43 protein-coding genes and 1 pseudogene (2 of these 44 cut by a window edge) are annotated in these 57,671 nt (G+C 43.7%); 11 read left to right on the top strand and 33 right to left on the bottom strand.

Going from position 1 to position 57,671, the window contains the following annotated elements; all coding sequences use genetic code 11:
- The 7 genes from BK126_RS14920 to spoVAC form a co-directional block, all read right to left on the bottom strand.
- Positions 1 to 337, bottom strand: partial view of a YqeG family HAD IIIA-type phosphatase gene (locus BK126_RS14920; RefSeq protein WP_076313549.1) — the 5' portion only. The gene continues 191 nt to the left of window position 1, outside the view; 337 of the gene's 528 nt are visible here — the first part of the coding sequence; its start codon is at positions 335 to 337; the stop codon falls past the left edge of the window.
- Positions 338 to 417: 80 nt separating this feature from the next.
- Positions 418 to 2,631 (bottom strand): DUF4129 domain-containing transglutaminase family protein, encoded by a 2,214-nt coding sequence (locus BK126_RS14925; RefSeq protein WP_076313329.1) that lies wholly within the window; start codon positions 2,629 to 2,631, stop codon positions 418 to 420.
- Positions 2,628 to 3,875, bottom strand: a complete 1,248-nt coding sequence (locus tag BK126_RS14930) for a DUF58 domain-containing protein (protein WP_083655890.1) — start codon at positions 3,873 to 3,875, stop codon at positions 2,628 to 2,630. The genes BK126_RS14925 and BK126_RS14930 overlap by 4 nt, the downstream gene beginning before the upstream one ends.
- Before the next feature lie 5 nt (positions 3,876 to 3,880).
- Positions 3,881 to 4,837, bottom strand: coding sequence for an AAA family ATPase (locus BK126_RS14935; RefSeq protein WP_076313331.1), 957 nt, complete (start codon positions 4,835 to 4,837; stop codon positions 3,881 to 3,883).
- A 258-nt stretch (positions 4,838 to 5,095) separates the two neighbouring features.
- Entirely contained in the window at positions 5,096 to 5,446 is a 351-nt protein-coding gene (gene spoVAE / locus BK126_RS14940; protein ID WP_047910767.1) for a stage V sporulation protein AE, read from the bottom strand.
- Between the two features lie 3 nt (positions 5,447 to 5,449).
- Positions 5,450 to 6,469, bottom strand: coding sequence for a stage V sporulation protein AD (gene spoVAD / locus BK126_RS14945; RefSeq protein ID WP_076313332.1), 1,020 nt, complete (start codon positions 6,467 to 6,469; stop codon positions 5,450 to 5,452).
- Positions 6,466 to 6,972 (bottom strand): stage V sporulation protein AC, encoded by a 507-nt coding sequence (gene spoVAC, locus BK126_RS14950; RefSeq protein WP_076313550.1) that lies wholly within the window; start codon positions 6,970 to 6,972, stop codon positions 6,466 to 6,468. The genes spoVAD and spoVAC overlap by 4 nt, the downstream gene beginning before the upstream one ends.
- 476 nt (positions 6,973 to 7,448) lie before the next feature.
- Here spoVAC and BK126_RS14955 point away from each other — a divergent pair, with 476 nt between their 5' ends.
- Positions 7,449 to 8,522, top strand: a complete 1,074-nt coding sequence (locus tag BK126_RS14955) for a M42 family metallopeptidase (protein WP_076313333.1) — start codon at positions 7,449 to 7,451, stop codon at positions 8,520 to 8,522.
- A gap of 120 nt (positions 8,523 to 8,642) precedes the next feature.
- On the opposite strand, the gene BK126_RS14960 is transcribed toward BK126_RS14955, so the two are convergent.
- The 5 genes from BK126_RS14960 to BK126_RS28810 all read right to left on the bottom strand — a co-directional run bounded on the left by BK126_RS14960 (position 8,643) and on the right by BK126_RS28810 (position 14,762).
- Positions 8,643 to 9,353, bottom strand: a complete 711-nt coding sequence (locus BK126_RS14960; RefSeq protein ID WP_076313334.1) for a metal-dependent hydrolase — start codon at positions 9,351 to 9,353, stop codon at positions 8,643 to 8,645.
- Positions 9,354 to 9,619: 266 nt separating this feature from the next.
- Positions 9,620 to 10,705, bottom strand: a complete 1,086-nt coding sequence (locus BK126_RS14965) for a 5-methyltetrahydropteroyltriglutamate--homocysteine S-methyltransferase (RefSeq protein WP_076313335.1) — start codon at positions 10,703 to 10,705, stop codon at positions 9,620 to 9,622.
- 521 nt (positions 10,706 to 11,226) lie between these two features.
- Positions 11,227 to 11,775 carry an RNA polymerase sporulation sigma factor SigK gene (sigK, locus tag BK126_RS14970; RefSeq protein ID WP_143757737.1) on the bottom strand — a complete coding sequence of 183 codons (549 nt, stop codon included), beginning with the start codon at positions 11,773 to 11,775 and terminating at the stop codon, positions 11,227 to 11,229.
- The gene (locus tag BK126_RS14975; RefSeq protein ID WP_076313337.1) at positions 11,717 to 13,411 is read right to left on the bottom strand and encodes a recombinase family protein; all 1,695 of its coding nucleotides are present in this window, start codon (positions 13,409 to 13,411) and stop codon (positions 11,717 to 11,719) included. Before BK126_RS14975 ends, sigK begins: the two co-directional genes overlap by 59 nt.
- 769 nt (positions 13,412 to 14,180) lie before the next feature.
- Entirely contained in the window at positions 14,181 to 14,762 is a 582-nt protein-coding gene (locus tag BK126_RS28810) for a type II toxin-antitoxin system PemK/MazF family toxin (protein ID WP_256702872.1), read from the bottom strand.
- Between the two features lie 347 nt (positions 14,763 to 15,109).
- Here BK126_RS28810 and BK126_RS14990 point away from each other — a divergent pair, with 347 nt between their 5' ends.
- Positions 15,110 to 15,943: a hypothetical protein gene (locus BK126_RS14990; protein ID WP_076313339.1), complete on the top strand. Its 834-nt coding sequence runs from the start codon at positions 15,110 to 15,112 to the stop codon at positions 15,941 to 15,943.
- Between the two features lie 191 nt (positions 15,944 to 16,134).
- Here the strand turns inward: BK126_RS14990 and BK126_RS14995 are convergent, their stop codons facing one another.
- A complete protein-coding gene (locus BK126_RS14995; RefSeq protein ID WP_076313340.1) occupies positions 16,135 to 16,692 on the bottom strand; it encodes a hypothetical protein in 558 nt (185 codons plus the stop codon).
- 88 nt (positions 16,693 to 16,780) lie between these two features.
- Between BK126_RS14995 and BK126_RS15000 the strand changes: the two genes are divergently transcribed.
- Entirely contained in the window at positions 16,781 to 17,152 is a 372-nt protein-coding gene (locus BK126_RS15000) for a response regulator (RefSeq protein ID WP_076313341.1), read from the top strand.
- A 13-nt stretch (positions 17,153 to 17,165) separates the two neighbouring features.
- On the top strand, positions 17,166 to 17,741 hold the full coding sequence (locus tag BK126_RS15005; protein WP_076313342.1) for a recombinase family protein: 576 nt from the start codon (positions 17,166 to 17,168) through the stop codon (positions 17,739 to 17,741).
- Here the strand turns inward: BK126_RS15005 and BK126_RS15010 are convergent.
- The 3 genes from BK126_RS15010 to BK126_RS30240 all read right to left on the bottom strand — a co-directional run bounded on the left by BK126_RS15010 (position 17,738) and on the right by BK126_RS30240 (position 19,644).
- Positions 17,738 to 18,385: a type II toxin-antitoxin system VapC family toxin gene (locus tag BK126_RS15010; RefSeq protein ID WP_076313343.1), complete on the bottom strand. Its 648-nt coding sequence runs from the start codon at positions 18,383 to 18,385 to the stop codon at positions 17,738 to 17,740. The genes BK126_RS15005 and BK126_RS15010 overlap by 4 nt on opposite strands.
- Entirely contained in the window at positions 18,375 to 18,848 is a 474-nt protein-coding gene (locus tag BK126_RS15015; protein WP_076313344.1) for a helix-turn-helix domain-containing protein, read from the bottom strand. The genes BK126_RS15010 and BK126_RS15015 overlap by 11 nt, the downstream gene beginning before the upstream one ends.
- Before the next feature lie 595 nt (positions 18,849 to 19,443).
- The gene (locus tag BK126_RS30240; protein WP_076313345.1) at positions 19,444 to 19,644 is read right to left on the bottom strand and encodes a helix-turn-helix domain-containing protein; all 201 of its coding nucleotides are present in this window, start codon (positions 19,642 to 19,644) and stop codon (positions 19,444 to 19,446) included.
- A 220-nt stretch (positions 19,645 to 19,864) separates the two neighbouring features.
- On the opposite strand from BK126_RS30240, the gene BK126_RS15025 reads away from it, so the two are divergent.
- From BK126_RS15025 to BK126_RS15045, 5 genes are all read left to right on the top strand, one after another.
- A complete protein-coding gene (locus tag BK126_RS15025; RefSeq protein WP_076313346.1) occupies positions 19,865 to 22,285 on the top strand; it encodes a hypothetical protein in 2,421 nt (806 codons plus the stop codon).
- Entirely contained in the window at positions 22,285 to 22,764 is a 480-nt protein-coding gene (locus tag BK126_RS15030) for a helix-turn-helix domain-containing protein (RefSeq protein ID WP_076313347.1), read from the top strand. Before BK126_RS15025 ends, BK126_RS15030 begins: the two co-directional genes overlap by 1 nt.
- Positions 22,765 to 22,892: 128 nt before the next feature.
- On the top strand, positions 22,893 to 23,681 hold the full coding sequence (locus tag BK126_RS15035; protein WP_076313348.1) for an SMODS domain-containing nucleotidyltransferase: 789 nt from the start codon (positions 22,893 to 22,895) through the stop codon (positions 23,679 to 23,681).
- Positions 23,682 to 23,690: 9 nt separating this feature from the next.
- Positions 23,691 to 24,461 (top strand): hypothetical protein, encoded by a 771-nt coding sequence (locus tag BK126_RS15040; RefSeq protein ID WP_076313349.1) that lies wholly within the window; start codon positions 23,691 to 23,693, stop codon positions 24,459 to 24,461.
- Between the two features lie 235 nt (positions 24,462 to 24,696).
- On the top strand, positions 24,697 to 25,254 hold the full coding sequence (locus BK126_RS15045; RefSeq protein ID WP_076313350.1) for a hypothetical protein: 558 nt from the start codon (positions 24,697 to 24,699) through the stop codon (positions 25,252 to 25,254).
- Positions 25,255 to 26,051: 797 nt separating this feature from the next.
- Here the strand turns inward: BK126_RS15045 and BK126_RS15050 are convergent.
- The 5 genes and pseudogenes from BK126_RS15050 to BK126_RS15070 all read right to left on the bottom strand — a co-directional run.
- On the bottom strand, positions 26,052 to 27,980 hold the full coding sequence (locus tag BK126_RS15050; RefSeq protein WP_076313351.1) for a hypothetical protein: 1,929 nt from the start codon (positions 27,978 to 27,980) through the stop codon (positions 26,052 to 26,054).
- Between the two features lie 301 nt (positions 27,981 to 28,281).
- A complete protein-coding gene (locus BK126_RS15055) occupies positions 28,282 to 31,305 on the bottom strand; it encodes a type I restriction endonuclease subunit R (RefSeq protein WP_083655894.1) in 3,024 nt (1,007 codons plus the stop codon).
- Entirely contained in the window at positions 31,302 to 32,633 is a 1,332-nt protein-coding gene (locus BK126_RS15060; RefSeq protein ID WP_076313552.1) for a restriction endonuclease subunit S, read from the bottom strand. Before BK126_RS15060 ends, BK126_RS15055 begins: the two co-directional genes overlap by 4 nt.
- Positions 32,634 to 32,638: 5 nt before the next feature.
- Positions 32,639 to 34,609 (bottom strand): type I restriction-modification system subunit M, encoded by a 1,971-nt coding sequence (locus BK126_RS15065; protein WP_256702855.1) that lies wholly within the window; start codon positions 34,607 to 34,609, stop codon positions 32,639 to 32,641.
- A 441-nt stretch (positions 34,610 to 35,050) separates the two neighbouring features.
- Positions 35,051 to 35,251, bottom strand: a pseudogene (locus tag BK126_RS15070) (RNA polymerase subunit sigma-70); the annotation flags it as partial.
- A 254-nt stretch (positions 35,252 to 35,505) separates the two neighbouring features.
- On the opposite strand from BK126_RS15070, the gene BK126_RS15075 reads away from it, so the two are divergent.
- Positions 35,506 to 36,810 (top strand): Gfo/Idh/MocA family oxidoreductase, encoded by a 1,305-nt coding sequence (locus BK126_RS15075; RefSeq protein WP_076313354.1) that lies wholly within the window; start codon positions 35,506 to 35,508, stop codon positions 36,808 to 36,810.
- Positions 36,811 to 37,124: 314 nt separating this feature from the next.
- Here BK126_RS15075 and BK126_RS15080 read toward each other — a convergent pair whose 3' ends face one another.
- The 3 genes from BK126_RS15080 to BK126_RS15090 are packed head-to-tail and all read right to left on the bottom strand — an operon-like array spanning position 37,125 to position 43,203.
- Positions 37,125 to 38,483, bottom strand: coding sequence for an ABC transporter substrate-binding protein (locus tag BK126_RS15080; RefSeq protein ID WP_076313355.1), 1,359 nt, complete (start codon positions 38,481 to 38,483; stop codon positions 37,125 to 37,127).
- Positions 38,484 to 38,526: 43 nt separating this feature from the next.
- Complete coding sequence (locus tag BK126_RS15085) at positions 38,527 to 40,767, bottom strand: Ig-like domain-containing protein (RefSeq protein WP_143757726.1); 2,241 nt, start codon at positions 40,765 to 40,767, stop codon at positions 38,527 to 38,529.
- Positions 40,768 to 40,770: 3 nt separating this feature from the next.
- Positions 40,771 to 43,203 (bottom strand): glycosyl hydrolase family 95 catalytic domain-containing protein, encoded by a 2,433-nt coding sequence (locus tag BK126_RS15090; RefSeq protein ID WP_256702873.1) that lies wholly within the window; start codon positions 43,201 to 43,203, stop codon positions 40,771 to 40,773.
- Positions 43,204 to 43,497: 294 nt separating this feature from the next.
- On the opposite strand from BK126_RS15090, the gene BK126_RS15095 reads away from it, so the two are divergent.
- Positions 43,498 to 44,340, top strand: a complete 843-nt coding sequence (locus tag BK126_RS15095) for an AraC family transcriptional regulator (RefSeq protein ID WP_083655896.1) — start codon at positions 43,498 to 43,500, stop codon at positions 44,338 to 44,340.
- Positions 44,341 to 44,344: 4 nt separating this feature from the next.
- Here the strand turns inward: BK126_RS15095 and BK126_RS15100 are convergent, their stop codons facing one another.
- The 9 genes from BK126_RS15100 to BK126_RS15140 all read right to left on the bottom strand — a co-directional run.
- Positions 44,345 to 46,699, bottom strand: coding sequence for an AraC family transcriptional regulator (locus tag BK126_RS15100; RefSeq protein WP_076313356.1), 2,355 nt, complete (start codon positions 46,697 to 46,699; stop codon positions 44,345 to 44,347).
- Positions 46,700 to 46,904: 205 nt separating this feature from the next.
- Positions 46,905 to 49,415 (bottom strand): glycosylhydrolase-like jelly roll fold domain-containing protein, encoded by a 2,511-nt coding sequence (locus tag BK126_RS15105; RefSeq protein ID WP_076313357.1) that lies wholly within the window; start codon positions 49,413 to 49,415, stop codon positions 46,905 to 46,907.
- A 49-nt stretch (positions 49,416 to 49,464) separates the two neighbouring features.
- The gene (locus BK126_RS15110) at positions 49,465 to 50,424 is read right to left on the bottom strand and encodes a carbohydrate ABC transporter permease (RefSeq protein ID WP_076313358.1); all 960 of its coding nucleotides are present in this window, start codon (positions 50,422 to 50,424) and stop codon (positions 49,465 to 49,467) included.
- Between the two features lie 12 nt (positions 50,425 to 50,436).
- A complete protein-coding gene (locus BK126_RS15115; RefSeq protein WP_076313359.1) occupies positions 50,437 to 51,306 on the bottom strand; it encodes a carbohydrate ABC transporter permease in 870 nt (289 codons plus the stop codon).
- Positions 51,307 to 53,553: a DUF5696 domain-containing protein gene (locus BK126_RS15120; protein WP_076313360.1), complete on the bottom strand. Its 2,247-nt coding sequence runs from the start codon at positions 53,551 to 53,553 to the stop codon at positions 51,307 to 51,309.
- Positions 53,550 to 55,715, bottom strand: coding sequence for a YIP1 family protein (locus BK126_RS15125; RefSeq protein WP_076313361.1), 2,166 nt, complete (start codon positions 55,713 to 55,715; stop codon positions 53,550 to 53,552). The genes BK126_RS15120 and BK126_RS15125 overlap by 4 nt, the downstream gene beginning before the upstream one ends.
- 20 nt (positions 55,716 to 55,735) lie before the next feature.
- Positions 55,736 to 56,650, bottom strand: coding sequence for a carbohydrate ABC transporter permease (locus BK126_RS15130; protein ID WP_076313362.1), 915 nt, complete (start codon positions 56,648 to 56,650; stop codon positions 55,736 to 55,738).
- Between the two features lie 2 nt (positions 56,651 to 56,652).
- Positions 56,653 to 57,633 carry a carbohydrate ABC transporter permease gene (locus BK126_RS15135; protein WP_076313363.1) on the bottom strand — a complete coding sequence of 327 codons (981 nt, stop codon included), beginning with the start codon at positions 57,631 to 57,633 and terminating at the stop codon, positions 56,653 to 56,655.
- A protein-coding gene (locus BK126_RS15140) for an extracellular solute-binding protein (protein ID WP_076313364.1) crosses the window boundary here: on the bottom strand, positions 57,620 to 57,671 show its final stretch. The gene runs 2,936 nt beyond the window's last position; only the last 52 of its 2,988 coding nucleotides appear in the window; its start codon lies off the right edge, out of view; it ends in the stop codon at positions 57,620 to 57,622. The genes BK126_RS15135 and BK126_RS15140 overlap by 14 nt, the downstream gene beginning before the upstream one ends.

Below are 57,671 nucleotides of genomic sequence, written 5' to 3' on the forward strand. Positions count from 1 at the left end.
CCGTTTGTTCCTCAGCCAAATTCATCATTTTCATTGCTTTGCGAAAAGGTATATTGGAAGGCTTTCTGGCCTCGTGAACGTATTCAATCTTATGGGGTGTTGCAAAAGTGGATACACGGGTCAGCTTGTTATTCGACACGATGACCAGCTTGAAGCCGGCATCTCTGACCTTCTCAAACCAAGCGATCAGCTCAGGCGTTGCTTCAGGAGCCTTTGCTCCGACAAGTGTGTTGTCAAGATCCGTTATAATTCCTCTGTAGCCCTGCTCATAGAGCGCAGCCAAATCAATATCAAATACCGTGTCAACCCTAAGCTTGGGCATCAACATTTCAAACAACATGTTCACCTCGTTTTTTCATACGACAAACTATAACATAATCTTTACGGTTAGTAAAAAGGCAAACGGGCACGGGGCGCTTACGCCCGTGCCGTTCTCAGCCTTTTTTTCATTTGTCCGGCAATCCGCTGGACGTCCTGCCATTCATTCTCTTCAACATGGCTTGGGCTGTACCTTGCCATCTCAAATTGCTTCAATAAGGAATGAAGCTCACCTGCAACTTGCGGCGCTTCAGACTCCCATCTTTGTACCGATTCTCTCAGCGTCTCATGCTCGGCCCGCTTGAAGCCCTTGCGCCTAAATGAACGTATCCATCGTTCTGTCTCAATGACCACCTTCTGGTCTGGGGTCAACGGCTTGCCAATTCGAAGCCTTAATAAATAGAAATGGAGAGAAAAACGATTACGCCACAGCATGTAAACAGCCCAAGCCGCAAGTACTGCTCCCGCCGCCCAAATTATAACTGGGCTTACCGTAAAGTCAGAGCTTTCTGTATTTTGCACAGGCTCTGAGAGCTCTTCTTCCTGCTCTGCTTCTTCGACCTCTGGTGTCTCTGCAAGATCCGGCTCTGCCTGTTCCGTCAGCAGCGGCATATTGAAGCCCGGAGTGGCTTCAACCGGAATCCAGCCATATTCCTCTCCAAAATATACTTCTGCCCAGGAATGGGCATCCGCATTGGTCACTGTATAAGACAGGGTTGGTGTGTTACCTGTTGCCTGCGACAATGCCATGTCCTCTCCAAAGGCTGCTTGACCCGGAGCATAACCTTTCACCCATCTTGCCGGAATGTCCAGAGAGCGTGCCATCATCACGAGAGCTGTCGAGAAATAATCGCAGTAGCCTTCCTGTATTTCGAACAGAAAGCTGTCAACAAAATCTGTACTTTGTTTCAGCGATAAATTGGGATTGTTTGTGTATGAGAAATTAGTTGTTAAATATTCTTGCAGTAAACCGACTTTTTCATACGGAGTTTCGGCTTCAGCCGTAATTTCCTCGGCGAGATTCACTACACGGTCAGGGAAGTTATTCGGGACCTGCAGGTAGTTATCGTTAACAGAGCTGCTGTACAGATCTTCGTGAGTCTCTCCAATCAGTCTTTCAACAGGAACGAGAGGAACCTCGGATACAATGGTATAAGTCGAAGGGTAGCTTAATTCTCTAGGGTTCGAATCCCAGTGAAGCTCAGCTTGTCCGCTCTTCCAATCCAGCTGGTTAAACTCTGTCCCGCCATTAATCGCCTGAACCTGACTAATCGCATAAGCCCCAAAGAGCACGGGGTAGACTTCATCATTCAGCATATTAACAGTCTGGGTTACCTCCCTGGTCTGTATAGAGCCTCCATTCCCGTTCTCTAAATCATTACCCGATTCGACTTCATCAAACTGCCTTCTTGAAGTGGATGGCTCTTCCCATCCCGTACCGGAATACTCATCACGAGTCTCCCCTCGCCAGTAGCTTCGCTCTGTCGTTGTAATCGTCATTACAGGAGAGTAGTCATAATTGAAGCCCCCGCCTAGGCTGTTATCCTGCCTGCTGTATCCGGATTCTGAGGCAGAATTGAGTCCACCTTCTCCCCCAGCAGTATTGATGGCAGGAATAACATCCCCTCGATAGTTAACCCACGCCGTATAAGGGTCCGTAAGAACTGGCGGAACTTCAGGCATATTAACTCCCGCAACAATAATCAGTACAAAGATAACGACCACATTAGCGATGACTTTGAGCGGATTCCGTCTGAGCCTTTTCCAGCCCTGTGGAAACTTAAGCTGGAACCTGCGCAGATGAAGGCACACGAGCCAGCCCATTGCGGCAAATACGATCCATGCCACCTCTTCCCACAGAACAGCGACAGTAAAAGAATCCAGGATACCCATTGCAATAATGTTAAGCCCAACAAACACAAGAATTCGCTTGGCATTCACAGCTAACCGAATAATGCATTCCAGCATCACCCAAGTGCTCAAGGAAAACCAAATATACGGATTGGTCGCTAGCACAAAATCAACTAGCCAGCTCGACTCTTCACCAGGGATAAAGATGGAGTAGGACGTTAGCACATAATATAGAATAAATAACAGAACAATTGCTTTAATGACAAAACGGTATGTCTGCTTAATTGGAAAAATAATATCCACAAGACTGATGCCAATCAGTGTCAGAGCCACCAAGCTGGTTGTTTCTTGAAACCAGATCGGCTCCGTATAAGTTACCCACTGCATTCCGATAATAACGATCCACAGTAGAGCAAATGCATTGTACCAGGACCCTACAACTTTGCCAGCCCATGCTCTCATAGACCTCCACCTCCCATCGCTGAAGGCAGCTCCTGCAAATCAGACACCGCATATCCTTTGATCCCGCGTCCACGAAGAAGTGTCAGCCATTCACTCTTATGTGCCTGGCTCGCACGCTGCTCGATACGAATATGAGAAGCAGTCATCCCGCGTGTGCCGGCATATCGAAGCGATTCCAGAATATTTGCATTATCCAGCGGCGAGATGAGCACAAAAAACGCGCCTTGCGGAAACGACCGAATTGAATCCTGAATGCTGGAGAGAAGATCACTTGTACCTGTATAATCCAGATCAACAAGATGCTGAATCATCTTCTGGCGTTCATTCTGACTGTCCGTAGGCAGGAACAGCTTGGTCTCCTCGCTGATGGTACACAGCCCCATGCTCAAGCGTTCACGATTGCCATATTCAAGGAGCGAGGCAGCAGTAGAGACGGCGAGTTCAAATTGCTCCGAGCTCTTGTAGCCCTCCTCAGTCGCATCTAAGACCAGAATCGTCTTCGGCAGCGACTCATGCTCAAACTCTTTGGATTTCCATTGTCCTGTCTTCGCAGTCGCATTCCAGTGTATACGAGATAATCGATCTCCATAGACATAATCTCGAACTCCATTAATTTGCGTCGTTTCTCTGCGGGACCGTGTGAGAGCAGCCTGCGGGCCTGACAGACGGGAATTTTGATCGTAGAGCTGCCAATATGGAATAAATACAGTTCTTGGCAGTACTCTGAAGCTGCCGTAGACGTTAAATGTCCCTTTATGCTCAATGAGACCGAAAATATCTTCGCTAATACATTCTGTTTCCATAAACTTGTATTTGCCACGCTCAAGCGGAGGGGTAAGAAAGACCAGTTTCCCGCTGCCCCGCATATTCGGAACGAGACTTTCTTCAAATGACCAGGATTCTCCGTTATGACGCTTGAGCACTTCTCTCACGATGACGTAAGGTAACGGCAGCAGCCCAGGAATTTGAAGGCCAAGCTGAACGTGCACCTGATCTCCTGCATGGAGCAGCTCTGTATGTTCTCCACTCGAGGTTAATTGCCGTGTTCCCACAGCTCTCCTTGCGCCTCCGAATTGGCCAATCAGCAAGTAAATACTAAGCAAGGTGACCATGCCAAACAGCATGATGGAGGTCTTACCTCCCTGAAACAATACATAAAATAAACATATGATCCAGACGAAGAGCACAATCCACGCTTTAGATTTCGTATATCGACCTGTGCGATAGCGTACTGACTTCAGCATAATAATCAGCGCTCCATCGATACAGGAACATGCTTCTGTTCAATGATTTGGGCGAGAATTTCTTGCTGGCTCATTCGATCCAATCTTGCTTCTGGCTTCAGAACAACCCGGTGCGAGATAACGTACGGAGCAAGCACCTTGACGTCATCAGGAATGACGTAGTCTCTGCCGTTCAAGAAGGCATACGCTTTGACCGCATTCATGAAAGCAATGGAAGCACGAGGACTAGCCCCGAGCAGAACGGAAGCATGCTCTCTTGTGCTGCGCACAATTCCAAGCAGGTAATCGGTCACAGCCTCGTCCATATAAACACTTCGAATTTCTTGCTGAACTTCGGCAATTTGATCCATGTGGGTAACAGGTCTAAGCTTATCTGCCGGTTGTCCTTGCTGATGCTGTCTCAATAGATGCTTCTCTGTTGCGGCATCAGGATAGCCAAGGCTGATCTTGAGCATAAACCTGTCCAGCTGAGCCTCTGGGAGCATATAAGTTCCTTCAAAATCAATTGGGTTCTGTGTTGCGCACATCATAAACGGTTTAGGAAGCTCATACGTGTCTCCATCGACCGTGACGCTTCGTTCCTCCATGACTTCAAGAAGGGCGGACTGCGTCTTTGTGGTCGCACGGTTAATCTCATCGGCGAGCAGTATATTGGTCATGACCGGACCAGGTCTGAAATAAAAACGCTCATCCCTCGGATGGAACACGGATACCCCCGTTATATCACTCGGCAGGATGTCAGGATTACATTGAATTCTGCGGTATTCTCCCTGCATGGAGCGGGCTAACGCCTTGATCAGCTGAGTCTTCCCCGTCCCTGGAACGTCTTCTATAAGAACATGCCCTCCAGCCAGCAGTGCTGTGAGCAGTAATTGTATTTCAAAAGATTTGCCTAATATAGTAGATTCGAGATTCGTTTTAACTTCGGATATGATCTGCATCGATTCCTTACTTAAGGGCATGTACGTATGTACCTCCTAATAGGCAGTATATTTTCCTTTTATTGTACATGAAGTGAGTAGGCAAAGTACAATGTTTGCTCTACCTTTTTTCATATTGAGATTGCTAGATTTGAGACTAAAGGGTTTTCTTGTTCGTCTAACCCCTTAACCCTGAGCTTCGATAGTGTAACTTACTCATCCTTGTTAAGCAACAAAAAAAGATGAAGCATTCTTACGATTGCCTCACCTTAGTTTATAAAGGATCTTATTTTATTAACCTCAGCCCTTCGGCTTAAAAAACAAGGCAGCCAGAAAGGAGAAGATAATTGCTGATGATATACCTGCACTGGTGAGGTTAAACACCCCTGTGATGACCCCGAGCCATCCATCCCGCTCCAGTTCGGTCAGCGCTCCATGAACAAGCGAGTTGCCAAAGCTCGTAATCGGTATCGAAGCGCCGGCGCCGGCGAACTTCACTAAAGGATCATACCAGCCCACCGCATCCATAACTGCACCTGTTACGACCAGTGTGCTCATCGTGTGTGCTGGAGTCAGCTTGAGTACATCGAACATGAGTTGTCCGATCACACAGATCAGTCCGCCAATAAGAAAAGCCCATAGAAACTGCATGTCTTATTCCTCCTCTCTCTCAATAGCTACGGCATGAGCGATACAAGGAATCGTTTCACCCTGCTGATAAGACAAAGGAGATAATAAAGCGCCTGTTGCTACAACCAATACTTTATTTAATTCCCCTTTTTTAATTCTTTTGATTAAATGTCCGTACGTTACTGTTGCAGAACAGCCGCAGCCGCTGCCTCCGGCAAATACATACTTCTGAGTGTTGATATCATAAATCATGAGTCCGCAGTCGTTGAACTCTGTCTGCTCCATCGGTATTCCTTCCTTTTGAAGCAGCTGCTTAGCTATAGGCAGTCCAACCGAAGCGAGGTCCCCCGTAACGATCAAATCATAATATCCAGGCTCCAGTCCCGTATCCCGAAAATGAGATATGAGCGTGTCTGCAGCTGCTGGCGCCATCGCTGCTCCCATGTTGTAAGGGTCCTTGATGCCCAGATCCATAACTCGTCCAATGGTTGCACGGCGAACGACAGGTCCACTGCCCGTCTTGCTGATAATGGCGCAGCCGGAGCCTGTTACTGTATTTTGCGCTGTCGGCGGCTTCTGTGCTCCATACTCTGTTGGAAAGCGGAACTGCTTCTCAACCGTACAGTTATGGCTCGAGGTGCCAGCCAGAACGTAGTCTCCGCCTCCCGAATCGACAATTAAGGAAGCCAGTGCAAGACTCTCCATGGACGTTGAGCACGCACCGAATAAGCCTAAGTATGGAACACCCAGTTGCCGCGCAGAAAATGAACTGCTGATGATTTGGTTCATCAAATCACCACCCACAAAATACTGCAGCTCGTTTTTCGATATGTTTGCGTTAGCGATAGCAATCTGCGCAGCCTGCTCAAACAGCCGGCGCTCCGCCTTTTCCCATGTTTTTTCACCAATTTGCAGGTTGTCATAAATGTAATCAAAATCCTCGGCCAGTGGTCCTTCTCCTTCTTCAGGTCCCACTACGCTGGATGTACCGATGATGCGCGGCTTGTTCTCAAATTCCCAGGTTTGCCCTCCAACTCTTTTCATAGATGGTATCCTCCGAATCCAAGGCAAGCGTAGATTATACCAATAATAAATGCAGCAACGACACCAAACACGATGACCGAGCCAGCGAGCTTGAACATGTTGGCGCCTACCCCGAGCACAAGACCTTCAGCCCGATGCTCAAGCGCAGCCGAACACATGGAGTTCGCAAAGCCTGTAACAGGGACCGCGGTACCCGCTCCAGCAAATTGCGCGATCTTATCGTAAACACCGAAGCAGGTTAGAATAATGGAGATAAGAATCATAACCGCCACGGTCGGGCTCGATGCTTCCTTCGAGCTCATATCCAATCCAGCAACAAAAGCCTGCTGAATACACTGACCAATGAAGCAGATGAACCCACCTACAAAAAAAGCTTTGATACAGTTTTTAAGTACTGCTCTCGGCGGTTCATGCTTTTTGGCAATTTTCTTGTATTCCTTCGTATCAAGGGATAGCGATGGCGTATTTGAGCTAGTATCTTGAGATTGAGATTGATCTGGAATCGTTGACACCCCCTCTAACCGTCTTAAATTTCACTCGGGTCTTCATACTGTTTACCGAGGATAATTTAATTATGGTTAAAGCCCGCAAATGTTATGAATGGTAAATCATCCTTTCTTGCAGGCTTTATGTGCTATAGAGCATGGGGAATCGTATTTATTGGGTTGTAAAAGGAACCGATCCAGCATTATTTATAAAAAAGCAAAAAGACAGTTAAAATAAACAAAACGCCGAGCATAATTAATCCTTTACGTACATGAGGGTCCATATCGATCCAATACTCCCTTCATAAGTCGGCTGAATTTTATGGTTTCACAAAGCTATGCATTTCAGTATATGCGCTAGGCACTTGTCATGTGAGTCCGCTTCATAATTCCTCATTCTTATTGGATAGACAACAGAAGATAGTCCGTTCATAATATAGTAATTGAACAGTGGTACATAAAGAAGGTACTTACAATCAGAAGGAGAGATGAAGATGGAGAATAAAACCAAAGAATTGTTTAAGACACTCACCGAATTCCCTTCGGCTCCAGGATTTGAGAGAGAGCTTCGTGCATACGCCAAGAGCCTGATGTCTCAATACACGGAAGAATTCGTACAGGATCGGCTTGGCAGCTTGTTTGGAGTGCTTCGCGGCGACGAGCAGGGCCCGCGGGTCATGGTGGCTGGTCATTTTGACGAAGTAGGATTTATGACTTCTGGCATCACAGAAGCGGGTATGGTCAAATTTCGCCCGATTGGCGGCTGGTGGAGCCAAGCTGTTCTGTCCCAGCGTCTGCAAATTATTACTCTGGACGGCCCAATCACAGGCGTCGTTGGATCAACACCAACCCATCTGTTGTCGCCGGCGGATCGTGCTAAGCCCGTAGAGCTGGATTCCATGTATCTCGATATCGGTGCGGACAACCGTGCGGAGGCAGAATCATGGGGTATTAAGCCAGGTATGCAAATTGTGCCGATCTGTGAATTTACACCACTCAAGAATCCTAAGAAAATTATGGCCAAGGCCTGGGATAACCGTTATGGTGTGGGGCTTGCAATTGAGCTGCTGGAAGCACTGCATAAGGAGAAGCTGCCTAATATCTTGTATTCCGGCGCAACTGTTCAGGAGGAGCTCGGACTGCGTGGTGCACGCACTTCGGCGAATTTGATTCAACCGGATATTTTCTTCGCTCTTGACTGCAGTGCTGCCAATGATATGACCGGAGATAAGAACGCTTTTGGTCACATTGGGCAGGGGGCCTTGCTTCGTATTCTCGATCCCGGCATGCTGACACATCGCGGCGTTGTAGAATACGTACAGGATACCGCCGAGACGCACAAGATTAAATATCAATATTTTATTTCGCCAGGGGGAACGGATGCAGGTCAGGTGCACTTAAGTGGTATCGGGGTACCATCCACCGTGATCGGTGTGTGTGCTAGATATATCCACACTTCATCTTCCATTCTTCATACAGATGATTATGATGCTGCGAAGGAGCTGCTCATTAAGCTGGTGAAAGGTCTTGACCGTACAACACTGAATACCATTATTGAGAACTCCTGATTGTCATATTCATTTTTTCGGATGAATAGAAAAAGAGGTGTCTGACCGGCCTGCAAGCTGCCGAACAAGACACCTCTTTTATGTAAAGGTTCGTGCATAATGAAAGTTCATGGGGAAACATTAAAGAAACAAAGGTGAAAACGCAATCCATGCAACAATAAATGTAACACCTATGAAGAAGATCTCTACCCAGGCTCCCTGCTTGGACCCTGTACTCATCAGCTTAAACTTGATCTTCCACTTGAATGGCGGAAGCGGCTTGATTCCACGATTCGTCAAGCTATCTGCAATCAAATGAAGCAAATAGGACAGGCCGCCGGCCATCCAAACTGCATCCCCATAAGCTTGCGTCGATCCATAGAGAAGAAAAGTCCAAACGGCTACGCCATATAGCGTATGAGTTAATCCGCGATGAGGTAAAAACGTAATCAGTATGAGCAGACTTCCAACGAGCAAATTCCATGGATGAAAGCTCCCTCCGTAAACAATGAGCCCTAGTCCGATAAAAAACATAACCCACTGTCTGAGTGATCGAGATGGCATAAAGGATACAATCGCGATTAATGCTGCAAGAATTAAATTCCATGGATAATTCTCCATCCCGTAAATGCCCATGACTGCTGCCGCAGCAATAAGAGCGACCTGTACGATCCGAAGAAGCCAGTTCGGAAGGACCCGAGTCACCAGCAGTGAATTCGGTTCATCAATGTCAGGCAGCACCGAACTGATCAGCGCAACGGCCGCCGCAGGGATGGACAGACTGATTCCTCCCATATGCAAGAGTGAGAGCGAGACACCTGTCCCGACGATAATATGGGTTCTACCCATCATAATTCCTGTACTTCCTTTCTCTGCCCAATCTGTAGTTGTGATATATCCCCAGGTGTGAACAAGAAGGAGCAACTTACGTAAGGGAAATATGGAAATCATTATAGCACATACGTTCGCATACGTACACCCAATATTATCCTCAATTAAATATTTATTATGTAATTTAACACTCCTGAGCCCAATCTCATTAAACCGTCAGCTGTTCTCACAAAATAAAGGGAGCGAAATTCGCTCCCTCTCACGATCCAATCCATATATAAATAGATTTATGTCCAAATCTCATCTGCAATTTCTTTAACAAAACGAAGCTTGGCCCACTGCTCTTCTTCCGATAGAATATTTCCTTCCTCTGTCGAAGAGAAGCCGCATTGCGGACTCAAGCAGAGCTGTTCAAGCGGCACATAGGCTGCAGCTTCTGCGATGCGGGCTTTGATCTTTTCTTTATCTTCCAGCTCTCCTGATTTGGACGTAATTAGCCCCAATACAATTTTTAAACCTGGGCGATTTACATATTTCAGAGGTTCAAACCCTCCGGAACGCTCATCGTCAAACTCCAGGAATAACCCGTCTACATCGAGGCCCCCAAAAATGGTCTCCGAAGCATAATCGTATCCGCCGCTTGCAAAGAAATTGGATTTATAATTCCCCCGGCAAATATGCATGGTAATGACTAAATCTTCAGGTTTATTTGCAATGGATTCATTGATCATTCGCTGCATAATCTTCATCTCTTCAGCTGGATCGAGCCCCTTGGCACGAAGCTTATCGTGACCTTCCTCCGAGAAGAGATCCGCCCAAGCGGTATCATCTAATTGCAAGTAACGGCAGCCGGCATCATAAAAGGCTTGGATCGCTTTTTGATAAGCGGCAATTGTATCCTGGAGGAAAGCTTCCCGATCCGGATAAATCTCTTCATTCTGGTCTACACGATACACCAGCATATTAGGACTTGGTATCGTCTGCTTCGCTACCGCTTCCCCTGCATGCTCATTAAGGAATTGAAAATGCGCAATAAACGGATGCGATGAGAAATCAATGTTGCCGGTGACCCGAATACCCTCCTTGCGCGTCTCCATCTTATGAAAATTAAGTCCCGTATCTTTCTCATAATACTCCACACCATCAAGCCCACCCAAGAAATCAAAGTGCCACCAGCTTCTACGGAATTCTCCGTCTGTAACGCCCAGGACACCGTTCTGCTTCTGCTTGTCAATAACCCGAATGATCTCTTCGTTCTCTACTTTTGTCAGCTGTTCGAGAGTAATTGCGCCAGATTTGTACTGTTCACGTGCTTGTGTTAAATTCGCAGGACGCAACAGACTTCCTACATGATCATGATGAAATGGTATCATAAATGTCTCTCCCCAATATTTGATGTACAGAAAATTATAACATATTAAAATTGCAAGCTTAGATTCTAGCATGGGATGACTCGCTATAACTATTAAGTATAAATAAATCTATTGAAGCGATCTATCATAGATTGCCACATATGTTTGTTAAGTTATTATAATAGAAAAAAGGCAACTCATAAGAGTTCATAAGGAGTCGCCTTTATCAGATCTGGTTTATTCTTGTACGCTATGCCTCTCTTGCAGGCGAAGATAAATATTCTCTACCCACTTCGGCAAGTGTGATATGTATTGTTTTATTGTTGCATAATCGGCCTCCAGTATGATTTCACCAGCAGAACCGCATTAGATTTCGGATCGTACTTTTCCCGCTGCCGTTATTTCCTGCAAATACAAACATGGTAGCAGTAGATTCACTCATGGTGAAGATCCTGTTCCTTCAATTGTTCGATCTGGCCATTATAGCAGTTGGATCCCACAAAAAAGACTACTCCTATGAGTAGCCTTTATAGATAAGTTTCTCATTGCTTTGCCTTATAAAACTCATGGTACAGCTTCATCAGTGCGCGCTTCTCAATTCGGGATACATAGCTCCGGCTGATGCCGAGCTCCTTCGCGATTTCACGCTGTGTGCGTTCTTCTCCGCCGGCTTCCAGCCCGAAACGCCCGACCACAACTTCCTTCTCCCGTTCATCGAGAATGTCGAGGTTCTGATAGATTTTACTCTTCTCAATCTTGAGCTGAACCTTATCCATGACCTCATCCGCTTCCGTGCCGAGGATATCTATAAGCGTAATTTCGTTACCCTCCTTATCCATTCCGATCGGATCGTGGAGCGAGACGTCCTTACGGGTCTTTTTTAGGGAACGAAGATGCATCAGTATTTCATTTTCTATACAACGGGCCGCAAATGTTGCGAGCTTGGTCCCTTTTCCCTGCTGAAAGCTTTCGATTGCTTTAATCAGCCCGATCGTCCCGATGGAGATAAGATCCTCCAAATCCTCGCCGGTGTTATCGAACTTCTTGAGGTTGTGTACGAACTCCGATGTCAATAGTAGCTGCAATTTCAGGGTTCTGACTTTGACTAAACAGCTTATCAAACGTACCGATGGAACTTACAACAAGCTTGGTATCACCTTCAGGTCCTGGTTCAAATCGAACCATGATCTCATCAAAGAGGGTGGTAATGACATGACGTTTAAAATCAAATGTAAGGGTCTCTGGGCTACAAAGCCGGGATTGAATGGAAGCAAACATCCCTTTGACAAGCTCGAGTGTCATCGTGTTTTGCTGCCGGTTATCAAGCTGCATCTGATATTTATTGATCTCGATGGAGAGCGTATCAAGTGATTCATTGAGTTTCCCGATATCGCTGACCATTTCGTCTTCCGTGATCACCTCACGACGGAACATGATTTTCACTTTGTCTTTTTCCTTTTCGCACAGTTCGGCTTGTGCCTGAAGCATTTGAAGCCGCATTTCAAGTTCCTCGGTTCCAGCACCGTTCTCTTTGTTCATCTGCTCCATGAAAAGACTAGGGTCATCGACAAGTTTAACGATTTGGTCCCAGATATAGTCCTCTAAAATTTCAGCTCGGAGTGATTGACTTGGGCATTTTTCAACTCCTGCGCCGTATCGTTTGGGCGCTATGTTAGGACAACGGTAACAGCGGTACTTTACGCGTTCACCAGTTTCTTTGTCCATACGTCCGGAGTATGTCGTTGCGTCCCAAGTACGTCCGCAATGACCGCATTTTAAAATCGTTTTAAGCAAAAATTGATATTTTGAATTTCCAATATGTTTATTTGTTGTGTTTTTATTTTTTTGATTTTGTGCAAGCGCATAAATATGTTCATCTACAATAGCAGGCACCGGAACTTCAATCCATTCGTCTTGTTCACGGTAGGAAATGGAGCGCTGAGGTTTACCTGACTTTGTGGTTTTACCCTTCATCTTTTTAGTTTTTCTTCGGTTGTAATAATATTTTCCGATATATATTTCGGACGTTAGGATTCGTCCGATGCTGGAAGCACTCCAGCTTTTAGATTCACCGCGTTTTGGCATAATACCGGCGCTATATAATTTTTCACCAATTTCCCGCGTTGTCAATTGTTCAAAGATATACCACTCATAAATCATTCTTACATAGGAAGCTTCCTTGGTGTTAATGACAAGTTGTCCATTCTCATCCTTATCATAACCAAATGGAGCCACTCGCATGGGCATAATCTTATGCTTTTCCCGGACTGCTCGTTCTCGTCCACGAACAGTACGCTTCTTAATTAAGGCAAGTTCATAACTGGCTATAGCAGAGATGATATTGAAGAACAATATGCCTTCTGGAGATTTTTCAAACTCTGTATCCGTAAACGAAATATCTGCACCGTTTTTTTCTAGTTCTCGTACCACAATTAATTTATCCGTGAGATCGCGGCTGAAGCGATCAGGATGCGTACATACGACGTGTGAGATAATTCCCTCGGCAACGTCTTCACGAAGTCGCGTCATGACAGGACGAACATCTATATCCTCTCCGGTGGCTCCTTCTTCTCGGTATATACGGAAGCTGTCTTTCGAATAACCAAGCTCTAGCGCTCGTTTTTCACATAGCGCCACTTGCTCATCTAAGCTCGTATTATCTACCTGAAGTGCAGTTGATACGCGTACATAAATGGCAAGAAATTTACGTTTTACATTTAGGGTCAAACACTTCACCCTCCTTTGACCATAACAATTCAATTTTTATTATAGACAAATGACCCGTTAACGTAAACAAAAGAGACTGACTCATGATGGGGAGTCGGTCTCTTTCTTGGGTAGTAATTCAGTGATCATATAATGAATGACCCGGCTTAAACTTTCCTGTGCTTCTGCTAACTCTTTTTCACTATACGCATGTTCCTGTGGCTTATAGAGGATTGTAAGATGCTTTATGCCTTTTTTATCAATAGCCGTCACCTCGTTAAAGACATATGCGGGTAACGGCATGTCCTATAACCTTAGATATAGAGTATTTAGAAGGTATTTCAATCAACCAATCATTGAAGGGGGAGTTTTGAAAGATGGTTCGTAATGCTTTGGAGAATCTTTATCGCTAATTAAAAAAAACTAGACAGATATGTCTAGTTTTTTAATCGGCAATTTAACGAGCATAACTATTTAAGCAAACTTTAGGTAGGTTTCTCTTCTGAAGAGATTGGGATTTATTTCGATAACATTATACTGTATTAATTCAATTGGAACCCCACAAACAAATGTGGGGCTTAGTACATGCCTTTGCACATTAGCAAAAGCCGCGCCTCTCGGCTAGATGTATATAGGATATGCCAGAACCTCATATTTATGCACTATTAAAAAAACAAAAAAAGGAAATCGCAATGATTTCCTTTTTTCTTAGAAATGCTTCCTAAGAAGCCGTGTCTCAAAAGAGACTAGATATTAAGTGTCTATAATATATCATGAAGGAAAAGCCATGTCAAGGTTTTATCTCAAGTTGAGAAGCAATTAATTTTGAAATTTCTTTCATTTTTTCTTTCTTCACTTTCCCAACCAATAAACCTAATCTGGCTTTATCAATTGTGATAATGTCGGAAATAATGACGCGCGAAGGATCTTTTTTCAAGATTACACCATCTTCAAGTTCATTACTCGTTAATTTAATCTGATAGGGTTTTTTAACCTTGTTCCCATCGCCCTCAATAGGTACTACGTTAACTTTTTGTGAAAATAGATTACCTGACGAATTTTGCAAAATAATTACTGGATGTTCACCACTTAATTCACTCCCAAGATTTTCACCAAGAAATGCATTGTAAATTTGACCTCTAATAGGTTTTAAAGGATGTTGGTTTTTTTCTTTACCATCATTAGGTCTTTGCTTGTTGATTTCTTTGGAATCATAAGTTAGTTTCAGGTTTTCTGTTATTGCGTTTAAGAGTGCTTCGGCTTTGATATAATCCCCTTTTTTTAAATTTGCAATAATTGAGGTGGATTTTGCTATCAATTGGTTTTTTAATTCAGTGCTTAATTCGTCCACATCTTCATATTTTCTATGCATCTTCTTCAAATGTTCCCCTCTATCAAAATCATATTCCAATGAAAATATTCGACACAAACAACAAAAAATCCTTTCTTACTTAAAGTATAAGTCGGGATTTGCGGAGGCTCAATTAAAAAAGAAGACTATCTGTTAAAAACTATCCAATAAGTTGTCACTGATTGAATGAGCCTTGCCTCTCCCTCCTTCTCAACATAAATATGACTTTTTTCTTATTTTACAAAAAAATGCACTAGCGTTTTGTGATGTACTACAGATCACATGTACTACACACTAGTACTACAGTATAAATGTCATCCATATGGTGCATACTGCAAGTATGCACTAATAAAGGAGCGTCAGAAATAATGATGAATGAAAAAGAAATCAAAAGCGACAAACCGAAGAAAATGCAAGTAAGATCTGATGAAGAAACAGAAAAGGAGTTTGATCAGCTCTTTAATATCTCAGGGTGTAAAACTAAGGGTGAACTGATGAAAAAAATCATTCAACTTGGTTTTATGGAGCATTTTAAAAAACGCAATATGCAAGAAATTAATGTAGATATCGAAGACGTGGTGGGCACGTCGATACTCAAGCTACAACATCATCTTGATGGTATTGCTAAAATATTCGTGAATCAACACGAATCCGTATCAGAAAGCCTCGTTGCCGTACATGAGAAAAAACAGGAAGAAATTGCTCATTTAAAAAACGAAAACAGCATTGTCACACGGCGTCTGCATGAAGTAGAGAAAGAATCCGAAAGCCTGAATACGAAAATCATAGCATTAGAAGAGGCAGCGAGAACAAATTCAGAAGTCATTATGTCTTACAAAAACTACAAAAAATTGACTCAGCCCAAAGTCGATGAGCTAGAACAAAAACTCGAACAATTTGAAGATATAAAGAAAAAGGAATTTACTCAAATGAAGCAAACCATAGCTCAATTGGAAGAAGCGCTTCGAGTACAAAAAGGTAAAAATATTGATCAGGAGCATGCTAACAAACAGCTGATCATTGATTATGAAAATAAACTATTGGAGGAACGTGGAAGATCCAGTGAGGCACAAGACAAAATTCGTAGAGAAATGCAGGAGCAGCTAGATGACCTGCGAGAAAAAATGTGGAAATCAAGAATTGAAAAACCAACTGCTCGAGCAACAAAACAAACCAAGGAAACTGTGTCTAAACAACCATAGTTTTTCTCGACCGCAAAGAGAAGTGAAGGCAGTCTCGAAAACGGTGACTTTTGAGACAGGCATGACGAAATGGAAATTTCCTCGAGAATGGATTAGTTGTCGGTATCAAAAGCCGTCTCAAAATCAAAGGCTCAAAATGAGCGGGATTTAACGTTTTTGAGACAAAAAAAGACATCTCGTTTAGAAATGTCTCAGATGAGTTGTCTTATCTCGGCTAGGTCAACAAGAACAATTTTATTTCCGTCCCATATTCCCTCTACTTTGTCACCAAATTCGAATCCTTCCTGTTTGAATAAACAATAAACGGATTCGATAGGGCTGAGGTTTACTTGCTGACAATTTGGAAGTAACATTTCTAACTTGATCTGTGTTCCTTGAATGTTTTCCGTAACGATAAATGGCAAAGTATTCTGCTCATCAGAATAAAAAACAGGGATATGATTTTTCAACTTCTGATTTTTCGAAATTTGCTGATAACCAATCATTTGATCATCAAGCGGCGTATCGACGTTAAGTGTTTCACGATAATGTTGTTTGCGAGATTTGTCGCCTGTTTCGTCTATTAGTCTCTCTTTATATGTCTTTGTAATTGGTGTTCTTAAACAATATGGCTGAAGTTCAAGTGATTGAGGAAAAACTATAATCGCATTCCCTCCATGTTTGATTTTATAGTCATCCGATTCTCGAAAATCGTTATCTTTCACATCTAGGAAGATATTAGTTAATATTTCAAACAAAGCATGTTCCACAGAATACATCCTCCATGTCCATTTTTTATAGGAATTATAGCATGAATTAACAACTCACTGTGAAATAAACAAGTGAGGAGTGATGGATATGAAATATGTTCTTCTGGTGGATGATGCCACGTTTATGAGACGCGATCTAGAAAAGATTCTATTGTCCAATTTTAAAGATATTAGGATTTTGCATTTTGTAAACGGACTTGAAGCGGTGGAAGCATATCAAGATTTAATAAATAAGAAACATCTTGTTTCTGCTATCATTTTGGATCACACCATGCCTGTAATGGGCGGTTTTAAAGCCTGTGAAAAGATGAGACTTATAAATAGCGATGCTCCTATCATCGCATTTTCAGGTTCATTAAGCCCCTCTATGATGTTTCTTGAAATGGGTATTAAAGATCGCATAAGGAAGCCTGTTAATGAAAATCAAGTCGTTGAAACATTAAGACGATATTTGGAATAAGGATGTGTTTTTATTGAGCAGAAAGATCGGATACGCGCGCGTATCAACGGAAGATCAGCACCTGGAGCTTCAAATTGACGCTTTAAGGGCTGCTGGCGTGGAAGAACGGGACATCTTCATGGAGAAAGTAACCGGTGCTAAAAAGGACCGTCCGGAGCTTGAAAAGCTCCTTTCGTATATGAAGCCCGGCGATGCCGTTATCGTATGGAAGCTTGACCGCATTGGACGAAGCATAAAGCATTTAATTGAGTTATCGGAGTTGTTTAAGACAAGCAATATCGAATTTGTATCGCTGAAGGAAAAGATTGATACGTCGACCGCCACAGGACGTCTGATGTTCAACATGCTGGCTGCACTTGCGGAATTCGAACGAGAAATGATAATCGAGCGTACACATGCAGGACTTGCCGCCGCTCGCTCCAGAGGGCGTCAGGGCGGTCGACCGAAGAAAGATGAAGCGGACATTGAACGCGCGGTAAAGCTGTATAAGAGCGAAGCATATTCCATTGCCGATATTACGGAAATGACCGGCGTCAGTAAAGCGACGTTATATCGAAATGTAAAACAAAAAGAAGAAATGAAAGCTTAACTTTCATTTCTTCTTTTTTTAAGTCCTCTTGCAAATTTGATTTGTTCTTTTTTAGCTTGATCGTTTAAGAGTCCAATGGATTTGAGGGCAAGTTCGCGTAACATTTCCTCATCCATATTGGAGAGAACTCGTTCTAACGTTTTCATTGTATTGTTTTCTTCGTGGCTTAGTCCGTTCTCTTTCATAAACTTTTCTAAGTCGCCACGATCAATGGGATTTTCGAATTTTAATTCGAAGTTATCTACCGCATATACGAAATCTTTATCATTATTGCTGTAAAGTGTTGCGTCTAAAACGATACTTGTAGCAGCGATAATGGCATCTGGTGATGGAAGTTTTTTACCGTCGGCTTCAAGCCACAAAATGCGAATATCGGCAGCTTTATTAGCGATGCTGTCGTTAATTTGAACAATCAAACCTTCATCTTTAGGATAGTTGATGTATTGATCAATGACGTCTTTATAAGCCATATCCTTTTGCGTTCTTGGTATCGACAGCAATTCGACTTGAACTATGGTTGGCATCAATAGTTCAATTTCGTCGTCGAAACGAAGTTCGTTGATAAGCTCTACAGCTGGCTTAAATCCCCATGATGCATAAATGTAGATGTTTGTATCACAGATGACCTTTCGCTTATTTGACATCAAGTTCCTCCATATCTGCATCTTCATCGCTCACAGGATAGAGGTCTTCATTTTTTTCAACAGGTTTTACTTTGGAAAGTGCTTCTTTTGTTCGACGAACCGTTTCGATTTGTTTTTGATATTTAGGCACATTGAACTGGGCACGTGGGATTTGGTTTTTTTTGCCACCTGGCGTTTCGAACTCATCGACTTCAATCTTTCCGAGTTTGATCCATTTGTAAACACCTTGAACACTAATACCAAACATATCTGCCACTTCATCAACGCTAACATAATCGTTTTCTATGTTTTCATCTGTTGATGTTTGGACTTCGAAAAGGCGAGCATTAATGCTTTCTCTCGCTCTTCGAATCCTAATAATCGCAGCTGCCCTTCTTAATGCCTCACGTTCATCTTCTGCCAGTGAAACACTCGTTGTACATACTTCAATTTCTTGAGCTAACTCTTCACTTGTTCTTGGCATCTAAATCACCTCCTCATCATCTTAACATAGTTATAACTCATTATAAACATTTTATTCCTTATACCTTTTATACCTTTTAAACCAAATTCCTTGAAAGTCAAGTTTTTTAAATTCTTGGCGGTTCACCCGAAGACAAAGTGACGACACAACGATATTGAATCGAAAAATAAATAAAAGCAATGCCAAAAAAACAGGCATCACTTTTATTTTGTTGATTGTTTCCTCTGTTCATCATAAACAAAATAATTGAATAACTCGTTGATTTTAAAAATTAATTGGTTCATGTCATCGACTAATTTAGTATCACCATTGTGAGTCTTAATGATGTTCAACAACATTTTGATTAGTTGATTTTTCTCTCCCCTCGGGTTATACACTTTTGTTCGTTTAATATTGACCGATTGCAATAAATCGTAAAGTCGAAAAAGATTACCGTTTTCATTGCATTGATTGCATGACCATTTACTAGTGTGCACATTCATTATGCAATTGTATTGGCAAACCACACAGTTAAAAATAATACAGGGCTTTTCAAAATAATAGTCAATGCGGTTATCTTTGAAAAACGACAGACAAATTAGCTCTAGACTGTCCGCTATCTTGTCCGCCCCCTATCCATAAATCCGATGAAGTCGGTGCCTCGAATAACATATTTCCCACCCCATCTTATACTTTTCAATGTTCCAGTTCTGCACCAGTTTCGAACTGTATTAGGATTCAATCCCCATAGTGCTGCAATTCTTCCCGGTGTAAATACATCATCTTCCCCGACAAATGGGTATTCATTATTTTCCATATTCCATACACCACTTTCTGTTTACAGTCAACTGTAAAGTAGATGTAATTTCTTCCGTATACTACCATTGTGTCCAGCGAAGTGCTATCGTAGTCATATTGTTAAAAAACGCAAAATTTAACCCCTTTATTGTCTGACGACATCATAGTTGATGTTGAATAAAGGGTATAAATTTTGCGTTTTTGGAGAAGCTTAATAATACAAGGGAGTTATTCACAACATGACTACACTTTCATCCCTAAATTTAACCAAACGTCAAGTGAAAAAATTGAAGGAACGAGGTATTTACTCAATTGAACAATTGACAAAAATTAGCGGAGAGGAATTGGTTGTAAATTATCGATACACTAACAATTCAGTCAGGCAAATATCCCTCGCTCTTCAAGAGATTGGTTTTTCACTAAAGAAATCGGCGATAGATGTTGCTAATCTTGTTACGGTAGATGCGCTTATCAAAACGCATTTGTTGCCAAACATAAAGGTCTACAGTTCATTTTTTCTAAATGAAATGTGGGATACTTATTTTATTGAATTCAACGGTAAACGTTATATCCATCAAGATAATATCCCTAGGATTAAAGCATGTATTATCGAAAGTTTCCGGTTAAAAAATGAGCTCGATGCTAAAGGAGAACCGGATTTTCGTGTTGCATATCGCTGGGGAATTGAGCGTTCAAAGTTTAGAGAAGAAATAGAAAGTGGTATTTGGGATGAATTTATCATCGGAAAACGCGACGCTGTTCATGGTGGCGAAACCACATATTATTTTAATTCAGAAGCGCTTAATAAATTGGAAGTAAACGATTTACCAACTTTAACCCCAAAAATTCCGAACGCTAATTACTCAGTCTTAAAGGAATGGAGATTAAAAGGCTGGATAGTACAACCTGAACGATATAAAGGAACTAGACTATGGGAGCTGAGCGATTTGAAAAAACAAGTGATTAACGCTAAAAAAATTGCTGAAGAACGTATAGGTCTTCCGGCAAGACTCGATGGGTATGCAATTGAAGAGTTGGTCGGTCCAAGTATCTCATCAATTATTGAGGTATACCTTGAAGAACGCAGGATCGGTAATCCAATTATCGATCCTTGGTTCGGTAACCGGTATGGAAAAATCAATGATTTGGAACAGCATAGACTGCAGCTCCATCGCGCCATTTATAAAATGATTTGTTATGATGCCGAAATCATTGGATACGAAGAGGTGAACCAACGGAACACGTTTAGACAATTAAATAAGGAGGAGGAAAAAAGGTTCATTGATGCCAGACACAACTTCAGTATTAGAGAAATTGAAAAAAAGCATATTGATGCCGTACGAAGAGGTATCAAGTCGGATTATGTATGGCATAAGACGGCGTCCATTTTTTTGAAACCTTTTATCCTCTGGCAATTTAAAAACATTGAACTTGAAGTCGATGAAACGGTGGAAAGGGAACGTTTGATTTTTCTAAATGCGAAAAAGAAAATCAGGAGTGTTATAGAAAAACTTACTTTCGAAAAACCAGAGCCAGAGTATAAAAGAACAAAGGTTTTTCTTTCGCGTGAGGAAAATATTCTTATTTTTGATTTTTTAAAGAAAGTTAACACTGCGCATGCAACGGCATGGCTTTGTGGCTCTCTAGCCGGTATTCGACCAGAGGAAATCTCACAACTCAAAATTGAATATTTCAGTAACCCCATAACAGGAGAAAGTTGGCTTGATGATGATGGTTATTTAAAACCCGATCCAAGAATTAAAACCTTTTATAATGATGACGGTACAGTTGACGAGAACTATGGTTACGTGAGATTGTTTTTGCCATCGCGTGCAAGCAAAGATCAAAATGCTCCTTCTGATGAACAACTTGGAACTTTGATTCCGCCCGCACTGGTTAACCAAATTAACAAATATTTAAGAGAGGAAATCTACAGTGTATGTTCACGAAGAGGTATGGGTTACCTTTTCAGAAGAGTTAATGCACTTCATGTTAGTAGGCTAAAAGGGCACTATAGTTTCATCTACACCCAGCGTGAGAAGATGACCTTTTTGCCCCCTATAAAAAGGAAGTCACTTATTTTAAAAGATGCTCGTAGGTGCATGAATAATACGATAAATCGCGGGATAGTAAATGTCCCTGGTATTAATCAAATGATACTATTAAGAGCAGCACAGGTTCAAATGCGGCATAAACAAAACGGCATGATTGGAGCGATCAGTGAAGTTCACTACACAGAAAAAATTACGGATGCTGAATACGTTGCTGTAATCAGCAATACGATCGAATATCCGTTGAATCGAAAAGAACTAATTAAATGGGAGCTTGAAAAAGGATACCGGACACCGGAAGAAATTCCAGATGATTTAAAATCGGAGATATTTGTTACTAACGCTGTTACTGCGTCGTCTGTGAAGCAAGGAATCGAAGTAGCACAAGTGGTGGTACCGGAACAAGCAATAATATTACAAAACCTTTATCAAGACCTGAATGATGAGTTCAATCGTCTCAATGGTATTTTACTGTTACCGACCAGGAAACGTAAACAGTCACTTGCAGAGCTTAATATGACTGCGGATGTACTCTACGAGAAGATGTACGAGTTAGAAAACAAAATGAACGTTATTAAACGTGAAATTAGTCAGAATAGAGGAGCTTAATGAAGATACCACTTTCCACATTAGCGGATGAAACGGTTTTGAATGTTGATCTGGTAGCAGAAATATTGGATGTTGCACCAAAGACTGTTCGTAAATGGTTTAGAGAAAACAAATTGCCCTCCTGCAATCCAGGGGGGCATCACCGTGTAAAAGCAAAGGATTTAAAAAAATTTCTTATTAATAAGCCGAAAAGAACAAGAGTATCTTCTTATAGTAAGTCGGAATTGCCTTTATCTTACAAAGATTGGGCTGGAAAATCCGCACTTACAGGTGAATCATTAGGAACAAATGTTTTTGATGGCATTTTAGATTTCAAGTTTTATAAAACAAGTGAAATCGCAAGAATACTTGGGGTTTCTACCGCAACAGTAAGATTGTATGTGAGTCAGGGAAAGCTCAAATCATTGAATTCCGCCGGACATCACATAGTTCAAGGAAAAGATTTGAAGCAATTTATGTATCAACGATTAAGAGTTTAATTTCAGCTATAAAAGGGTCCTGTTTTCTTGATAATTCTTGTTGCTGAATGCTGAATTGATCAATTATTTTAGAACAAAAGTTCCCATTCCATGGTATGATATACCCAGAAAAACAAAGGGGGATTTATGTGAGTGTACAATCATACCTTGAAAGTTTAGCAACCCAATTAATCATCCGTGATGAGGAAAAGGCAAGGATCAATACTTCCGTCAGCACTATTAGATCCCGAATTGCTTCCTATTTTGGCGACAACATTACGGACCACTTTGCATTTGGATCGTACACCAGGGGAACGATGCTTACTCGGAGCGCAGACATGTATTCTGATGTCGATTACATGGTCATCTTTAAAAACCCGAACAACCTGAAGCCACAAACGCTGTTAAATCATCTCCGTTCATTCGCCGAATCCTATTATGGGCGTTCCCAAATTAAACAATCCCACCCTACTATGGTACTAGAGCTCCAACACATCAAGTTTGAGCTTGTACCAGCACAGAAGGATTGGTTCGGTAATATTTCAATCCCATCTCCAAGCTCAAGCTACAATGAATGGATGAGTACGTCCCCTAATGCGTTTAACAAGAAACTAACGGACAAAAATACCGTGCACGGTAATCACATCAAGCCGCTGATTCGGCTGATGAAATACTGGAATTGCAAAAACAATTATCATCTGTCTTCCTACGAGCTAGAAAACGCCATTACAGATCTCTGGTTTTTTGGTACTAAGAACTTAAAAGATTATATGTACGCTGGTGTTGATGCCCTTTCCTACAGCTGGTTGTCCTCGCAAGACCGAAAAGACCGTGTTGATCGTGCCAAACGGATTGTGGCTGAAGCGAAACGACTCGAAGCCGCGGGATATCCGGCTTCTGCGGAAATTGAAATCAAAAAATTGTTCCCCCCACTTTAAGGAGGCAATATGAGCACACAGCGCGTCGATACCGTCGAAAAGTACTTCAAGCCACTGCTGACGTCGGACAAGCTCAGCAATTGGCTTCTATACACTTCAATTGTCTTATCCTTTGTACTATTATATGTAGGCGAATCTGCTACCCTAAAGTCGATATTAAACGTGTTCTTTATCGTGGTCACACTGCTTTATTTTGCTGCATCGAACGTTACAAGTCTATACTTGGCTCGAAGAGCCCAAAATAAACGAATGACACACCTCATATCTAATTCATTTGGCGTATCGCTCGATGATGAAGAAACGAACCTGTATTACAATAATACGCAAAATCCGTCTGTAACGAGACTTGGTATCAACGTATTTGAGAATTCGCTATTTTCCAAAACGACCGCCTCCAGGATGGTCGTAGGTGAGCGAATTAAGATCGCCGTGTACATCGTTCTTTCAGTCGTCTTAATAATTAACCGCAATACGTCCCTCGAACTGCTTGCTATCATTGCCCAGACGCTTCTGACGACAACGATTCTGACAAATTTGATCAAGCTCGAAATCATAAGGCATGGATTTGAAACGATCTATGATGCATGCCGAACGCTATTTTTAAATCGGTCAGTTAATGCTAATGCGGAGTTATTTACGGGGCAAGTTCTGGACATTGTAATGAAATATGAAATCCTAAAGGCTAGCATGGGTATAAACCTTTCCTCTGGGATATTCCACAAGATTAATGCGGAGACGACAATCGAATGGGAAAAAGTCAAAAGAAAGCTAGAAATATAAATTAAGGTCTACCAAGAAAATTGGTGGACCTTTTAACGTAAAAATTACATTCATTCTTTCGGCTTTGTTGTAAGTTCAACAGGACAACCTCGAGTTTCGGCAATATTGGTTAACTCCAACATTAGCTGGAATAAAAGAGCATTACATCAACCAAAAAGAAAAGGATATTGGCAAACTTTGTTGAATTTTAAATTGATTGAAATTGAATTATTATCAGGAAGGAAAATCGCAGAACATGACAGTTCAAAATGATCTAGCCAAAGTGCAACAAATCCTTTTACGGATGCAAAATTATAATTCCAAAGCACTGTCTACAGAGTTGCTATATTGGATAAAGGATCTTGAATACTTTTATAACACCCTTGTTCCTTCACAAGCACAAACAAAAATTGAATCCGATGGTTCTTCAAGAAAAGTTAATAACCCTTCAAAAACGTACTATAATATTTCTCCCGCTTCTGCTCGTCCAACTGCAGGTCAAGTGGCGTATTTTAATCTAAGAAGAGGTTATCCAAAAGAAGTTTATGACGGACATTTCTGCTATATTCTAAAGGATTTTAAAACGAAATACATTGTTATTCCAACCACCTCGGTAAAACCGAATTCAGCTCCTATGAATCCTACTTTTGAAATTGACATCACAATAAAAGATTTCATAAATACTGATCCCACTAGACTACAGGTAAGCGATATTAGATCTGTTGATATTCAGAGAATAAACATTAGGAAAAATGTTTATAATGTTGCTGACGATGTAGCTACTTTGAATAATAAAATATATGCTTTGCTTTAGTATTGACAATTTACTAGTTTTGGATTATTATTATGATAAGTAAAAAAGCCCTTTGATGGGTAGCCGTTAAAAGTAATATATCTGTTCACAAAGAAGGGTTACTATTAGCCCTTCTTTGTTTTTGTTTTAGCATAAAGAGTGAATAAGTACATATAATAAAAGTGTACAAAAAGCCCTTCGATGGGTAGGTGTACCTAGGCTTCCCTTTAGGGGGAGCCTTTTTAATATTTGAAAAGAAATTTTCAAACCGAGTAAAGTTGAAAACGCAGATAAAACTCCTAGGAAAGTGAAAAATGTGTAGAACAACTTCAATGCATTTACCTAAGTGTCCACTTTGCAAACTTAACCTTAGGTTTGAATCTTGTCAGTAAGCTCTCAGGGAGAATCGAATGGACTTCTTCGAAATTTGAGTTCATTCGCTATTTAATTCTCCTCTCCTCCCTTTACATTTCCTTCTCTACTTAGGCAGTGATATAAGGTGGCACATTAAATATTGCTCAGTTGCAATAAAAATCAGTAGCTTTAATTTCAACAGCTACGGCTTATACGGTTGGGAATAATCTAATAGAAATTTGACATTCGTTCCAGTATCATCTTCTTCTCTAGAGCTTCCATGGTTTCCTCAAAATGTTCCTACTGAAGGCAGATAATGTTTCTTTTTAAACCCGATCTTTTTTCTGGACTCACATGCCGTACATTATCCGGCTGATACTAATTATTTTCACAAGAAAGAGCAATATGGCGATACGAAGCCTCCCAGTCTTTTGGTATCGCCATATTGCTTTTTACATAGATTGTTATTGTAAATCCACTAGAGAGGAAAGCTTGTTTTTAATTATATTCACGATTAAAGATTCTAATTTTTTGAATGGTTGCAATAAACTAAGTCCCATATATCCAGCCACAGGGAAAAATGAGATAAATAAAATAACTACTGGTATATGTATCCAAATTGGAATAGTGAAGTTAAGCATATAATAGGCAAATGTTTGTCCTACAAGCAAAGTTAGAACAATTAACGACTTGATAGTCATAACGATTCTTCGCCCCCACATAGAAGAGACATTATTGATCCGATCATTCCTTATTTCAGATGCAGAGGCTACCTCTTTGATATAAGATTCATATTGAGCTTGAATTTCATCTTTTTCACGTTGAGTTTCTTCTGTGATGTTTTGCTGATCTTTAATTAATTCAGCTTTTGATGCTGCTAAAATTTCTTCAATTGTTCCAATTGTGATTGCATTTTCATCACCGCTCGTAATCTCCATCATCAAAGAGCGAGCTTCTTGTGAAAATCTTAGGATATAGTAATCATCACTTGTAATTGCACCCTTGTTTTTTATCTCTTCAATTTTTTCAAAATATCGTTTCCAAAGATAGTCAGGTGTTGCTGTTGAAGCAACACAATCTGCTATAATTCGTTTTCTCGTCAACGTAGGAGAAGCCGTTGGATTTTTAAGCCAAAGTAAATTTGTCAAGATATAAGCAGGTAAAACAGGCGGAATAATTCTATTATTGTCTGACTCTCTAAAAAAGTATCGTTTGGTTACCTCTGCCAAACTATGATTAGTGGTTATAAATAGAGCTTGACAATTCTCGATATAAATGGAAGATCGTGTTTTTCTGAGGCGCATTATCGCAGATATGGAAGTAACGTCTCGTTCCAATGCCTGTTCTTTTGTATATCGTATGGATTCACGTAGTGTTTCACTTAGACCGCGTTCATCAATGTTAAATTCATCAATATAAGAAGGTTTTTCAAAAACTCTAATTTTTAACTTTTGTTCTATTTCATTTTCAACACCATAAATGAGCCTGTCTATATCTGTTGCTGTATATTTGTTAGCTAGAAAGTATTCCATGGTTCCGTGGTTATCAACTAGGTTACCTGTTCTTAATCTATATTGGCATCCCTCTAAAACACCAATAATTTCATTTATGGTATGCTTAAAGCATCTTAACACTGCATTTGAATCTTTTAACAAAGTTATTAATTCAAGGCAAGGTGCTTGACGAGCTTCGCCAGCGTATCCTAATGCATATATCAAAAACGTTGTGTCAAAATAAATTTGAGTATTATTTTGAAACTTCATCCCAGTGTGTCCGGGATCCGTATAGTATATAGCATTAGCTAGCATGTCGCCTTTGACTATTGATTCAAAATAACGATATTCAATTGATTCAGTATCAAGACTTTTTATATACTGCCCAATTATATAGGCTGGATTCCCTTTAGTGTCTTTGAAATCAATTTCGCTGGTTTTCGGTTTCTCAATATTTAATAAAAGAAGGTTATTTCTCTTCAAATATTGTTCAAAGGCATTCTCAGCATCGTCTTTCGTCCAAGCAATATTTGGATATTTTTGAGAGAATTCTACTAATTGTTTGATTAGTTTTTCGTGTTGTTCAAGTATTGCTTCTTGTTTTGATACAAAATTCAATGATTCCAGAACTTCTCTATTTGGTATGAATTTCCTTTCCGTGTATTTAATATATCTTTTTGAAGTGAGCCTTCTTCTAAGAATAGTATCAATTACATTAATGGGAATTTTAATACCAAACTGTATATGAAGATCATTTTGAACTTGATTCACTGAAATATACTGACTAGATGATCTTCTTATACATTCTGCAATCATGGGAACAAAATTATCATAATAATCTTTGTTCTCTTGGTCATTTACCATCAAAATAGCATAATTTATTGCAGCAGAAATATTCAAGATGACTTCCCCCGTCTAAAATTTGTAACAAATAATTCCATACTAAGTATATAGGTAACTTAGCTTATATTCAATTGGAGTTTAGTATAAAATAACCAAGAATCGTTTACCGACCTAAGACCTTGTTCATAATAGTGGGTTTGATTAAATCGGACAAACCACTAAAATTTCACCGAGGTATGTCGTTCTATAATCTGATTTAAGAAATGGGTTACCTTTTTCAACACGAAGCCGTCACCTTTATTGAATGGATTATAAGCAAAACAAAAATAGCTGCCATAATCCAGCAGCTATTTCATTTTTATTTTTTCAATAAATTATATACAATTTTACCTACCGCATCGCTTATCATTTTGCATCCGTCATCACTTGTCGAAACAAATGCAACCAATTTATTGAGTTGATCATTTTCATTTTCGATTTGCTCGCGCTGCTCTTCAAACGAATCAACAATACCATCAATAAATTGGTTTTCAAATGGGTATTTAAAATCTTCATATGAATTGTTAACAACTTGTTCTTTCATACCAGGCGTGCTAACAAACTTTTCTGCAACTTCGTATAATTGACTGCTGACGATTTCACCATCTAAATCGGTGCCAAATAAGTCATTAATCTGTTTGACAATTTCTGATAAATATCTGAAGTCGTCCTTTTTCTTTCCACCTGCCCCAGTTCCCCCGGTTAACGGTGCTAATATACCTTTCTCAAGCTCAATTTGACCTTCTTCAATTTTCTTAATTCGATAAAACTCAAGATCAACTAGATCGCCATCTAAGGACCATCCCTCTTTACCTAGCGGATCACTTATCTTTTTGTAAAACAAACGAATAAATGTAAAATAACGTTTCATATCTTCTTCGTATTCCACCAGTTGTGATAAGAAAAGATAAAAAGACACAAATTTTTTCATCAGTGATTTAATTTCATCTTGTTGTTCTTCTGATAACGCTCTAAATCGTTTTTCAGGGGTTTGAAGGATTTTATATATCTTAGCTTGGTCCGTCGCTGTTTGCTTAATTTTAGGCTGAAAGAATACGTCGCAAAGTGCATCTATCTCATTAGCTTCGTAAACACGCGTTTCGTCAAGCTTGCGCTGGTATTCATATAAGAGATTTGGGTCTATTTCTTCATCAATTGTTGTCTGTTCATAGTAAGGTTGGAATGCTTTCTTGATGGTTTCTCGATCGTTTACGAAATCAAGTACAAAAGTATCTGTTTTATCCGGATGAGTCCGATTTAACCGAGAAAGGGTTTGAACTGATTTAATACCCGTGAGTTTTTTATCAACAAACATTGTATGAAGCAATGGTTGATCAAATCCTGTTTGATATTTATCCGCTACTATCATAATTTTATATTCATCTTCCTCAAAAACTTCAGCTGTTTGTGTCTCAGGAAAACCATTCATACTCGCTTCAGTGACGACTTCGTCATATTCCTGATCTTCTACACTTCCGGAAAATGCTACAAGCACGCGAAGATCTGTATATGCTTTACTCGACAGGTAGTCTTTAAAGGCATTCATATAACGTTTCGCATGAAGTCGAGAAGAAGTGACAACCATTGCTTTTGCTTGTCCTCCGATTTTGTTTTTCGTATGTTGCCTGAAATGTTCTATAATGATTTCCGCTTTTTGTGATAGGTTCGTCGGATGGAGCGATACAAAGCGGGCAATTGCACGTTTTGCTTTCTTAGAATCGACCTCTGGATCATCTTCCACCGCTTTTGTAATTTTGTAATACGTATCATAAGTCGTATAGTGCTTTAAAACATCATGAATAAATTCTTCTTCAATGGCTTGGCGCATGGAGTAAAGATCAAACGCCTCATAATCCCCATCTTCATTTTTAGTACCGAATGTCTGCATTGTTTTTTTCTTTGGTGTAGCTGTAAAGGCAAACAAGCTTAAATTTTGACGGCGCTCATAAGCAGCAAGTACCTCGGCAATTTGGTCATCAACATCAAGTAGTTCTTCTTCTCGTTGATCAACGCTTTCCGCTTCCTCAAGAGAACGGTAAGTGAGCATTTCCTTCATCTTCGTCGAAGTCATACCTGTCTGAGAACTATGCGCCTCATCCATGATGATAGCGTACTTGGAGTCCTTCGGCATTTCGTTCAGTTTCCCCATAACGTACGGAAATTTTTGCAGTGTTGTAACAATCACTTTTGATCCTCGATTAAGCGCCTCAGCAAGCTGTTTTGACCCTTTGTCAATATAAGCAACAAATCCAGATGTGGAATCAAACTGCCGAATCGTATCCTGGATCTGTGAATCGAGTACAATACGATCTGTAATAACGACAACAGTATTAAAAAAAGCTTTTCCACGGCTATCAGCAAGCGAAGCTAGTCGATGTGCTGTCCAAGCGATCGTATTGCTTTTACCGCTGCCTGCCGAATGTTGTATTAAGTAGTTATGACCAGTGCCATTTTCATAAACATGGTCAGCAATTTTACGAACAGCATTAAGCTGGTGAAAACGAGGAAAAATAAGTTGTTTTTTTTTCTTTTTTCTATCTTTTTTGTTTTCTTCAATTTTGAGCTCAATAAATCGCTGTAATATATCAAAAAAACTATCTTTTTGCAAAATCTCTTCCCAAAGATATGTTGTCTTATAACCTGATTCATGAATCGGGTTACCTTTACCGTAGCCATCCCCTTTGTTGAAGGGGAGAAAGTAAGTTTTGTCTTTTTTTAATTCCGTAGTCATATGTATCTCATCCGTATCCAGTGCAAAGTGGACGAGTGAACGCTCATTAAACTTAAAGATCGGCTCCGACGGATCGCGATCACGTTTATACTGGTGAATGGCGTTTTCGAACGTTTGACCAGTCAAAGGGTTTTTAAGCTCCATTGTCACGAGAGGGAATCCGTTAAGGTCAATCACAACATCAAGCGAGTTGTTGTTTTTAATGCTGTAGTGAACTTGACGAGTTACTGTAAGACGGTTCTTTTTATAATTTGTTGTAGCATCTGGATTAAAGTCATTATCCGGCTTCATAAAAAACATCCGAAGCTCAATGCCGCGATCTTTGTATTTCCCTTGTGCGCTATCTCGTAAAAAGCCGATAAGTCCTTTAGGATGGGTTTTAATAGTGCGTATGATCGACTGGATGATGCTATTCTCAACCGATGCACCATAAATTGTCTGAAGCGCAGCCCAGTGTTTGGGCTGCGTCTCTTGCAAAAATGTAATAAGGCGAGAACGAAATAGACCAAGTGAAGAGTCAAACTCAGCAGGATTACCTTTCAGGTAACCCTGCTGAAGTAGCGCATGCTCGATAGCAGTTTCAAATACGATTTCACGATAATCTGTGGTCAATGATTGACCTCCTCTCCATATTGTCGAACATCTATTTTGCCGGTGACTGCTTCGCTAATTAGCGATTGACGATATTCTTGGAGTTTTTCAATTTGTATGTTTAATTTGCTTGTAAGAAAATCTATTTTATTTGTCTCTTCTTCTATTATAGAGAAAATATATTTTTGTTCATTGAGTGGTGGCAAAGGCAACATTAAGTTATTCAGGTCTTCAGTCTCAAGGCTATCAACAGTTGCTCCGATTTTCTTGCATGAATAAAGGATAAGAGAGCTGATACCTTTTAAAATCGAAAATAAATATTTAACATCTAAATTCTCTTTTGGAATTAGGGCTTTCATATCCTGGTTTAATGAGACGGGAACTTTATTAATTGCAACAGGCAGCGAATGCTTCAGAATACCTGAACGCACTACCATCAAAACTGCGGGTTTTTCGATTAATGAAGTTGAACTATTTTTTAAGCCTAAGTAAGAAATACTATCTTCACTGGATTCCACATAATCAACTTTCATGTCTTTTGGCGATACCCAAGGAATGTCACCACCCCAATACTCAAGATTTTCCTTAGATGGAGTACCGCCCCCCACCATTAATACAAGATGTTTAAACTTTTTAATTTCCCAATGTGCTGGCATATTGCCAAGCCAACTGATTCCCGAGTCTTTCATCGGAACATTTGGATCAAGCCCTTTCGTGACAGCTTCATTGATTATCGCTTGGCGTTTTTCTTGCAAAAGCTCGATAAGCTTCTGTTTTTTTGAAATTAGAAGATCTATCTTAACCACTTCTTTGTCTAAGAACTTAAAAATCATATTTTGTTCTTCAACTGATGGCAAAGGTATTCTTAGATTACCGAACTTTTCACTTGTAAAGTGGGCTATGGTTGCTTTATTACAGAGCACATCCATCCATGATGTAGATGCTATATGACGTAGTAAGTACATTAAATATTTTACTTCTGCCTTATTCGTTGAACGTACACGATGAAGAGCATTTTGTAAAATACAATCTTCTTCTAGGTTGTAAATCATCCCAGCTCTGCCAACCTCTCCACCTTCACAAACTAACAAATCCCCGTTAATTACTGAGAACTTATTAAGATCCCTAGGTGATGCCCACATAACAGGGAGATCATGAATGTTAACATTTTCCCATTGAACATCAGCAGCTTTAAAATAGCTAATTTGAATATCTTCAGCACCATTTGCTTCATTTTGAAGCATTTTTCCAAGCTGAATGTTATAAACATATTTAGTTGATACTGTTGACCAAGCTTGGGAAATTTCTTTCAGATACTCTTCCTTTACTGACCTTGTCGGTTTTGGCATGAACTTCAAGATGTTACCTCCTTAAGCAACTCAAGGATTTCACTTTCAAGAGTCTGTATTTCAGCATTTATTACATCGGAAGAACGTAACTCCTGATACTTATAAAAATGCCTTGTAAATGGAATCTCGTATCCCACTTTACCAATCTTTCCATCCTTTTCGTCTCTGACATCTTCGTTGATCCAAGCATCCTCAATATGCGGACGAACTTCGGCATCGAAGTAGTCGTAAACGCTTTGCTTCAATGGCACATTTTCAAAATCACGAAGTTCTGTATCTGCTTCTTTATTACCTTTGGCGTCATAGCAAATTTCTGCGTTTTCATCGCGCTCGGATAAAGCTAACAACACTGCTTTGTAAACCTGAGCTTTCATTGAAATTCCAGCTTGTTTAATTTGTTTCTTTAGCACTTTTTCAAATTCATCGCGCTTCATATACAATCGATCTGAAGTGATACCTTTAATAACATCTTTGATCGCGTCTTGCTCTACTACTGAAAGTTTAGCAAAAGCCGTTTGATCGTTTAGTTTTTCAATTCTATCGGACGTAGTCCGAAAGTTCAGTCGTAGAGGGCGTTCAATTGTAATTCTCCGGTATCCAAAGTCTTCGTTATCAAAAATTTTGTTGTTTTCGCCATCGTCAAAATAGCTATAAAGCTTCATTATATCGTCGATATGCTCTTGTCCGAGCTCATTACGCTTACTTCCAAGGCTTTTACGCATCTTCTGGTAAAAATTAACCGCATTGATAAGTTGCACCTTACCTTGTCGTTTAGCAGGCTTATGGTTGCTGAGCACCCAAATATAAGTTGCAATCCCTGTGTTGTAGAACAAATCAGTAGGGAGTGCAATAATCGCCTCCAGCCAATCATTTTCAATAATCCATCTGCGGATTTCGCTTTCACCGGAGCCAGCTCCGCCTGTGAACAGAGGACTGCCATTAAGAACGATCGCAATTCGTCCTTCACCAGGCTTCATCTTGGAAATCATATGTTGAAGGAACAAAAGCGATCCATCGCTTACCCGAGGAAGACCTGCACCAAATCGACCGTCATATCCTTTTTTCTTATGTTCTTCTTCAATTTGTTTCTGAGACTTTTTCCAATCTACACCAAATGGAGGATTGGAAAGGAAGTAGTGAAACTCTTCGTTTTCCAGACCGTCTTGTGTAAAACTGTTACCGTATTTGATGTTGGATACATTCAGCCCTTTTAGGAGCATGTCTGATTTACAAATTGCATACGACTCGCCGTTCAGTTCTTGACCAAAAACTTCTACATTCATTGAAGGATTTAATTTATGGAGATACTCGTAGGCAACGGCTAACATACCACCTGTACCGCATGCTGGATCATAAATTTTACGAACAACCTTCTCATCAGTCAGTGCCTTAGCATCTGCTTCAAATAAAACATTAACCATGAGCTGAATCACTTCACGCGGTGTAAAGTGTTCCCCTGCCGTTTCGTTTGATTGCTCCGAAAAACGACGAATCAGTTCTTCAAAAATGTAACCCATCTCCATATTGCTTACGCGGCTAGGGTGCAGATCGATTTTCAACATTTCCTCAAGTACTTTATATAGAATATCTGCTTCTTGAAGTTTGTTAATTTGTGCTTCAAATTCAAAGTAACGAATGATTTCACGGGCATTTTCCGAAAATCCTTGAATGTATTGTTTGATGTTATCTGCAAGCATTCCAGGGAAGTCACGTATAGTCCGTAGAGTAAATGGGCTTGTATTATAGAATTTAGAGCCAGAAGCACGCTCTAGCATACGTTGCTGGATCGTTGTTAGAGGTTCGTTCATCCCCCTATAACTGTCAAGTACCTTTTCCTTACTATCTTCAAGTGCACTGTCGAGACGTCGAAGCACGGTAAAAGGCAATATGACTTTACCGTAGTCGGATTGTTTATAATCCCCCCTCAGCAATTCTGCTATATTCCAAATTAAACTAACTTTATCAGAAAAATTCATATTTATTCTCCTCATATCTGTCTCAAATCTACTTATGCTATACGTATGTAATTATCTTCTATAAGAGCAATTACGACACTATTCATCATTATATCAAAAGTCCCAAATTAAAAAACACTTTAAACAATAACCTGGAGTGTACGATGTATTTGCTTTAAAACAGCAAATACAAAGGAAGCCATCTTCTTGTAAAAAGTGAGAGAAAGAGATGGCTTCCTTTTTTGAAACATTTAGAATTAGAACGTTGCGGTCAAGAAATAACAAACAATAATACGGCGCTGATAACTAAAATATTTAATGCATTTTAATCCACTTTAGTATGTAGCAGCCTCTCTCATCAGACATCAATCGGCAATAATTCTTTTTCGCCACGGTGTTTAACACGTATGATTGCCTCACTTTTTACTGCGTACATTTGACGTGCTACTTTGTACATTACATCTTCACAATATGGGCAACCAGCCTCAGGTTATGTTCGATCAGAAGATTACGCGATCTTGCATCGCCTTCTGCCATCAGCTTCAAATGTTTGGCTTCGTCTGCCTCTGATAACGGCTGAGGAAATGCATTGTTCTTCACATAAGAGACAAGCAGTGTCAATTCCTTAATAAATAGGGCAATGGCCGTAAAAATACCAGGCACGGGTGACACCTCCTACATTCTTCAGAGTCTACATTCTTTGTCGTCTAACTAATGTATGTAGGCATGCACCCATTCGTGCCTGTACGAACGAACCGCATCCATGTTTTTAAACGTCGCTTTTTCGTTTGGCATCCGGTATTCACTTCTCATCATCGTAGGACAAATTTGATCAAGAACAGGTCAATTTAGCAACAACTGTGTAGAAAGCTTACCTTTATTTGTACTATTCTGACAGTAGTTTATAGAGGAGGCTGATGATATTGGCAGTTAAAAAACGCTATGCACACGTCGGAACAGGGGGACGCGCATCCTTCTTCTATGAAGCGATCGTGGGCAGCTATCAGGACAGCGCTGAGCTGGTCGCTTTTTGCGATTCGAATCAGACCCGCATGAACTATGCGAACAACCGGCTCGCTGAGAAGTTCCCGCACTATCGCCCCATCCCTACCTACAAGGCCGCTGATTTTGATGAGATGATTCGCACGGAGAAACCGGATGTGGTCATCGTCACGACCATAGACCGTACCCACCATCATTATATTATTCGGGCAATGGAGCTCGGATGTGACGTCATTACCGAGAAGCCGATGACCGTGGACGAGGACAAATGCCAGCAGATCATCGACACCGTTGAACGGACCGGGCAGAAGGTACGCGTCACCTTCAACTATCGCTATTCCCCGCATGCAACCAAGGTAAGGGAATTGATCCGGGACGGGGTCATCGGCGATGTGCTGCACGTCAATTTTGAGTGGCTGCTGGATACGAGACACGGAGCTGACTATTTCCGGCGCTGGCACCGGGATAAACGCAACAGCGGCGGGCTGCTCGTGCACAAGTCAACCCACCACTTCGATCTGGTTAACTTTTGGCTGAACTCGGAGCCGAAGACGGTCTTTGCCATGGGAGATCTATTATTCTATGGGAAGGAAAATGCCGAAAAAAGAGGCGTGGATTCCTTCTATCAGCGTGCATATGGCAATCCGGCAGCCAAGGAAGATCCCTTTGCACTGGACCTTGAGAAATCCCCTTCATTAAAAGGATTGTACTTGGACGCTGAGCACGAGGACGGATACCAACGGGATCAAAGTGTATTTGGGGACGGCATCTCCATCGAAGATACGATGAACGTGCTTGTGAGGTACAAGAATAACGCGATGCTCAATTACTCCCTTCACGCTTATGCCCCATGGGAAGGCCATATGGTTTCCTTCAATGGAACCAAAGGGCGTATTCAGATGCGAATCGGTGAAAAATCGTACGTAAATTCCGGAGGCAAACAGACCGATGAGCGAGCAACCAGGCTCAGACAGATTCTCGTGCAGCCGATGTGGGAGGATGCTTATGAGGTTCAGCTGGAAAATAAAGCGGGTGGTCATGGCGGAGCGGACCCCATTCTGCTAGAAGACTTGTTCGGCACACCGCCGGAGGATCCATTCCACCGTTCTGCATCCCATTTGGACGGAGCCATGTCCATCCTCACTGGTATAGCGGGCAACGTTTCGATGAGAACTGGGCAGGCTGTTCAGATTGAGAACTTATTAAAGTTCCCTTCCTGAGCTTAATTGAAAGCGTTCCCTATTAGGTGTCGATGCATCTGCTTCTATTCATTTGCATACCGTCCATGCTTAGCAGCATTTGCTTTAGTTATACAAAAGTAAGAGGATAGAGCGTATTCACTAGTTAGTTCACTCCAAGTTTAGATAGTTCATGCTGCTACGAGGATCGTCTTCATCCCAAGATTGAAGAAGCCTAGCACGTGTTATGCATACCCACCAATAAAGAAGCCGCATCCTTATCGGATGCGGCTTTTTGAATCAATTTCATAATACCTTTAGCTGCTTCAATCAAGGGTATATATAGTCTTTATAAATTACTCTGCCCCGGCATCTGTCATCTTCTGGTTGGATTCCTCCGCGTATTCTCTAAAGATCGTATTAAAGTCTCCCTCGAGCACCACTCTAGGAGCTGCCTTGGCATAAGGTGTATTAATCGTACGATCATGATCCGATTTATAAGGAATTTCAGCGAATTCATTGAAGAACGCCGCGCCGTAGTTCTTGCCTTGGTATACGCTGTCCGCTCCATACTGCTCAATAATGCTGTCATTTTTCAGAACCGGCATAATTCCGTTTCTGGAGAGCTTCGTCTGTACTTCTTCCGAGACGAGATATTTAATGACTTCCATTGCCGCATCTTTATTCTCCGTCATCTTCGTTAAGCTGAAGTAGGTAGGGTAGGCCTGTGTACCGATTCCAGGTGCATCCGCAAAGGTCGGCATCGCGACCATATCCCAGTTCATTTTCGAGAACTCGTCAGGAAATACCGATGTGATGGAAGACAGCCAGCCGAACATGGCAAGCTCCTGGGCTTCAAGGAATTCCTTACGATAAGGCAGCTTGTTCTCATGGGCCTGCATATATTCGCGATAGCCGGATACATCTGCTGGTTTGACAAATACGGTCTCATAGAAGTTTTTCCAGCGCTCATCCTGATCCAGTGTAGACTTTTTCGTTTCCGGGTCGACATAAGGGATGGATAGATGATTCATCAGCAGAAGATGAGTCTCTGAGGAAGACAAGCCGACATAGGACTTATCTCCTTCAGTACGTGTCAGCTTCTTGGACAGCTCAGCGGCTTCATCCCATGTCATACCGTCAACCGGATAATCGACGCCAAATTTATCGAACAAGTCCTTGTTATAGTACAGCACCATCGTGTTGTTAAAGACGGGTACACCCCATATTTGATCTCCGGAGATCTGCTTGATGGCATCCACAATAGTCGGTTCAAATTGGGTCATATCGATCTCATGCTGTTCAATCAGCTCCGTCATATCGTACTGCAGATCGAAGTCCGTTAGATATGTCGAGAATCCGCCGATGGATTCCCAGTAAATATCGATGCGCTGTCCTGCTGTGATCAATTCCTTCAGACCGACCTCATTGGTCTTCGGAATGTATTCAATTGTATAATTCGGAAACTTCTCCTTCAGCAGATCTCCAAAGCGCTCGTTCCAGCTCTCTACAGAGTCTCCGCTGTTGGAATACACATACAATGTATCTTTTCCATCCTTGTTGTTCACGACTGACGTTGCCGCCGTTCCGCCAGGCTCTTCCCCTCCACCAGTATTGCCTGCATTTCCGGTACCGCCCGAGCTGCAAGCACTAAGTACCCATACCAAGCTTAAGCATAACGTCAACATCACGGAGTAAAATTTGCGACTGTTCATAATGATCCCCCTTCAAATGTTAGAATCAAGAGAAACATAAATCTTACTGCTGTAACAGCTGCACTTCGGAAAACAGAGAAGTATTATAATTCTCTACCGGATTATTCTCATCTCCCGCGTCAACGGCCATACCAATATAAAAGGTATCCAGCCCTGCCATCGTGACAGACGACACTTCCGTCCAGGCTACACCGTCAGCGGAGTGATAGCCGGTGATGGTATTCCCTTCCTTAACCAGCTTAAACCAGTAAGGGGTGCTCAGCGATGGAATCGGTGGGGTCTGTACCATCTGTCCCCCTTCGTCTTGTCTGCTGTAGAACACGGAGCAGTACTGGTCGCCTCTAACCGAAAATCCGATCATCGCTTCTTTGGCTGCCGGACTTAGGCTGCTGCGGATCATCAGCCCTGAACGATTATGAGGAGCCGTCTCGGACAACTGATCCAGTCTTGCAATGAACTCTGCATCGCCTTCGAGCTGCTGATATACGTATTGAAAGGACTGATCTTCATTCGTCTTCCCGCTGTTACCGGCGAAGAGCGGATCAATATTCCCTCCTCCTTTCACTGTAAATACACCATTTCTCAAATCAGCATGACCTGCTATGCCCGGTTCACCGATATCGGCAGAGCTCCAAGCCCCAAGCTCACCGTTAGCATTAATATGGACGACGACTGCAGCAGAGTCCGTCTTTGTACCGCTGTTATCTACTGCTCGAGCTGTAATATAGTAGCTGCCTTCCGGCAGGTCATCCCATTTCCATTGATAAGGGGCGGATGTATCTTCTCCAAGCTTAACACCGCTTGCATAAAACTCGACTTTGGCGATACTTCCATCTGGATCAGATGCCTCGGCGTTAATCATGATCTTCCCTGGCTGGCCCTTCAAGGCATTCATATCCGGTGAAACGATCTCAACCTCCGGATTGTTGGAACCGCTTCCAACAATACTGTTCAAATAGCTCTCCAGATTGGTATATCCATCATCATTGATGTCGCCATTCCGGTCCGCAGCATCATTCGGATTGAGGCCTTGCTCAAGCTCCCACGTATCCGGCATTCCGTCCAGATCTGTATCATCAGGTGCCGCCTCGCTTGCAAGCTCAGTCCATCCACCCACTTCCTCAGGGTGGTTAATGTGTCTTCCCGTCCGGTTACGTACATCGTTCACAAGTCTGGCATCGATGGAATCCCGTTTCGGTAGAATGGCCCCTGCCTGATTCAGCACCAGCTCATAAGCCTCTGCTGCAGATTGCAGCGTAACCGGTGTGACTTGAAGAGGCTCATATACCAGCTCCTTGCCCGTATCCGGACTCACGGCAAGCCAGTTGTCTTGGGTCGCTGACGGATCTCCGTCAACGACATTACCGGATACATGGAGCTTGCCATTTGCCCCAGTCTGGCTGAGGATGATGCTTCGTTTGTCCAGCAACGTATCCGGACCATACTTGTAGTAGTTGTTCACCATGTTAATATCTGCTTGATCTCCGCCATAACCGCTCAGATAATTCCAGTTGTACACGATGTTGTTGCTGAAATCGAAATTTTGATTGTCATCCAGCGTTCCTTTTACTCTTGGGTTACGGCTTGAGTTATGAAGCAGAATGTTATGATGATAGCTTGCATTGCCCGCTCCCCACAGACCGCCGAAGCCATGTCTTCCCTTCGAATGACTGGACATATGAAGCGCTTCGCCGATAATGGACCACTGCACGGTGGTGTTCTGGTTCTCGTAAGGAGACAGCACTTCGTCAACTCCCCATGTGACAGAGCAGTGATCAATCATGATATTGCTGTATCTTCTGGCTGACATGCCATCGCCGGTCGATTCGGTGTGATCCCCCATTCTAAATCGCATATAACGGATGATCACATGATCTGCCTCGATATAAGTTGAGTGATTGTTGACACTGATGCCGTCACCAGGTGCGGTCTGCCCTGCCAACGTGATGTTGTCACCTCGGATACGCAGCGGAGAATCCAGTGTAATATTGCCAGACACTTTGAATACAACCGTCCGGTTTCCCTGGCTAACTGCTTCTCTTAACGAGCCGGGACCACTGTCATCCAGGTTCGTCACATACACGACATCGCCGCCGCGTCCTCCGGTAGTGTACATCCCTCCTCCTTCAGCTCCCGGAAAAGCCGGGAGAGCCTCGCTGTCTGCCGCTGCTTGAACCGCTGAAGGAGGTTCATCCTGTGCGTATGCTTGATAGGGGACTGCGATAACTGCCAGCATCGCAGTCAGCAAGGTCATTGAAACTTGGCGTTTCCATAGACTAATCATTCATTAGCCCTCCTCATTTGCAATATACAGCACTTGGCCTGGCTCCATCTGAATGTCGTAAGTATGAGAGTAGATCGTTGAGGCATGAACATCGACGTCTGCTCCGGTTAGTCGATAGTTAGCTGCAATGTCTGGAAGAACAATCGTAATATCTGTGGCCCGCTCCGCCTTAAGCTCTGCTGCAAAGCTCTTTGTCCTTCGGTTCCACGTCATCGAAATGCTTCCGGTGCAGAATCGAAATCCTTGAACACGGCCAGCCTCCAGTCGATCGGGAAGTGCCGGCAGCAGCTTCACCATCCGTGGGGATACATACAGCAGCATCTCTTGAATAGCATTCGTGATCCCGAGACTCGCATCGAGCTGAACCGGCGCCTGGGCTTTATTCATACTGACTCCCATATCTCTCCAGTCATTATGAACCGTAAATAAGTTCGTAAGCAGACAGGAGCGGGTCAAGATATCCAGTGAATTAATCGCCTTCTCTCCCTCTCCCAGCCTTGCATAGATTGCCGACATATGTGCCAGCGACCAGCCGGTCTGTGCTCCAAGAACACGCCTGTGAACGGCCTGCTCCAATCCTTGAAAAAGTTCCGGACTTTCCTCACGCGTAAATTCCTGACCCGGAAATACAGGATAGATGTGGGACAGATGCCGGTGATTGTATCTTTCATGAAATTCGGGATGAATCCATTCCTTCAGGGCTCCATCTTCGTTCAGTTTATAGGAAGGAAGCCGCTTCAGAAGGTACTCCCAGCGAACTATATCCTCCTCACTGCGTCCCGTTCTTCGGCTGCCTTCGATAAGATTCGTGAACAGCTCTTTAATGATAGCAATGTCCATGGTAGCATCGATTGCCGTCGGCATCGGATGATCCATTGACTCTCCCGCATCAGGCATGTAATTGCCCGGCGTATTCTCGGGTGAGACCGAAGGATAAATATGAAGCAGCCCATCCTCTCCTTCCGTCAGAAAGTCCTCATAGAATAAGGCAGCCTCCGCCATGAAGGGCAAAGCCTCGTCTCTCAGGAACTGCTCATCTCCTGTGTACAGGTAGTATTCATAATAATGCCTCGCCAGCCAGCCGGCAGCGCCGGTCCAATTCAAGATCACCGGAACGATCTGGGTCGGACTTCCGATCCCCGGCGTCGTTCCAGCTGGAATGAAAATGCCTCTGGCACCGTATAGCTTACGGGCATTCTCCTTAAAGATCCCGAGCAGGGAATCATAATGACGAAACAACGGTTTCATCAGCGAGGATAGATTACCAACAGGCGCATGCCAATTCATCATCTGCACATTCTCATTGGCCATGTAATGACACCACATCAGTCTGTAATCTCCGCCCCATAATCCATATAAAGGCATCGGCATACCTTTCTCTTCAGTAGAGGAAATATAGAGATACCGCCCATAAGCCCACAATTTCTCAAGCAGAGAGACAGAGGCCTTACCGTCATAAGCGGTCAGAAGCAATTCCTCCGTAGATCTGTTCTCGTAATTCTCAGGCTCTTCTGAGCTGATCAGCTCAACGGAAGCGGAAGAAAACAGGGCTTTGTGAAGCAATACATGCGCTTCGAGCAGTTCTGTGTAAGAGGAACTCACTTCTGCCAATTCTTTTCTCAGGCGAGACCACGCCTTGCTCCTTGCTTCCTCTGTAAATACCTTAACGAGAATAACGACCTCATGCGCATTTGTAACCCGCAGCCGTCCATCCTCTTGCCTCACCTGTCCGCCGCTGTCTGTCTTTACCCTCAGAACTGCACCGTAATCTGTTCCATTCTCATGCCTCGCGGCAAAAGACAGAAACTCCCCCTGAGCTGTCAAATCTATCGTCTCTCTCAAAGCTTGCAGCTGCTCGGCTCTAGAAGGATTATCACTCGGATGGATATCAAGCGTAAGGGAAGCATCTACACTGGAAACACTAGATTTGAGCCTGTATACGATCATGTGATCCGCACGCGACACGAACAAGCTCCTATCATATGCCACCTCCCCATCCAGCCAGGATACGGCCACTTCTCCCGTCTCCATATTCAAGCTGCGCCGGTAATGCCGAAACGCCTCCTGACCTGTCATGGAGAGTCTTAAATCCGCTAGCGGCAGAGGAGCAGACAGGGTACTGTTATACCCTTTTTCCTTGAGCGCGCGGGTAAGAACCCAGCTGGCCTCCTGGTACCGTCCCTCATTCATCAGTCTTCGAGTATCTTTAAGCGTATGACTGACGTCGGGAAGAAGGCCGATCTGTCCGCCGTGCCATAGACCGAGGTGGTTGATCAGGATCGTTTCATCCTGCACACCTCCATACACGGATGCCCCGATGACCCCGTTTCCGGAAGGCAGGGCTTCCCTCCATTTGCTCTTCCACCACGAAGAAGGATATCTCGTGACCAGCATGCTTTTACTGCTTCTATTACCGTCCTTCATCTCTGCAGTCATCACGTACAAGGTCTCCTTCCTAAGGTAGTTCGCATTGAAGAATGCGTTTACATTTTGCGATTCGGACGACGCGTATGTCGCAATACACCCATCAGTTGATTGATATTACAATTCGTTCTTAATCTTATTTCAGTTTTACCATGGCTCACGGTACCGTTCTAACCTTTTCTTGCCTTAAGTTTCATCACCTTGATCTTTTTTGCTCTTATTTTATGGATTTATTTCTATCTATCTCGAACAAGGAGCGCTATACTATAACCATCTTCAAAATGCTTACACGTGGAGGTGAGGTACGTGAAGGATTTCGCTATTTATCCGGCCAAGCGCAAAGGAAGCTATACGATGCCGAAATATCATTATCATGACTATTATGAGGTGTATTATCTTCTCTCAGGGCACCGCTACTATTACATTGAGAACAAACGTTATTCGATTGATAAGGGAAGTCTTCTATTTATAGGTAAAAATGAAATTCATAAAACCGTTGATTCTGATCATCAGACCCCGGATCATGAACGACTGGTGCTCTATTTCAGCAGCCGGTTCTTGCGCCGTTTCTCTAATGATCAGCTAGAAATTCTGCTGTCCCCTTTCGACCGGGATAATCGCAAGGTCCAATTCAGTATCAGGGACCAGAGCTATATAGAGCGGCTGATGTTTCAAATGCACCATGAATTTAATCAGCAGGACTCCTTCGGTCGAGAGCTCTATTTGGAATCTCTGCTCGTTCAGTTCCTGCTCTTCTCCACTCGTAAAACACAAACAGACCAGCCCGCTGTTCCGGAGGATTCCATGAACGCAAGGATGGCCGAAATTATCGCTTATTGCAACAAGCATTTTCGTGAGGAGCTGGGACTTGAAGAGCTCGCAGGACAATTTCATATCAGCACGTTTTACTTGAGCCGGCTGTTTAAGCGAACGACAGGATTTACATTCAAGGAATACATCAATACACTCCGCATTCGTGAAGCCGAGAAGCTGCTGCGCGAGTCCAATCACAAGATTATTTATATCTCCGAGCAGGTTGGCTTCGCGAGTGTATCGCACTTCAATCGTAAATTCAAACAAGTCACTCGAATGGCACCCAAGGAATTCAAGAAATTATTTGATGGCGATCGGCCGTTTCGTGAGTTCTAGAGGTTCAGCCTGCTCTCCACTCATCCCGATATTCACTTGGTGTCATCCCTTCATATTTCTTGAAGATACGATTAAAGTAGCTGTGTTTATAGCCGACACCCTCAGCAATCTCATGAATCTTCAAATTTGTCGTCCGCAGCAGCTCCTTAGCCCGAACAACGCGATAATCGGTTAAATAATCGACAAAATTGACGCCGGTGACCTGCTTGAACAGACGGCTTAAGGTGTAGGGTGTGGTTCCCACTTTACGGGCACAGCTGTCCAGTGATATATCGTGCATATAATGCAGATGAACATATCGGATCGTCTCTTCAACCATTCGTTTCATTTGTATATTCGTCCGTTTCTTGAGGTGCTCCATATACGGATGAATGACGCACGCCTTCAACCACTGCGAGAGCATGCGCGGCTCCCGAATTATGGACAGCTGCTCATACATGTTCTTTCCTTTGAACAATTGGTGAGGCTGTATTCCTGTCTGCAGGATGACATACTGCATGCTGCCATACAGCTGAAGAACACATTGTTGAACCCAGTATTCCTTCTCATGTCCTGCCGATACTTCTCCCAGAAACTCATCAACCAAGAGCTCCATCTTCTCTTGTTCACCCATACGCATCGCCTCCGTCATTTCACGGTCCAGTGCAAATGGATAATTGGTGTTCTTCCCTGATTCGGCATGTTCATCCCACTGAACATACTCCTGGTTCATATCAATAATCTGATTCTCATCTCTGAACAGCCGTAAAGTAGCGGCCTGATTCACCTCAATGAATAGATTCGGAAGTGATCGCACAAGCGTTGTCGGTTGACTGATTGTCACTGTAACCGCAAGTCTAAGTGTTCCACTCACAGCAGCTGTCAGCGCTTCGGCAAAGCTCTGCAGTCCATTCTGTTGGACCTCCTCTAGAGGTTGAATTACAAGCACACCGATCATCAGATTATGAAAACTTAGAACACTATACTGAGGCAAGTGATCTCTAGCTGTATCTTCAATAATGTTTGCTGCAGCAAAGGCAGCCAGCCCTTCTTCGCCGATATCAAATCGAGAATGGATGCCTGACTGACCGGTCAGCTGCACGATAATGAATGTGAATTTGCGGTCAGACACATTCCATCCATAATGCTTCATCCGCTCCCGAATATCCTTTTCAGAATAGGCTTGCAGATGCCCTTGTACGAGCTGAAGCAAAAAGCTCTCCTTGATTCGGGGCAGCTCCTCCTCAAGTCGAAGCTGAAGCGCTTTGCTCTCTAGCGAAATTTCCTGCCATTCCTGCTCGAACAGCTTGAATTCATCAATAGCATAACCAGGGCTCTCCAGCTGCCTGTTACCTCTAAGCAGCGTGACAAATTGCTCGACAGGAGAGTATATATGGCGTGAAGCAATCCAGGAAAGAAACAGAGCTGCAAGCAGCATCAGCAGACTGATTGTAAAAATAATGGTGGAAATGAGCTCTACCGAAGATGTAATGACTGACATTGGTGCTGCGGCAACATATGTCCACTGCTCACCGAGACGATCAAACGTATTATAGGACACCGAATAGGTGACACCTCTCCATTCCTTTATACTGCTCCCACTTGGCTGTCCCGTCTTTAAAATATCCTCCCGCAGACTGCGCTCGAATACCTCTGCCTCAACTCCATCATTGCTGGACACCATCGGCTTCATATTTTCATCCAGCAGAAACACGCTGCCCTCATTATAAGGAGTCAGTGCCATCAGCTGATCGAGCAGCTTCTCCGGTACAAGTGTCACCATGAGCACGCCAAATGAACCTCCGTCTGCTCCAATTATTTTGTGGGACAGCATAATGACCGGCTCCTTCTTGGCAGGCCCCTCCTGAGATGCCCCCCGAAGTACGGTAGGCTGTGTGCTCCACATAAATCGCTCAGGTCGGGTTAATAAGTTCTCATATTCATGCTGCAGTTTAGGCTCATGCAGGTATGTAAGCTGAGGATTAAACAAATAGGGCTCTTTCTCATGCTGGATATATAATTGAACTTGCGAAATTAAAGGATGTGATCCATGGATGATATGAAGCACCTGACTAATATTCCGCATCTCATTGCTGTTTGCGGGAAGAGAAAAATCCATGTTCTTCAAATCTTCACCGAAGCTTGATTCCAAAGACCAGCTAGCTATGCTCTGCTCCAAATATCCCAGCAGATCATCCATGCCGGCAGCCCGCTCCTCCATTTGCTTACGGTGCAGCTCTGTCATATCGTCCTTGATGGCCCCTGCCGCAAACCAGTAAATACCGAGACTCGCGAGAAGACCGGGAATACTTGCGGCAAACAGAATGACAAGCAGCGTTTTACGATAATACTTTCCTTTAGAGCTCGGATATTTCCTCATTCCCCTCCCCCTTAATATGGAAATTAAAGCGAATACATTATTAATTTACATAGATATGCAGTAAAAGGCAACACATTCGCATGTCCAATGAAGCCCTGCTTGGAAGCATCTTTTGAGCACAAGATGATTAAAAAACCTTAACCTATAAGGTCAAGGCCAATATGTAACCCCTCATTTTCCAGCAAGGATATTTCCGGTAGTAAAGCTAAACTTCAATATAGGTAGTCAACGTTACTGGACCTAGGATTCCAGAAGGTAATGACACCCGATCATAACGATTCGCGAGTGTATTCGTTACCTCTACCTGCAGCACATTTTTGCCTGTTAATAAATGATCCGATAGTGAACAGCGGTACGGAGACCACAGCTTCGTCTCTATAAGCTGCCCGTTCAGGAACACCTTGGCCATCTCGTGGACTTCCCCTAGATCCAGAATAACATCTGCATAGGAAGCCGATGGCTTCCATTCAAGCTCTCTAGTATACGTCACCGTACCTGAGAAATGTGCTCTTCCTTCCCATTCGGTCCATGAGATCAGCGAGATTGCTCCTTCTGCTCCATCGACTTGCCAGCCCTCGTTCAAGTCCTGGGCAACTGCCTCAAGCTTGGTGCTGACAGGGTCTATATTTGAAGAGGCATCTGGGTCCAGCGCGAGTACCAGGCACTGCCTGCGTTCGATGGTTAGGGCGATATCCATTCCGCCATCCCTCACTTCAGCCTGTGCAGGAGTAATGGTACCGCTCCAGGCATCCCATAATTCAGGTTTACCCTCACCGTTAACGAATAAAGTACCCTTGATTGTAGTTTCGCCTTCGTTCACAAGCACATACAGATGAATATTGTCCTTTATGACATGACTGATTCTGAGTCCAGGACTTACAGGTTTGAATTCAGCTCGATAGGGGAGCAATTGATCCACCCGATCTGCAGCTGCTTTGATGGTATGAAGAATCTCCCAGCCCGGTTCGGCATAGCTTACAGGCGATGCAGTTCCTCGATTGTGCTCCACAACGATTCCTCCATGACGGACAAATTCCTTAAGCTTCTCCCTTGTGTTCGGTTCAAACTGCTCTACATCCTCCAGCAGAACAATGCGGTACCGCTGATTTGCTATAGTTATCATTCCGTCCTTAAGAACAGCTTCTTCTTGCAGCAGCTCCTCCTCCAAATAATTAAACTCCATTTGACCTTCATACAGCGGTCTAGCCAGTTCCCAGGACAAGTGATCCGCACGGCACAGAACACACACTTCCGGCTGATTGATGCTCTCTGTCATCATCCAGCTCATGCGTTTGATATACTGCGAGAAGCGGCTATACTCCGGCCACCAGATGTTGTTCGGCCCTACATCAGGAGCCCGTTCATGAAGCCGCTCTCCATCGATCGAGTAATAGAAAGCATGTGGACATATCAGATTCACGCCCCGGACGAAGAGCCAGTCCAAATACCATTTCATATCATCTGCTGTTAGAGCCCAGCTGTTACCCTTGCCGCATACACCAAAGCACTCGTTCAAATTCCTTACCTTGTTCCGGTGCCGCGCCGAATCGGCCGAGCATTTGCCCATCGTGCTGTGCTTGCCGGTAATACCAAGATCACCTTCTGGAGCAAGCCAGCGCCAAACAATATCTTGACCGGGAATGTGAAAATAGCGTAGCAGCCCCATGTCATCACTCGCCGCAGGGTGTCCTGTCAGCGCAATGCCATGTGCCTCACACCAATCATGAAGCGGCTTATAGAAGCTCTGCTCCATTCTGTGTCTTACCGCCTTGCGGTAGCGTCTCCGAACGTCAGCTGTATGGTCACCGCTCTCAAGCCATAGGAGAGCAAGCTCTTCCTCACGATTCCCACTGCGGATGAACTCCTCCAGGAATCCCGCCGTCCAAGGCAGCATACCCTTACGGTGTTTTCTTCCGAGCAAATCCGGCTCATCTGTGAACATGGCGATGATGCTGCTGCCGAAGTGGCGGCCGATCCGCTCATAATACCGCTCATGCGTAAGCTCAATGAATAGCTGCATGGCTGCCGGATTCAGCAGATCGGCTGCACGGGGTGCCCCCGGCTCTCCATCGTCCTGTCCGTAATGAATGCCGCGAATCGTCCCTAAGCTTAACCGGTCGATAAAAGCGGCATATGACCATTCCCCTTCATCCGGCGGAGCGAAGCTCACGGTGCCGCCAAACTCCTCTGCCATTTCAATGATCTGTGTCTTACTGGCTTCAATCCCTTCCAGATCAGTCCCCGTCCGGCGAATCGCCTGCACCGATACAATACGGTCTCCTTCCTCCAGCGGAATGCTCCATTCGGGTGTATTCTTCATTGGCTGTTCTATCATAACAAGCCCGCGGCTTGCGAATTCCGGATTACGACGTACAATCTCACCATTGGCACTGCCTGATGGATACATTCCTTCATCATACAGGATGACACGCATATTCATGCTCGCTGCTTCATCTACCACAGCTTCGACGAGCGTCATGAATTCATCGGATAAATAACCAATCGTATCTGGTATACCCATACGCGGGTGAAGAACAAAGCCTTCGACTCCTTTATCACGAAAATCACGGAGCTGCCGGAGCAGCTCCTCCCGCTCCAGCCTTCCATTCCAGAACCAGAAAGGCATGGCGGTAAATACTCCATCAGGTTGCAGAAATTGCGATCTTAAACCTTGGATCGTTTGCAGTCCCTTTTGACTGTCCAGATTCGTAACCATGGTAATATCTTATCCCCTTCCCCAATTAAAATGGTGAGCATCATCCTTCTTACTCTACGAGACCTGTGCGGTCAACTCCCTCTACAAACCATCTTTGCGCAAAGATATACAGAATGAGCGGAGGCATAATCATCAGGAACGAAGCAGCCATCTTCATCGGCTCATCATAGATGGACGGACCGATCTCCTCGGCTCGCATGTTAATCTCATTCGTTATGCTCGCTACACCGACAGATAGAGGCTGATTCTCCATGCCGTGCAGGAAAATGCTCGGTGTGTAAAAGTCATTCCAGTTCCAAACGAAGGAGAACAGAAATACGACGACAATGGCGGGCCTTGCCAGCGGCAGCATCACTCGGAAGAACACTTTTAAAGGATTGGCTCCATCCATCATTGCTGCCTCTTCCAGCTCCTTCGGCTGTTTGGCGAAGAACTGCCTATAAATAATGACGAACAGCGCCCCCTTGACTCCTTGCCCAAATAACGCCGGCAGCACGAGCGGAACATAAGACTCAAGCAGCCCCAGCTGTGAAGCTGCAATCAGCTTCGGCAGTACAGTCAGCTGCGGCGGTACAATGAAGGTGAGCAGCAAACAGAAGAACCAAAAGTTCTTCAGTGGGATATCTAGCCTGGCAAACGCATAACCTGCAATTGCGCAGGAGATGGTCTGGAATACGGCAATGCCCGTAGAGAGCGATAAACTGATGGTGAGTGCTTTGGGATACTGCAGCATCTCCCATGCATCCTGAAGCATCCCGAAATAAATCACCCGAGGCACCCAGGTCACGGCCGGATCCATCAAATCCACAGCATCCTTAATCATGCTCGTGATCATATAGATAATCGGATTCAAATAGATATAAGCCGTATCAATGAGGATGACATACAGGAAGCACTTGAAAATAAGTCCTTTGTCTGCCTCAAGCCCGATAAGCTTGGTCTTCACAAGGCGGCGGGCGGTCAGCGGCAGGCTCTTCGTTCGGTTCTTGGCAAAGACCGGTTTGGCCATGGTAAACCTCCTTTAGCGGTAAGCATGGGTCCTGCGTGAAATTCTCGAGAACAGGAAGAAAATAATACCCAAAAAAACGAGAATGATGCTGAAATAGATCCAAGCTAGAGCACTCGATAGACCATAATCTGCTGTATTGACCATGTCGATCACAGGATTCGTCGGAAAAGTAAACAAATCGACCACCGTGTAAATGGTATTTAACAGGATGAAGGGGACCATCTCTGGCAGCGTTATTTTCCAGAACGTCTCCCAAGGAGTTGCTCCATCCATCCGGGCTGCCTCGTAGATCGAGTGCGAGATCGTTTGTCTACCCGCAAGAAAGATCAAGATTTGAACTCCGGAATACCACAGCACGAGTACAAAAGATCCCAGCACCGAAATGATCGGTGCAGCCCAGCTGCCCGGAAGCAGCTCCGTCACGAAGGAAGAAATATTGTATCTGGATAAGAATTCGATATCTCCCTCGCCCTGCGCCATGAATTCTTCAATCACCTGCCCGGTCGTAAAGATGACAGGAAGAAAGAAGATTACGCGAAATGCGGTGCGCCCCGCAAATTTCTGATTAAGCATAATCGCGATCAGCAGGGCAAAGATGACAATAACCGGAATCATGAGCAGTGCTTCCCGCAGAAATGGAATCAGCCCTTCGTACAAATATCTGCCGTTCTCGAACAATATCGTCTTGTAATGTGCTAGTCCCCTGTACTCCACCTTGAGTCCGCTTGCTAGAATCTCCAAATGATGAAAACTCATGTACAGAGAATACACAAGCGGAAAAGCCATAAAGATCAAGAAACCGATGACCCAGTTGGATATGAAGATGGAGCCCCACAGCTTTCGATGAGCTCTTGCACTAAGACGCCGTTTCTTGCGTTTCATCTACACTCCATCCCCCTTCAACACCTTGAAATCCAGCCCGGCAACCTCCTCACCGTTATATACAAATGCCGATTCCGTGTAATTGACGATAATCATCGTTCCGTCTTCATAAGTGGTTGCCTTTACACCTTCAGCCAGCTCGCGGTGGTCAACAATAAACTGATGCTGAACACCTGAGAGCGCGTCATTATACCTCCTGTACTCCGAAGCGGCGGAATCCGCCCAGCTTGCATAATGGGAGCTCTTGAGCTGGAGACCGTGAGCTTCACTTAATCTTTCGGCCGGCACTGCTGTGAATAAAAATGAAGGAAGCGCACCGTATTCCATATCCCGCAAAAAATCGTGCTTATATTGCTGCCTGTCATTCTCATATCCTGACGTATAGGTAATCAGTCCATGCAGCGCGATTTGTGCAAAAGGAACGGCCTCCTGGGAGAACAGATCATAGGAATAATCGTCTGGAAGCGCATTGACGTGATCGGCACCGCTCAACATATAGAAATTCGGACTTTCAATCCATACATTCCCCAGTGTGTCCTTCACTTGCTGAAGGAGCTGCTGCTGTATAGAAATGGCTTCCGTACGGGTGGCTCCCACCCTCGTGTTGTAGTCACTGGCTAGTCGACTGCCTGTGACGAGAAGAGACAGCCCATCTGCTCCAAGCTCAGCATAAGAGCCCAGCTCCTTATGAAGAACCTTTTGAATAAAACGGCTGCTGGCCAAATAGACCTCATCACCGCGGATTCGGGCTTCCTGCATTGTCCCTGCCATGTTTCTTACCGCATGATACTGTTCGCGAAATCCGCCGTTGCCGGTATTATTGAACTCATAATTGACTCCCAGCATGACCGGGATACCCAGCGAGTGGGCGTGCTGGATAAAATCCTTCATCCCCTGCTCTCCGCCCAGTGCCTGTTCAACACCCAAATATCCGCCATACTGTGCATAACCGCCTTTCTGCCAGCCCAAGTAAGTGACGGACATCGGACCCATTCCCCGGTTCCGGAGATCGGACAAAATATGTGCGGCCTGTTCCGTTGTCGTCGCCTCAATATAACGGCTGCCGAGCATCCCATCTTCCGAATCGCCGCCAAGAATTGTAAGATGAAGCGGGATATCACCGGATGAGGATTCACTCTGTTTCTGAAGCCCTTTCTCTTCCATCAAGTACTTGCGGTATCGCTCCGCCATACCTACATAATCGGACTTGCCATTGTCCAGGAAATAATATCGCACAGTCCGATCCGCACCGAAACGCTTATCCTTGTTGTACGTCGTAAAGCTCGTTCCTTTACTCCGGTTCGTAATCTGCTCAAACGTGGCTCGATAGGTCTGCTGCGCCGTAATCCAGTTATAGCTGCTCAGCATGCCGGAAGGGGCGGCGAAAATATCGCTGTACTCGGCTCCACCTTCGATGACAGCAAGCAGTCCCTTCCCGCCCGAATGAATCCCGAATACAGGCATCTGGGCTGGATATCGGGAACTGAAGCCAAGCTTGCTCATAAATGAAGGATCTTTGCCGTATACACTTTCCTGATAGCCAAGGTTCGTATTCAGTCTGTGATCATCATAAGCGATCAGGGTGCCCGATCCATCCGGAACGAACAGATAACCTTCCCGATCGGTGGAGTGCTCAGCAGCCATGAATGGGAACAGCCTCAGCCAGATCAAGCTGTACTTGCCTTCCTTCAAGCCTTGATCCACAATCTTGGTCTCCACGTAATCATCCTGTATCCGAATTTGCACAGGCACGCTCAATTCCAGCGCGGGCATATCATAAGTCCACTGAATGCCACCGTCGATCTCCTTGATGTCTTCGATCGTGCCGCCTAAGGTCCTGAAATTACTCTCGCGAGGCTGCGTGTTATACACGGTAAAATCGGTGTACTGGAACATAAGAGGCGAGACCAGATGTGTCTTCCAGATCCCGCCGATCGTCTCATGCTCGAAGTCTTGCGGATCCGGATAAGATCTCCAAATGCTGCCGCTGCGTTTATCCAGAACGATGAAGTGTCCTGTCGACTCATCCAGCTTCAGAATCAGTGACTCGGTTTCGGCTGCTGCTCTAAAGTCAGCCTCTACCGGGAGTGAAGCGTCTTGCTGCTCCGCTCCACCAGATGTCCCTTGCTGAGCTGCCGGGACCATGTGATCTCCTCTGAATTTCACTTCGAGCCTGCTGGCTCCAAAGATGATAACGAAGGCGAAAAGAATGAAGAACACGGCTTTTCTGTATTTGGCTAGCCTCATCTTAACAGCACCTCCTGATAGACCTCGTGGATAAATATGAGCAGCTCGTTCGTAAGACCAATGACAAGAAAGATCAAGACTGCGAGTACGATGAGCGCAAATAGGCTCATTAATATATTCAGTAAGGTTTCCCCTACGGTGTAATTGTGTAAGGACTGTACCATCCAAATGAACAGAAATACGAGCCAGATGTACATTCCGAGCTGAAGATAATCGTAGATTGCACCTTCTGCGTGTGTCATGACATTGGATAAGGCAGCCAGCGGTACACCAATGAGAATAAATGGAGTTAGTGCATAGGCACTGCCGACAAATACATCCTTGAAGCGCCCTTCTCCCCTGTAAATGGAGCTGATCAGATAATTACTTACTACCCAGCCGCACCACAGCCCCAGGAACGGGAGCAGTACCGAGGTTACTGTAATCGAAGACGGCGGAACCGGATTAAACGCAAAGCTCGTCATCTGTTCAGACAATAGGAGCGCACCGCCCGTCAGTACCAGCAGAATACACGCACTTACATACCCGCCTTTATTCTCAAACCTCAAAGCTGTAAACCCGTCGATGGGATGTCTTAGAATGACAAAAGCCTGTTTTATTTGTGAGAACAACACATACCTGTTATCCATTCGGTCTGAGAAGCCTTCGATCATCCGTGGTGTTCTTCCTCTAGCCAGTCGATTGACAAGGAATATGAGAACCGCTGCAACGACGAGCAGGGTAGCAAAGAAGGAGAATCGGGCCTGGAACCACTGCAGCCGGATCTGCCAGAAAGACTCTGAATACCCTGTATCGTTCCCCGCAGCTTTGAACAGCCTCGCGGCCTCCTCGTAGTCCCCCTTCTTGTATGCGACCTGAGCCAGACCTAGTATGGCCGGCAAATATTGTTCATTCAAACGCAGGACTTCCTTCCAGGGCTCTTCACTATCGAGATATCTGCCCTCCTGGGTTAAGCGGTTTGCTTCATGCACCATTGCCCCGAACTCCGACAGACGATAGGCTTGCAGCATGCTTTCCTGACTGTCGAGCACATATATTTCACCTTTGGAATTCATATCAATCGCCACAGGTGTCTTAATTAAACCAAGCTGAGATGAAGCAGCGGATGAAGGTCCGCCGAAGTAAAAGAGCAGATTCCCGTTCGCATCATACTGGCTCAAATAGGTGTAATAGGAATCAACGACTGTAAAATTCCCCTCCGGATCGACTGCGACATCGACAAGCTGAGGTGGGGTCGTAATACCGTCAACATAACGTATGTCATACCAGTTATACTCCCCGAAGCTCTGCTTCACCGTCCCGAATTTATTGTACTGGGCAAGAATATTCTCACCCTGAAAATTCAGCTTCTTAATCTGCTCGGCTTCAACCGCAGCACCGTTCGTTACGGTATAGATGAACCCTCCGTCATCAATCGCAAGATTGTTCACAGCTGGAGGAATTTTGCTGGTTTCATTTTCATACATTTCCCGTGTGTAAAGAGCTCTTTTTAAGGAATCTATGAAAGAAAAGGGGGCTGAATTGGCTCCATAAAATCTTTGAAATTCCCCATCCGGGTGAAGCTGCACCAGTCCGTAATATCCGCCCATCGTGACAATATAAATGTATCCTCGCTTGTCTGCTGCCACCTTGATGGGATCAAATTTCAGCTCCTCCGGTACATTGCCGGATTCAGGACGCTTATATTCCTTCAGCAGCTCGCCTGAAGATGACAATCGAACAACGCGTTTATTGCCCGTATCCGCGATGAGAAGATCCCCCTTGTCATCTACAAATACACCTTGAGGCGCATTCAGCGGATTCTCTGCCAGCTCATAATACCTTTGAAAATTTCCGTCTTTATCAAATTTCACGATCCGATTGTTACCCGTATCTGCCACATAAATTTCATCAGACGCACTGATATAGACATCCGAAGGCTTCTGCATCGGTGAAGCCACGTATTGTCCCGGATGGTCTGGATCGGGTGCCGCGAGATCCTTGCCTATCATTTTGAAAGGGGTGTATGCCGGCTGGGTATCCATCTGATGTCCATAGCTGTCTTTTGTAAAAGTTCCATAGGTTACGTCGGCCCATGCTGTATGCGGAAGCTGCATCGCAGCCATAATCAGTGCCACAGTAACGACAGACAGCCATACACGTAGTCCACAGTTAAACTTCATACCGATCCTCCTTTCCTTCGCTACTTGATGCCGGAGTGCGACATCGTGGCAATCACCTTGCGCTGGAAAAATAGAAACATAATCAGTGTAGGCAAGAACATGATGAGTGCAGCTGCTGCCGCTGCCGTCTGTCTGGCAACCGAGTTGGCAAGGTTCTGGGTAAGCGTCGACAGAAAGAACGGAAATGTCTTCATCGCATCGTCCTGCATGAACAGCGTTGATGTAGATACATCACTCCAGATGGACTGGAAGGAGAGGATGGCAACGGTGGCACAGGCTGGAAGTGTAATCGGAATAATGATCCTTGCGAAGATTGTGAACTCCCTTGCGCCGTCCATTTTACCTGCTTCAATCAGTTCATTCGGAACCTGATCCATAAACTGCTTCATCAGAAAAACACCTACGGTGCTCGCAATATGAGGCAGAATGTGTGCCCAATATGTATTCATAATACCGAGATTTGCGACAACCACATATCTGGGAATATTAATGGCCTCCTGCACAAACATCAGGGACACAACGATAATGGAGAACAACAGCTTGTGGCCCGGAAATTTGTGCTTTGAGAGCGGATAAGCGCAGAGAGCGCTTACAATAACGACGCTGCCTGTTCCGATGACACCCACAACGATGCTGTTAAACAAATATCGTGAAGCAGGAATGACGGCATCCCGGGTCATCACGAACAGCTCGGTAAAGTTACTCAAGGTCGGCTGCCGGACAAAAATATTCGGAGGGAAAATAAACAGCTCCGAGTACGGCTTAAGCGCATGGTTTATGATGTAAATGATCGGTACCAGCATCAACACAGCGAATATACCGAGCAGAAGCGTCAAGATCAGCTGCGTCCTGTCCATACGCCGAAGCCAGGATTTGCGGTTCATGACAGGCCGTTTAGCTGAATTCTGAGATCCATCCTTTGCGGCATGGTCCATATTCATTCCCCCTTCGTACCAAACAATCTCCAGCTGAGCCTGTTGAATATATAGATTGTAATGAGCAGAACAACGGACAGGGCTGCTGCATAGCCCATCTCAAACCGGACCAGCCCATAATCATCAATGTGATTGACGAGGGTATGCCCTGCATATTCAGGCGTCGGCTTGGTCTGGGACAGCTGTTCACCAATAGCCCCTGCCTTGAACGCAGATACAATGGCCATGACGGAAGCAAACAGCATTTGCGGCCGCATGTAAGGAATCGTAATATACCAGATTTCCTGCAATCTGCTCTTGATTCCGTCAAGCCGCCCGGCCTCATAGAGCGTCTCATCAACGTTCAGAATACCGGCCAGCATCGCGAGGAAGCCTACGCCCATACTGGACCACAAGGTGACGATAATCATGGAATTCATCAGGTAGGCCGGATCAAGCACCCATAGCTGCGGTTCATCAATGATGCCAAGCTTAAGTAAGAAGCTGTTCAAGTAGCCGATGCGATCTCCAGACAGCAGCGGCTGCCATATGATCTGCATCACCACGCCTCCGGTTAACGAGGGAGCATAGATCGCCAGCACGAACCACAGCCGAATCTTGTCTGGAATCTGAGCGATCAGCCAGGCGAGAATAAAGGATAGAATCAAGCCGCCTGGTCCGACCAGCACCGCAAATTTGATCGTGTTCGGAATTGCGTGCTTCAGAAATAAGGTATCCTGTGAAAAAATATATTCGTAGTTATCCCAGCCGATAAACTTCGGGAATTGGATGGTGTTGAAATCTGTGAAGCTAAGCCCAAACGCAGCCAGCACAGGCAGCAGAATAAAGAGTATAAAGGCAATGACAAAGGGAGAAATGAATAGGTAAGAAAGCCGATATTTCCATATCTCTCTGAAAAGCCCTGCAATACGCTTGCGGCTGGTTTTTTGCTGTTTCGCTGGCGGTGTTACTGACTTAGAGAGCTCTGCCTCATGGGTTGACATACCTATCCACTCCCTTCCAAGGCTCTGTCACCTGCGGT

Origin of the sequence: Paenibacillus sp. FSL H7-0326 (assembly GCF_001955535.1) — a bacterium.
Lineage (GTDB): Bacteria > Bacillota > Bacilli > Paenibacillales > Paenibacillaceae > Paenibacillus > Paenibacillus shunpengii.

Excerpts from the sequence above, each read along its gene's own strand:
- BK126_RS14930 (WP_083655890.1), bottom strand. The coding sequence starts at position 3,875 with ATGCTGAAGTCAGTACGCTATCGCACAGGTCGATATACGAAATCTAAA.
- BK126_RS15120 (WP_076313360.1), bottom strand. The coding sequence starts at position 53,553 with ATGAGGCTAGCCAAATACAGAAAAGCCGTGTTCTTCATTCTTTTCGCC.
- BK126_RS15075 (WP_076313354.1), top strand. The coding sequence starts at position 35,506 with ATGATATTGGCAGTTAAAAAACGCTATGCACACGTCGGAACAGGGGGA.
- BK126_RS15000 (WP_076313341.1), top strand. The coding sequence starts at position 16,781 with ATGAAATATGTTCTTCTGGTGGATGATGCCACGTTTATGAGACGCGAT.
- BK126_RS15040 (WP_076313349.1), top strand. The coding sequence starts at position 23,691 with ATGAGCACACAGCGCGTCGATACCGTCGAAAAGTACTTCAAGCCACTG.
- BK126_RS15080 (WP_076313355.1), bottom strand. The coding sequence starts at position 38,483 with ATGAACAGTCGCAAATTTTACTCCGTGATGTTGACGTTATGCTTAAGC.
- BK126_RS14965 (WP_076313335.1), bottom strand. The coding sequence starts at position 10,705 with ATGATACCATTTCATCATGATCATGTAGGAAGTCTGTTGCGTCCTGCG.
- BK126_RS15090 (WP_256702873.1), bottom strand. The coding sequence starts at position 43,203 with ATGACTGCAGAGATGAAGGACGGTAATAGAAGCAGTAAAAGCATGCTG.
- spoVAD (WP_076313332.1), bottom strand. The coding sequence starts at position 6,469 with ATGAAAAGAGTTGGAGGGCAAACCTGGGAATTTGAGAACAAGCCGCGC.
- BK126_RS15065 (WP_256702855.1), bottom strand. The coding sequence starts at position 34,609 with ATGAATTTTTCTGATAAAGTTAGTTTAATTTGGAATATAGCAGAATTG.
- BK126_RS15025 (WP_076313346.1), top strand. The coding sequence starts at position 19,865 with ATGACTACACTTTCATCCCTAAATTTAACCAAACGTCAAGTGAAAAAA.
- BK126_RS15085 (WP_143757726.1), bottom strand. The coding sequence starts at position 40,767 with ATGATTAGTCTATGGAAACGCCAAGTTTCAATGACCTTGCTGACTGCG.
- BK126_RS15110 (WP_076313358.1), bottom strand. The coding sequence starts at position 50,424 with ATGGCCAAACCGGTCTTTGCCAAGAACCGAACGAAGAGCCTGCCGCTG.
- BK126_RS14960 (WP_076313334.1), bottom strand. The coding sequence starts at position 9,353 with ATGATGGGTAGAACCCATATTATCGTCGGGACAGGTGTCTCGCTCTCA.
- BK126_RS14955 (WP_076313333.1), top strand. The coding sequence starts at position 7,449 with ATGGAGAATAAAACCAAAGAATTGTTTAAGACACTCACCGAATTCCCT.
- BK126_RS14925 (WP_076313329.1), bottom strand. The coding sequence starts at position 2,631 with ATGAGAGCATGGGCTGGCAAAGTTGTAGGGTCCTGGTACAATGCATTT.
- BK126_RS14935 (WP_076313331.1), bottom strand. The coding sequence starts at position 4,837 with ATGCCCTTAAGTAAGGAATCGATGCAGATCATATCCGAAGTTAAAACG.
- BK126_RS15130 (WP_076313362.1), bottom strand. The coding sequence starts at position 56,650 with ATGGACCATGCCGCAAAGGATGGATCTCAGAATTCAGCTAAACGGCCT.
- BK126_RS15060 (WP_076313552.1), bottom strand. The coding sequence starts at position 32,633 with ATGCCAAAACCGACAAGGTCAGTAAAGGAAGAGTATCTGAAAGAAATT.
- BK126_RS28810 (WP_256702872.1), bottom strand. The coding sequence starts at position 14,762 with ATGCATAGAAAATATGAAGATGTGGACGAATTAAGCACTGAATTAAAA.
- BK126_RS15010 (WP_076313343.1), bottom strand. The coding sequence starts at position 18,385 with ATGTCAAATAAGCGAAAGGTCATCTGTGATACAAACATCTACATTTAT.
- BK126_RS15115 (WP_076313359.1), bottom strand. The coding sequence starts at position 51,306 with ATGAAACGCAAGAAACGGCGTCTTAGTGCAAGAGCTCATCGAAAGCTG.
- BK126_RS15030 (WP_076313347.1), top strand. The coding sequence starts at position 22,285 with ATGAAGATACCACTTTCCACATTAGCGGATGAAACGGTTTTGAATGTT.
- BK126_RS15135 (WP_076313363.1), bottom strand. The coding sequence starts at position 57,633 with ATGTCAACCCATGAGGCAGAGCTCTCTAAGTCAGTAACACCGCCAGCG.
- spoVAE (WP_047910767.1), bottom strand. The coding sequence starts at position 5,446 with ATGCAGTTTCTATGGGCTTTTCTTATTGGCGGACTGATCTGTGTGATC.
- BK126_RS30240 (WP_076313345.1), bottom strand. The coding sequence starts at position 19,644 with ATGGAAAATAATGAATACCCATTTGTCGGGGAAGATGATGTATTTACA.
- BK126_RS14990 (WP_076313339.1), top strand. The coding sequence starts at position 15,110 with ATGATGAATGAAAAAGAAATCAAAAGCGACAAACCGAAGAAAATGCAA.
- BK126_RS15045 (WP_076313350.1), top strand. The coding sequence starts at position 24,697 with ATGACAGTTCAAAATGATCTAGCCAAAGTGCAACAAATCCTTTTACGG.
- BK126_RS15100 (WP_076313356.1), bottom strand. The coding sequence starts at position 46,699 with ATGAGGAAATATCCGAGCTCTAAAGGAAAGTATTATCGTAAAACGCTG.
- BK126_RS15105 (WP_076313357.1), bottom strand. The coding sequence starts at position 49,415 with ATGGTTACGAATCTGGACAGTCAAAAGGGACTGCAAACGATCCAAGGT.
- BK126_RS15125 (WP_076313361.1), bottom strand. The coding sequence starts at position 55,715 with ATGAAGTTTAACTGTGGACTACGTGTATGGCTGTCTGTCGTTACTGTG.
- BK126_RS15015 (WP_076313344.1), bottom strand. The coding sequence starts at position 18,848 with ATGCCAAGAACAAGTGAAGAGTTAGCTCAAGAAATTGAAGTATGTACA.